At 42.3% G+C, this 57,671-nt stretch carries 37 protein-coding genes, 3 tRNA genes and 15 pseudogenes (2 of these 55 running past the window's edge); 18 read left to right on the top strand and 37 right to left on the bottom strand.

Going from position 1 to position 57,671, the window contains the following annotated elements; all coding sequences use genetic code 11:
- From panB to N4T56_RS16005, 3 genes and pseudogenes are all read left to right on the top strand, one after another.
- Positions 1–584, top strand: the 3' portion of a protein-coding gene (gene panB / locus N4T56_RS15995) for a 3-methyl-2-oxobutanoate hydroxymethyltransferase (protein ID WP_261733930.1). Its footprint begins 211 nt before the window's first position; 584 of the gene's 795 nt are visible here — the last part of the coding sequence; its start codon lies off the left edge, out of view; its stop codon occupies positions 582–584.
- A 75-nt stretch (positions 585–659) separates the two neighbouring features.
- A pseudogene (panC, locus tag N4T56_RS16000) lies at positions 660–1,513 on the top strand (pantoate--beta-alanine ligase).
- A 612-nt stretch (positions 1,514–2,125) separates the two neighbouring features.
- Entirely contained in the window at positions 2,126–2,644 is a 519-nt protein-coding gene (locus tag N4T56_RS16005) for a DUF4124 domain-containing protein (protein ID WP_188923419.1), read from the top strand.
- A 21-nt stretch (positions 2,645–2,665) separates the two neighbouring features.
- Here the strand turns inward: N4T56_RS16005 and N4T56_RS16010 are convergent, their stop codons facing one another.
- Entirely contained in the window at positions 2,666–2,863 is a 198-nt protein-coding gene (locus tag N4T56_RS16010) for a YheV family putative zinc ribbon protein (protein WP_188920256.1), read from the bottom strand.
- 145 nt (positions 2,864–3,008) lie between these two features.
- Here N4T56_RS16010 and N4T56_RS16015 point away from each other — a divergent pair.
- Together N4T56_RS16015 and N4T56_RS16020 are read left to right on the top strand one after the other, a co-directional pair.
- Positions 3,009–4,923: pseudogene (locus N4T56_RS16015) on the top strand (ABC transporter ATP-binding protein).
- Positions 4,924–4,970: 47 nt separating this feature from the next.
- Positions 4,971–5,432, top strand: a complete 462-nt coding sequence (locus N4T56_RS16020; RefSeq protein WP_261733931.1) for a TIGR02444 family protein — start codon at positions 4,971–4,973, stop codon at positions 5,430–5,432.
- A 91-nt stretch (positions 5,433–5,523) separates the two neighbouring features.
- Here the strand turns inward: N4T56_RS16020 and N4T56_RS16025 are convergent, their stop codons facing one another.
- The 5 genes and pseudogenes from N4T56_RS16025 to N4T56_RS16045 form a co-directional block, all read right to left on the bottom strand.
- Entirely contained in the window at positions 5,524–6,288 is a 765-nt protein-coding gene (locus N4T56_RS16025; RefSeq protein WP_261733932.1) for a hypothetical protein, read from the bottom strand.
- Positions 6,289–6,362: 74 nt separating this feature from the next.
- On the bottom strand, positions 6,363–8,426 hold the full coding sequence (locus tag N4T56_RS16030) for an alkyl sulfatase dimerization domain-containing protein (protein WP_261733933.1): 2,064 nt from the start codon (positions 8,424–8,426) through the stop codon (positions 6,363–6,365).
- 121 nt (positions 8,427–8,547) lie between these two features.
- Positions 8,548–9,444 (bottom strand): LysR family transcriptional regulator, encoded by an 897-nt coding sequence (locus N4T56_RS16035; protein WP_261733934.1) that lies wholly within the window; start codon positions 9,442–9,444, stop codon positions 8,548–8,550.
- Between the two features lie 40 nt (positions 9,445–9,484).
- A pseudogene (locus tag N4T56_RS16040) lies at positions 9,485–11,075 on the bottom strand (GMC family oxidoreductase N-terminal domain-containing protein).
- 26 nt (positions 11,076–11,101) lie between these two features.
- The gene (locus tag N4T56_RS16045; protein WP_261733935.1) at positions 11,102–11,614 is read right to left on the bottom strand and encodes a TAT leader-containing periplasmic protein; all 513 of its coding nucleotides are present in this window, start codon (positions 11,612–11,614) and stop codon (positions 11,102–11,104) included.
- Between the two features lie 112 nt (positions 11,615–11,726).
- Here N4T56_RS16045 and N4T56_RS16050 point away from each other — a divergent pair, with 112 nt between their 5' ends.
- From N4T56_RS16050 to N4T56_RS16060, 3 genes are all read left to right on the top strand, one after another.
- Complete coding sequence (locus N4T56_RS16050; protein ID WP_261733936.1) at positions 11,727–12,740, top strand: hydrolase; 1,014 nt, start codon at positions 11,727–11,729, stop codon at positions 12,738–12,740.
- 2 nt (positions 12,741–12,742) lie between these two features.
- The gene (locus N4T56_RS16055) at positions 12,743–12,991 is read left to right on the top strand and encodes a YheU family protein (RefSeq protein WP_261733937.1); all 249 of its coding nucleotides are present in this window, start codon (positions 12,743–12,745) and stop codon (positions 12,989–12,991) included.
- Positions 12,992–13,132: 141 nt separating this feature from the next.
- The gene (locus N4T56_RS16060) at positions 13,133–14,029 is read left to right on the top strand and encodes a phosphoribulokinase (RefSeq protein WP_188920275.1); all 897 of its coding nucleotides are present in this window, start codon (positions 13,133–13,135) and stop codon (positions 14,027–14,029) included.
- 180 nt (positions 14,030–14,209) lie between these two features.
- On the opposite strand, the gene N4T56_RS16065 is transcribed toward N4T56_RS16060, so the two are convergent.
- Positions 14,210–14,989 (bottom strand): tetratricopeptide repeat protein, encoded by a 780-nt coding sequence (locus N4T56_RS16065; RefSeq protein ID WP_261733938.1) that lies wholly within the window; start codon positions 14,987–14,989, stop codon positions 14,210–14,212.
- A 311-nt stretch (positions 14,990–15,300) separates the two neighbouring features.
- Between N4T56_RS16065 and crp the strand changes: the two genes are divergently transcribed.
- The 4 genes and pseudogenes from crp (at position 15,301) to N4T56_RS16085 (ending at position 18,374) form a co-directional block, all read left to right on the top strand.
- A complete protein-coding gene (gene crp / locus N4T56_RS16070; RefSeq protein ID WP_130598440.1) occupies positions 15,301–15,936 on the top strand; it encodes a cAMP-activated global transcriptional regulator CRP in 636 nt (211 codons plus the stop codon).
- A gap of 102 nt (positions 15,937–16,038) precedes the next feature.
- Positions 16,039–16,389: a PepSY domain-containing protein gene (locus N4T56_RS16075; protein WP_261733939.1), complete on the top strand. Its 351-nt coding sequence runs from the start codon at positions 16,039–16,041 to the stop codon at positions 16,387–16,389.
- Positions 16,370–17,043 (top strand): annotated as a pseudogene (locus N4T56_RS16080) (response regulator transcription factor). The gene N4T56_RS16075 and the pseudogene N4T56_RS16080 overlap by 20 nt, the downstream one beginning before the upstream one ends.
- Complete coding sequence (locus N4T56_RS16085; RefSeq protein WP_261733940.1) at positions 17,040–18,374, top strand: sensor histidine kinase; 1,335 nt, start codon at positions 17,040–17,042, stop codon at positions 18,372–18,374. The pseudogene N4T56_RS16080 and the gene N4T56_RS16085 overlap by 4 nt, the downstream one beginning before the upstream one ends.
- 557 nt (positions 18,375–18,931) lie before the next feature.
- Here the strand turns inward: N4T56_RS16085 and N4T56_RS16095 are convergent.
- The 25 genes and pseudogenes from N4T56_RS16095 to orn form a co-directional block, all read right to left on the bottom strand.
- Positions 18,932–19,732, bottom strand: coding sequence for a DUF1338 domain-containing protein (locus N4T56_RS16095; RefSeq protein WP_261733941.1), 801 nt, complete (start codon positions 19,730–19,732; stop codon positions 18,932–18,934).
- 71 nt (positions 19,733–19,803) lie between these two features.
- Positions 19,804–21,266, bottom strand: a pseudogene (gene astD, locus N4T56_RS16100) (succinylglutamate-semialdehyde dehydrogenase).
- A 9-nt stretch (positions 21,267–21,275) separates the two neighbouring features.
- A complete protein-coding gene (astA, locus tag N4T56_RS16105; protein ID WP_261733942.1) occupies positions 21,276–22,295 on the bottom strand; it encodes an arginine N-succinyltransferase in 1,020 nt (339 codons plus the stop codon).
- 106 nt (positions 22,296–22,401) lie between these two features.
- Positions 22,402–23,618: pseudogene (locus tag N4T56_RS16110) on the bottom strand (aspartate aminotransferase family protein).
- Between the two features lie 336 nt (positions 23,619–23,954).
- Complete coding sequence (locus N4T56_RS16115) at positions 23,955–25,097, bottom strand: HDOD domain-containing protein (RefSeq protein WP_261733943.1); 1,143 nt, start codon at positions 25,095–25,097, stop codon at positions 23,955–23,957.
- A gap of 102 nt (positions 25,098–25,199) precedes the next feature.
- Positions 25,200–27,680, bottom strand: a complete 2,481-nt coding sequence (locus tag N4T56_RS16120) for a S9 family peptidase (RefSeq protein WP_261733944.1) — start codon at positions 27,678–27,680, stop codon at positions 25,200–25,202.
- Between the two features lie 95 nt (positions 27,681–27,775).
- Positions 27,776–28,344, bottom strand: a pseudogene (locus N4T56_RS16125) (anthranilate synthase component II).
- A 74-nt stretch (positions 28,345–28,418) separates the two neighbouring features.
- Positions 28,419–28,889 (bottom strand): ClpXP protease specificity-enhancing factor, encoded by a 471-nt coding sequence (locus tag N4T56_RS16130; protein ID WP_261733945.1) that lies wholly within the window; start codon positions 28,887–28,889, stop codon positions 28,419–28,421.
- Positions 28,889–29,519, bottom strand: a pseudogene (gene sspA, locus N4T56_RS16135) (stringent starvation protein SspA). The gene N4T56_RS16130 and the pseudogene sspA overlap by 1 nt, the downstream one beginning before the upstream one ends.
- Before the next feature lie 94 nt (positions 29,520–29,613).
- Positions 29,614–30,312 carry a cytochrome c1 gene (locus tag N4T56_RS16140; RefSeq protein WP_261733946.1) on the bottom strand — a complete coding sequence of 233 codons (699 nt, stop codon included), beginning with the start codon at positions 30,310–30,312 and terminating at the stop codon, positions 29,614–29,616.
- A pseudogene (locus tag N4T56_RS16145) lies at positions 30,312–31,527 on the bottom strand (cytochrome b). Before N4T56_RS16145 ends, N4T56_RS16140 begins: the two are co-directional and overlap by 1 nt.
- Entirely contained in the window at positions 31,527–32,117 is a 591-nt protein-coding gene (gene petA, locus N4T56_RS16150; RefSeq protein ID WP_160052628.1) for a ubiquinol-cytochrome c reductase iron-sulfur subunit, read from the bottom strand. Before petA ends, N4T56_RS16145 begins: the two are co-directional and overlap by 1 nt.
- Positions 32,118–32,816: 699 nt before the next feature.
- Entirely contained in the window at positions 32,817–33,695 is an 879-nt protein-coding gene (gene hflC, locus N4T56_RS16155) for a protease modulator HflC (RefSeq protein ID WP_261733947.1), read from the bottom strand.
- A gap of 2 nt (positions 33,696–33,697) precedes the next feature.
- The gene (hflK, locus tag N4T56_RS16160) at positions 33,698–34,858 is read right to left on the bottom strand and encodes an FtsH protease activity modulator HflK (RefSeq protein ID WP_261733948.1); all 1,161 of its coding nucleotides are present in this window, start codon (positions 34,856–34,858) and stop codon (positions 33,698–33,700) included.
- A gap of 33 nt (positions 34,859–34,891) precedes the next feature.
- The gene (hflX, locus tag N4T56_RS16165) at positions 34,892–36,199 is read right to left on the bottom strand and encodes a ribosome rescue GTPase HflX (RefSeq protein WP_261733949.1); all 1,308 of its coding nucleotides are present in this window, start codon (positions 36,197–36,199) and stop codon (positions 34,892–34,894) included.
- Positions 36,200–36,219: 20 nt separating this feature from the next.
- Positions 36,220–36,477: an RNA chaperone Hfq gene (gene hfq / locus N4T56_RS16170; protein WP_261733950.1), complete on the bottom strand. Its 258-nt coding sequence runs from the start codon at positions 36,475–36,477 to the stop codon at positions 36,220–36,222.
- 83 nt (positions 36,478–36,560) lie between these two features.
- A complete protein-coding gene (gene miaA / locus N4T56_RS16175) occupies positions 36,561–37,487 on the bottom strand; it encodes a tRNA (adenosine(37)-N6)-dimethylallyltransferase MiaA (protein ID WP_261733951.1) in 927 nt (308 codons plus the stop codon).
- Position 37,488: 1 nt separating this feature from the next.
- Positions 37,489–39,351: pseudogene (gene mutL / locus N4T56_RS16180) on the bottom strand (DNA mismatch repair endonuclease MutL).
- A gap of 1 nt (position 39,352) precedes the next feature.
- A pseudogene (locus N4T56_RS16185) lies at positions 39,353–40,685 on the bottom strand (N-acetylmuramoyl-L-alanine amidase).
- Positions 40,686–40,687: 2 nt separating this feature from the next.
- The gene (gene tsaE, locus N4T56_RS16190; protein ID WP_188922585.1) at positions 40,688–41,146 is read right to left on the bottom strand and encodes a tRNA (adenosine(37)-N6)-threonylcarbamoyltransferase complex ATPase subunit type 1 TsaE; all 459 of its coding nucleotides are present in this window, start codon (positions 41,144–41,146) and stop codon (positions 40,688–40,690) included.
- 171 nt (positions 41,147–41,317) lie between these two features.
- On the bottom strand, positions 41,318–41,773 hold the full coding sequence (locus tag N4T56_RS16195; RefSeq protein ID WP_261733952.1) for a hypothetical protein: 456 nt from the start codon (positions 41,771–41,773) through the stop codon (positions 41,318–41,320).
- 973 nt (positions 41,774–42,746) lie between these two features.
- Positions 42,747–42,822, bottom strand: a tRNA-Gly gene (locus N4T56_RS16200).
- A 128-nt stretch (positions 42,823–42,950) separates the two neighbouring features.
- Positions 42,951–43,026: transfer RNA gene (locus tag N4T56_RS16205), tRNA-Gly, on the bottom strand.
- A 133-nt stretch (positions 43,027–43,159) separates the two neighbouring features.
- Positions 43,160–43,235 (bottom strand) — tRNA-Gly (locus N4T56_RS16210).
- 130 nt (positions 43,236–43,365) lie between these two features.
- Positions 43,366–43,911: an oligoribonuclease gene (gene orn / locus N4T56_RS16215; RefSeq protein WP_261733953.1), complete on the bottom strand. Its 546-nt coding sequence runs from the start codon at positions 43,909–43,911 to the stop codon at positions 43,366–43,368.
- 111 nt (positions 43,912–44,022) lie between these two features.
- On the opposite strand from orn, the pseudogene rsgA reads away from it, so the two are divergent.
- From rsgA to N4T56_RS16245, 6 genes and pseudogenes are all read left to right on the top strand, one after another.
- A pseudogene (gene rsgA, locus N4T56_RS16220) lies at positions 44,023–45,080 on the top strand (small ribosomal subunit biogenesis GTPase RsgA).
- 54 nt (positions 45,081–45,134) lie between these two features.
- Positions 45,135–45,401, top strand: a complete 267-nt coding sequence (locus N4T56_RS16225; RefSeq protein ID WP_261733954.1) for a hypothetical protein — start codon at positions 45,135–45,137, stop codon at positions 45,399–45,401.
- Positions 45,373–46,020 (top strand): annotated as a pseudogene (gene asd / locus N4T56_RS16230) (archaetidylserine decarboxylase). The gene N4T56_RS16225 and the pseudogene asd overlap by 29 nt, the downstream one beginning before the upstream one ends.
- Before the next feature lie 217 nt (positions 46,021–46,237).
- Positions 46,238–49,444 (top strand): mechanosensitive ion channel domain-containing protein, encoded by a 3,207-nt coding sequence (locus N4T56_RS16235; RefSeq protein WP_261733955.1) that lies wholly within the window; start codon positions 46,238–46,240, stop codon positions 49,442–49,444.
- Between the two features lie 18 nt (positions 49,445–49,462).
- Complete coding sequence (locus tag N4T56_RS16240) at positions 49,463–50,197, top strand: glycerophosphodiester phosphodiesterase (RefSeq protein ID WP_261733956.1); 735 nt, start codon at positions 49,463–49,465, stop codon at positions 50,195–50,197.
- A 655-nt stretch (positions 50,198–50,852) separates the two neighbouring features.
- Entirely contained in the window at positions 50,853–51,044 is a 192-nt protein-coding gene (locus tag N4T56_RS16245) for a bacterioferritin-associated ferredoxin (RefSeq protein ID WP_188923458.1), read from the top strand.
- Positions 51,045–51,465: 421 nt separating this feature from the next.
- Here the strand turns inward: N4T56_RS16245 and parC are convergent.
- From parC to cpdA, 5 genes and pseudogenes are all read right to left on the bottom strand, one after another.
- Positions 51,466–53,767 (bottom strand): annotated as a pseudogene (parC, locus tag N4T56_RS16250) (DNA topoisomerase IV subunit A).
- Positions 53,768–54,919, bottom strand: a complete 1,152-nt coding sequence (locus tag N4T56_RS16255) for a PQQ-dependent sugar dehydrogenase (RefSeq protein ID WP_390904075.1) — start codon at positions 54,917–54,919, stop codon at positions 53,768–53,770. It lies immediately after the preceding pseudogene.
- Between the two features lie 52 nt (positions 54,920–54,971).
- Positions 54,972–56,860: pseudogene (gene parE / locus N4T56_RS16260) on the bottom strand (DNA topoisomerase IV subunit B).
- Between the two features lie 70 nt (positions 56,861–56,930).
- Positions 56,931–57,503 (bottom strand): YqiA/YcfP family alpha/beta fold hydrolase, encoded by a 573-nt coding sequence (locus N4T56_RS16265; RefSeq protein ID WP_261733958.1) that lies wholly within the window; start codon positions 57,501–57,503, stop codon positions 56,931–56,933.
- A 22-nt stretch (positions 57,504–57,525) separates the two neighbouring features.
- Positions 57,526–57,671, bottom strand: the 3' portion of a protein-coding gene (gene cpdA / locus N4T56_RS16270; RefSeq protein WP_261733959.1) for a 3',5'-cyclic-AMP phosphodiesterase. 694 nt of this gene lie beyond the right edge of the window; 146 of the gene's 840 nt are visible here — the last part of the coding sequence; the start codon falls outside the window, past its right edge — the gene reads right to left on this strand; it ends in the stop codon at positions 57,526–57,528.

Genomic DNA, 57,671 nt, shown 5'->3' on the forward strand with positions numbered 1-57,671 from the left:
GTGTTAAACGCGGTATATCACGTTCGCTATTAATAGCCGACATGCCATTTATGAGCTACAGCACTCCAGAACAAACCATGGAAAATGCTGCATTACTGATGCAAGCTGGCGCTAACATGGTAAAAGTTGAAGGCGGCCATTGGTTACTGGAAAGCGTAAAAATGCTCACCGAACGTGGTATTCCTGTGTGCGCGCATTTAGGTTTAACTCCACAGTCAGTGCATGTATTTGGTGGTTTTAAAGTACAAGGACGCGATGCAGAAAATGCTCAACGTATTCTTGATGAAGCCAAAGCGCTGCAAGCCGCTGGAGCGCAATTATTAGTGGTTGAATGTATTCCACCGCAATTAGCTAAAGCCATTACTGAAGCCCTTAGCATTCCAGTGATAGGCATTGGCGCAGGCGCAGATACCGACGGACAAATTCTAGTGATGCACGATGTATTAGGTATCTCTAGTGGTTATATTCCACGTTTTTCTAAAAACTATCTCAAGCAAACAGGCGAGATCCGTTCAGCCATTCGAGCCTACATCGACGAGGTGTCTGCTGGTACTTTCCCTGCTGAAGAACATACATTTAACTAGCCACAAACTCACCTGCTTGTGCTGCCATAATAATGCCGCACAAGCGCGTTTATTTTAGTAAGGTTCGACAATAACATGATTACCACCGCTGCTATTTCAACCATTCGCGAACATATCAAAGCCTGGCGCATCAAAGGCGAAACCGTGGCTTTTGTGCCTACCATGGGTAACTTACATCAAGGTCATATCACCCTTGTTAAGGAAGCCAAAACCCGTGCAGATCATGTGGTGGTATCTATTTTTGTCAATCCAATGCAATTTACCCTAAAGAAGATTTAGACGGTTATCCTCGCACGCTCGAACAAGACAGCGAAAAATTGATTGCAGCCGGTGCTGAACTATTATTTACTCCCACACCAGAGCTTATTTACCCTAAAGGTTTAGCCCAGCAAACCTTTATCGAAGTACCAGACATTGGTGATGAACTGTGCGGTGCAAGTCGCCCTGGGCATTTTCGAGGGGTGGCAACCATTGTCGCTAAACTGTTTAATATTGTGCAGCCCGATATGGCGTTGTTTGGACGTAAAGATTTTCAGCAATTAATGGTTATCAAAACCATGGTTGAAGACTTATCTATGCCAATTGAAGTGATTGGTGTTGATACTATTCGCGAAGCATCTGGCCTAGCAATGAGCTCTCGCAACGGCTATCTCACTGCCGATGAAAAACACCGTGCAGCAACCTTAAAGCGCGCTATCGATGGCGTTATAACAGCAGTACAACATGGCCAGGATCACCACCAAGCTATCGCCCAAGCAGAGCAACAACTTAAAGCTGCCGGTTTTACGCCTGATTACTTTGAACTAAGAAGCGCAGACACCCTCAGGCAAGCCAGTGAAAATGACAACCACCTCGTGGTTATTGCTGCCGCATACTTAGGTAAAGCGCGTTTGATTGATAATGTGTCATTTTCTCGTCACCCTAAATAACAATCATTGTTAAATAGATGCCCTTTTCGCTAAGTTAATAAAATAAAAAACAAAGATTATTTGTTTTTATAAAAAATCCATTGTCAAAAAACTGGTTTTATCGATAAAATTGAGCCATATTTAATCAATCCAACGGCATAGCGAAACCATTGTCGTTGGTTGATGACGTGAATACGATTGATATATAGTCGATATCCGGTAGCGTGAATGGCGAATGTCTTACTTTAGTAAAATAAAACTATGTTAACCTGCTCAATTATTAAGTTGATTAATATTGCTCCTGCAGACAGTTAAAGTATGCAACGATACTGGCATGAGTGAACACGGTTACAGGGTATGTGAGTCGACACGGTAGTCAGCTAACTAAGCCCAATGCTGGTGGTATCAATATCGTAAGCACCAAACTCAGGTATTAATACCAATCAGGATAAATAAGTGATCAGATATTACGTAGGAAAAATCGCTTAGAACAAGGCAGAAATTGCCACGAGGTAGTTGTTCTACCTTCAAAATTTCTAACGACGTTATAAGCGATGTTAACCAGTAAACATGATCACATTTTTGTGCTGATTGGTATAAGTCAAAAAGTACAGCAAAAGGATGTGTGGCCGCATGGCGAAAAGACTGTTATTCATTTTGTTGGCTTTGAGTGCATTTAGCGCTCAAGCTAATACTATTTACAAATGCATGAAAGACGACAAAGTCGTTTTCAGTCAAACCGTATGCCCGCAAGAATTCCGCCAACACAAAATTGAATACCAATTAGGCATTACTACCGAAATTGACTCTGACAAACGTGAAATTAAAGAAGATCCGCTAAAAGCCTTACTTAATAAGCAAACCATTTCTAAAGAAAAGCTATTGCAACTACTTGATGGTGAGATTTATCGCTTAAAACAAGAAAACAGCTATTTTGAAATTTTACGCGCCAGCGAGATTCAAAAACTAGACCGTAAACGTTACTGGCAAACTAAGCCAAAAGAAGACCCAAGTTACGGTTTAGAGTTGCAAGAAATTACCGACCGCTTTAATGATTTAACCAAAAATAATATCAATGTCATCAGGGTATTGAATCAGCATAAAATGAAAATATCTGCTGAAACGCCCCCTGACGAATATATGAGCAATTAAGCTTAGCGCCTAACGGCTCCACTAATCTGGCTTAAACACACCAATCATACTGCCGCTGGCTTTTTTCGGCACTTCAATATCGGTTTGTAAAGCACGGTAATCACAATCTGTGCATTCTACCGTTTCGATACCATTTTCTTTAAACAACAAAATACTGTCTTGTGCGCCACATTTAGGGCATTTAGCGCCGGCAACAAAGCGTTTTTTGATTTTGGTCATAATTTTTACTCTTAATGATACCTTCTAATTTATACGCCTATTTTGCCTTATTCATCCACATGAGTCCCGCGATTGTGGGAAATAAATTGCAGATGCGATATCATCTACGCCATTATTCTATTGTTAAATATTCAAGTTGTAATTAATGATCAACATTAGCCAAGCTCAATTAGTTCGCGGCAGCAAAACCCTTCTCGATGAAACCTCACTGACTATCTACCCTGGACACAAAGTGGGGTTGGTCGGTGCCAACGGTACCGGTAAATCATCATTGCTTGCACTAATATTGGGCCATTTACACCTTGATAAAGGCGACTTTAGCTTGCCTGCTGGTTGGCAAATTGCCACCGTAGCTCAGGAAACCCCAGCTCTTGACGTATCAGCTCTTGAATACGTGCTTGATGGCGATGTTGAATATCGTCAACTCGAAGCTCAACTCAACCAAGCGCAGCATGACAACGACGGAAACGCCATTGCTCTTATTCACGGTAAAATTGATGCCATTGGCGGCTATGCCATTCGCGCACGCGCTGGAGCATTGCTTGCCGGTTTAGGCTTTGGTGAAGCAGAGCAAAGTAACCCAGTTAAAAGTTTCTCGGGTGGTTGGCGTATGCGCCTTAACTTAGCCCAAGCGCTATTGTGTCGTTCCGATTTATTACTGCTCGATGAGCCAACCAACCACTTAGATTTAGACACCATGTACTGGCTAGAAGGTTGGATTAAATCGTATCAGGGCACGTTAATTCTTATCAGCCACGACCGTGACTTTATTGATGGCATTGTTGATGAAATTGTTCATGTGGAAAACCATAAATTAAACTTCTACAAAGGTAATTACAGCGCCTTTGAACGCGTGCGTGCTGAACGCATGGCGCAACAACAGGTTGCCTTTGAACGCCAACAAAAAGAACGATCGCACATGCAATCATTTGTTGACCGTTTCCGTTACAAAGCCAGTAAAGCAAAACAAGCACAAAGCCGTTTAAAAGCGCTAGAGCGTATGGCTGAGTTATTACCCTCACAGGTTGATAACCCTTTCCAAATGGCATTTAGAGAACCAGAAGCCCTGCCTAATCCACTTGTTACAATGGAAGATGTGTCGATTGGTTATGGTGACAAAACCATCCTTAAAAAAGTACAGCTTAATCTGGTGCCAGGTGCACGTATTGGTTTATTGGGCCGTAATGGTGCAGGTAAATCAACACTTATCAAATTACTTTCAGGCCAACTGCAAGCCCAAACAGGTAAGTATCAGCCTAACCCTGGGCTTAATATAGGTTATTTTGCTCAGCATCAAATTGAGTTTTTAAGCCTCGACGACTCACCGCTACAGCACTTAGTACGTTTAGCGCCAGCCAGTACGCGCGAGCAAGAGTTACGTAACTTTTTAGGTGGTTTTGGCTTTAATGGCGATATGGCATTAGCCCCAGTAAGGCCGTTCTCTGGTGGTGAGAAAGCACGTTTAGTGTTGGCATTATTGGTGTGGCAACGCCCTAACTTGCTGCTACTCGATGAACCGACCAACCACTTAGACTTAGAGATGCGTCATGCATTAACCATGGCACTACAAAACTTTGAAGGCGCCATGGTGATTGTATCGCATGACCGCCATTTATTACGTTTGAGTTGCAGTGATTACTACTTGGTTGACCAAGGTGTTGTGAAATCTTTTGAGGGTGATTTAGACGATTACCATCAATGGTTACTCGATGCAGCTAAAGCAGCTCAAGCCAATAATAAGAGCGAGTGCTCAAGCTGCGGGTGGCGATCAAATTGACAAAAAGCAACAAAAGCGCATTGAAGCAGAGCTAAGACAAAAAACCTCACCACTTAAAAAGCAACAAGCCAAGTTAGAAACTCAACAACAAAAGATTTCACAACGATTGGCTGAATTAGAGACAGAACTGGCAGATGGCAGCTTATACGAAGCCGAAAACAAAGCCAAAATGACTCAAGTGCTTAACGAGCGCACCAGCCTAACCCAGGAAATGGACGAAAGTGAAATGAACTGGCTAGAGTTACAAGAACAAATTGAAGCAATAGAGCAAACGATTCAATAACAGAATGTTGAATGCGGCGTTTATTCGTAAACGCCTTAGGAAAACCAATGCCAACACCAATCAGTCGTCCTACTTTTACGCCCAATTTATGGCGCGAGTGTGAGCAAGTTTATGCTCAAAAACCTCGCGCTTATATTCAATTGCAAGACAACCATCAGATTAATGTTAACTTATTATTGTTAGCCCAATATCTTGATGAAAAAGCATATTTGTTAACTGAATCTCAATGGGAAATCATGCTCAGCACCACGGCGCAATGGGAAGAAAGCGTATTACAACCATATCGAAAGTTACGTCGTATTGCCAAACAACATCTTGCTAATGATGAATATCAAAAAATGCTCGATGTTGAATTAATCATGGAGCGCAAGTCGCAACATTTATTATTACAAAGGCTCAATAGCTTGGTTGGTGAGACATTCAATTTAAAACATGCTGATAGCTCAAATACACAACATTATTTAAGTTTGTTAGGGTTAAACGAGAGTGTCATGGCGACGTTAACGTAAACTCAATACACAAAATTCATTACAGGTTCAAAACAGCACCCAGTACATCGTTTCAAATGAGTGCAGTTTTTAAACCTTACTTACTGTGTGCTTAAAATTGATAATTAAACTCTAATCGATGCTCACCACTTTTAAAACTATCGTGTTCAGTCCAATTTGCGTAATAACGAATATTTGACCTTGGTGCCAACTGATAAGACACAATAAACTCATGGGCAAAGGCAGAAGACTCCCCAGAAAACCCCTGATCTTTATAGGTATCTGACCCAGACAAACTCGACATCCACATCGGATTGTAATTTAACCAAATGTTATCGGTAATATCGAGCTTACTGTAAAGCCCTACCATGCCAAATGTACCCGGGATCGAATAACCACTGGCCATTTGACCATCATCTCCAACAACATTATTCCCAAAAGCCGCTCCCATACCAACAAGCGGGTACAACTGCAAAGGACCATATGCTGGAAGCGCTTGGATCAAACTATATGAAATAGCCCCACTCTCATTGTTAAAGTCATAATTAACATCGAGTTGTGAACCTCTCCCGTTAGTTAAATCAACACCAAAATTACGAAAGCGCAAACTATCAACACTATTATTCGCCTCATCTCGCCAACCGAAAGTCTCTCCCATCAAGCCTTTAAACTCGAAAACATTCATGCCCATGGTGGTGTCACTTCCAGTATCAAAAGACTGACCCAATTTAATATTAACGCCTCTATCGGTTGTCCCGACACCCATTTGTGTATAAACCGCCAAAGGATCTGACATATCTTGGATTTCGCTGTTTTCATCAGCCACAACCTGACTCGTAAACAGCACTGCGATTGCTAGGTATATATTTTTTTGCATGACTTAATCTCCAACACTAATTGAATAAGAACACCCACTCCAAATAAGCTGGGTGTTCTCTCAAATGACATAAATTACCTTGTGACTATGGGTACTTGCTTGCCATACGGCGATTCGATGTGCTCGATAAGTGCCTTTAGAACAGGTTCTTCCGTTGTTAGTGTGTTAAAGAAAAATAAGTCGTAGAACGCTTTGCGGGATATGACCTTCGGCAGATTGCCCGCGCTATGACCAAGCTCATGCACCATGACCCCAGAGCGAATGCCAAACGTATAATCCACACCATCGAGAATGACGTTAGTCAACAGGGTATCTTCTGGCGCACTACTGAGTTTTTCAGAGTTAAGCCTAGTGCGAAGAATTTTAAATAAGTCGTCCATTTCCATCTCGTCCATGGTGTTTTCGGACAGATTTATCATCATATCTGACATCACAAATGCACCATTCTCCAACTCCATTGCACCAGTGAGAGCCCAGTTTCTCCAACCTGGGGTTGATTGCGAATAGCCCCACTGTTTCATTGCATCCGCTTTAAGCTGTTTCATTTGTTGATCTTCAGGGTTAGCCCGCACAGCCCAAGTCGTAATATCCATGGTCCAGCCATAGTTACCGGCATTAAATGCTTTTTCAGCAATCTCATAGATATTGTCTCGCCCGCCTAATGCCTCAACATACAGATCCGCTCGGTCTTCAAAATTAGGTTTTGCAAACTCAGTTGGGTCGCCCTGATACCAGCCCATATAACCGTTGTAGATGTTACGTACGTTTTGCTCTACAGAGCCCCGCAATGGTCGGTGATATTCATGATCACTGATGTGTTCAGGTAATGTGATATGCAACTCTATCTCATCGCGAGTCATCCCTTTGTTCATCAAACGGATCGTTTCATCATATTGATACTGCAAAGAGTCACGCCATACGCTGAACACAGATTCAACATAGTCTTCGCCAGTCACGGGGCGTCCATGATGGTTGGTGAAGCTTTTTGCATGATATGAGCGCATGCGATCGACACTGTCTTTCCACTCTTCCATATCACGGTATTGCGCCCCTCTAATGGTATAAACATTGGGGATCGTTTCTCCCTGGATAGAATCCCCTAATAACATTTCACCATTTTCAGGCATGTAGATTGCGATATGATCGCTAGACTCACCCGGCACATGGAAAAGTTCCATTTCAACCCCATCGATGATCATAATTTGTTGGTCATTAAGTGTGATATTGGGCTTTGCCGTAAACGTAGTTCTTGGGTCATAGACTTCTTTTGGCACATAACCAATGCCTTGACCGACATAACCTTCAGCTCCCACTTCTAATGGGGCACCAAATGCATACATACCTCGATGAGACATCAATGGCGATAAAAAGCCAGATTCTAAGGCAAACATCTCAAACAGCTTTTCATGTGCAATCACATTGATTTCACCTGCGGTAACCTGCTCTGGCGTGACATAAGCGCCGGTACCAGACAATTGATCAGGATGATGATGAGAGTAAATAATGGTATGGAACGGTAGATCTATCCCCGTTGCTTCACGAAATTTCTCAATGGCCACTTCTGCAATTTCGTTAGAGTAATGAGTGTCAAATGCAATTAAGCCAGTATCACCCACGACAATGGTTGAGTTAGTCATTTCAAAACCGTAGATCTGATAAACCCGATCAGAGAGTTTATATATGGTGGGTTTCATGATGCCATGCATTCGCTTTAACTCAGGATGTACTGAATCACTGGCTTGGATATTGTTATTGCGCAACTTTGCTTCGTCTTCAGATTCAAATATGTTGTAGTCAGCACTCCATATCACTTCAGGCAGATTAACGGTGCTTTTTAAATCATCCAACACTTTGTAATGATCTCTTGCATGTGTGCCAGATTTAAAATCAACTTCAACTAAAGCATTTTGTGGTGAGCCAGCAACAAAGACGTCGAGATCTTTTGGGTAGCCTCGAGTGTCATGATTATGCACTTGAGTCGCAGCAAGATAACCGGCAATAGAATCATCGTCATGTTTAACTTCAACATGGGAATGACCATTAACCTGGAGTGTTTCACCTAATGTAAAATGATTATGCTGCGCGTTGGCGGTTAAGCTAACAAGACCTATTGCTACGGCTAGTAAGTTCTTTTTCATGTTGTTACCTCTACAATTTAATAAACGACGATTCGTTTATTTGATGAGGCAATAATAAGAATTAGAGGTGATTAAATATATTAATGATAACTAATGTCGATCATTCGATTTTATTATCACGTCAAGGTGAGATTAGCACTTGTTTAAATAGGTTAATAAGCCACATTGTGAGGGGGTCTTTATCATTTTTATAATGATAATAACTACATATATTAGGCGTTAAGGTGGGTATTTTCTCTTCAAGCGTGAAGGATCGATATACATCGGGATCCATAAATCGATAGAGCATCGAGCAAGGAAAAATCATATCTGTATTTTGTACCACATCCAAAATGCCTTCCGGTAATTCTGAACGATAACGTACATCGACTTCCAAACCTAAAGCATCAAACGCTTGTTCTGCATAAGATATTTTTGAGTTCCAATCACTCGAAATAATCGTAATAAAAGGGTATTTTGCCGCTTCAGCCATACTCACTACATTGGCTTTTATGGGGTGATCTTTTCTGATTAAACAGCGAAAACGGTCTTTTGCAATACTGACTTCTCTTATCTGTTTGTCCTGACTGGTTATTTGATAATGCACGCCGATTTGGATTTGATCTGACCTAATCAACTCTAGGGTATGTTGAGACCATTGGTGAATATGTATAGTTAAATTAGGCGCTTCGTCTGTGATTTTTTTTAAAAAGCGATGTCCTAATAATGGTGCAAGTAAAGGCGATACCGCTAATGAAATAGTTTGCTTAATATGCTGAGGATTAAAATCACTTGTCTGGGTGACAGACTGCTCAAGTTGATGAAAGGTTTCATATGAATTTTGATACAGTTTATCGGCGAAAGACGTTGGCTCAAGCCCCTGTGGCACTTTGACAAACAGTTCATCATTAAACTGATGCCTTAACTTTGATAACTGCTGGCTTAAAGACGGTTGCGAGCTGTGCAATCGCTCCGCAGCACGGCGCATGTTCTTTTCTTGGTATAAAACAAAGAATATTTTTAGTCTATTTAAATCCATGTAGACCTCAGCACACGTATTGCAGAACAGAAACTGTACTCTAGCTACTTTGTGTCAGCTTTTGCGCTAGCGCAGTCGCATTACGAGCCACAATGCCATAAATAGACAGTTGTGGATTAGCCCCAAGACTGGTTGGAAACACAGAGCCATCCATCACAGACAAGTTTTCTAAATAATGTGAATGCCCATAACTGTCGACCATGGCTTGGGTTTTATCTTCACCCATGGCACAGCCACCCATCACATGCGCCGAGGCGACAATGGTTTTGATTAACCCTAAATCAAGTTGATTAATACCTTGTTTAGCATCATTCCACGAGTCAAAGAAATTCAATCCATCATGCATTGGCAGCACTTTTTTGGCACCAGCAGCAAATTGTAATTCCGCCATCGATAAGAAGGCGCGTTTTGCCCCACGCCAAAAACCTTCTGTTAACGGGTAATCAAGCGCAAAACTATCATCGGTTAAGCGTACTTGTCCACCAGGGCTTTGCTCATTAAAACCGTCACGAATAAGCGCAATAGTCACCTGCATTTGATTAAAGTTTGCCATTAATTGCGCATGACTTACTCCATAACCAATCGTTTTAGAGGCAATCAATACCGGATGCACTGGCGCGACTTCTAGCTTGTAACCTAATTCGCCTGCGGCACCGTCTTGCCAGACAAACTCATCTGAATAGATTGATTGCGGCGCACCGCTATGACCATTAATTTGCTCAGAAAACATCGCGCCAGAAAGTAATGAAGGGTGCAAAAAGGTTTTGCCTAATTGCTTGTGAGGATCAGGGGTATTTGAACGCATTAAAATGGTTGGCGTGTGAATTGCGCCAGCACTCAAAATATAGTGTTTAGCGCTGAACGTAATGGTTAATTCCGTCGGTTTAAACCCCTCCGTCATCGCCTGGGCGGTAAGCCCAACAACCTTGTCACCTTTGTGCTCAAGTTTAACGACTTTGTACCCGTGAAATTAACGTAGCACCATTATCTAACGCACTGGGGATTGTTGTTAGTAACATAGATTGCTTGGCATTAACCGGACACCCCATGCCACAATAGCCGGTATTCCAACAGCCTTTTACGTTGCGTTTAATCACGGTATATTCCCAACCGAGCTTCTCACAACCTTGACGCAGTGCAGCGTTATTACGGTTGGCTTCATATTGCCATTGTTCGATATTGAGCCGCCGCTCCATTTTCTCAAACCACGGTTGTAATTCAGTGGCCGACAATCCTTTAACGGATTTAGCTTGTTGCCAAAAATCTAATGTTGGTTCAGGGGTGCGAATAGAGGTTGTCCAATTGATGGTTGTTGAGCCACCCACTGTGCGCCCCTGAAAAATACCAATGCCTTTATCCGCCGTTTTTAATGCTGCTGCTTGTTGATATAAATTAGGATAGGCATGGCGCTCCTCCATATCAAAGTGCGTTGACGATTTAAGCGCCCCACCTTCAATCATAATAACCTTAACGCTCGCTTGCGATAAAATCTCAGCCGCTGTGCCGCCGCCAGCCCCCGTGCCGACAATAACAACATCGGCCTCAAAATGACGGTCTTTTTCTAAAGTACTAGCATCAATATGCTGCCAACCTGAGCTTAACCCAGTGATAATAGGATCAATAATAGCCACGAGAATACTCCTTTACACCCTGGGGATTAGTTTGAATGACTAACCAAAAAAGTCGGTTTGGCATAACGCAAGTTACCCCAATGTTCGGGACAAGCATAATAACTCGCCATAATTAGCTCACGCAGACCGGTATAAGCAGTATTGAGCATATCGAGAAAACTATTACGCCAAAATTCAAGCATATCAATCAGCTGTTTGGGCTCACGGCCTAATAAAGGTGCCATGCTACCGCTAAGTAACAACAAACCAAAGCGCCCTTCAAGTAAATCCAATAACTCCATTAGCTCAGCTTGTTGCGCTTGAGGTAAATGATCGATTGACTGCACGATAGCATCTAAAGTGCGATTAATGGCCATTTCTCGGTGGTTGGCGACCTCTGGTAAGCTGCCATCGAGAAAAATAGGAATGAATACACTAAAAAGCACGCGGTGATGGACATCATCGGAAGCGGTGGTTAATGTAGGCGAATACAGATTTACGCCTAATGCCAATGCAGCTGTTCCTGCAAAAGCACCGGTAATAAAGGTACGTCGCTTCATTTACTTCCCCTTTGAGTTATTGTTGTCGGTAATTTTTATATGTTAAAGTGACACTAGCAACATTTAAACACACGTTTAAATATTCACAAACTATTGCAGATAAAATCCCTTTATGAAAACGTTATTTTCTCCGCCATGGTGGGCTGTAAGCCCGCACGTACAAACGATTTTACCGTTTATTTTTAAAGTGGCCAAACCAGCAACTTTTAGGCAAAGACAAGAGCTGCCTGACGGTGATTTCATTGATTTAGATTGGTTAGGGCAAGCTCAAAACGGCGAGCCTATTCTAGTCATTATTCATGGTCTTGAAGGTAACACAGAATCACATTACGCACGCAGAATGCTTATCGAAGCCAAAAAAGCCAAAATCGCAGCGGTAGTGCATCATCACCGTGGATGCTCTGGTGAACCTAATCGTCTAGCTCGTAGTTATCATAGTGGCGATGTTGACGATTTAGCTTATACCTTATCTCAGTTAAAACAGTATTATCCTGACTCGCCACTTTATGCGGTAGGTTACAGCTTAGGCGGCAACGTATTGGCTAAATACCAAGGTAGCCAGCAACAACATAGTTTACTTGAACGTGCAGTAGTGGTATCGGCGCCGCTAACATTAGGCGCCTGCGCCAAACGCTTAGAAAGTGGATTTTCAACGGTTTATCAGCGTTTTTTAATTAAACGTTTACAGCGAAAAATACTCGATAAAATCAATACAGCAGATCTCACAGAGCAAATGCCCATCACCAAAAAACAACTTAACATGCTCAATACATTTTACTTGTTTGACGACAAAGTGACAGCGCCTTTACACGGGTTTGCTGGAGCCGATGATTATTATCAAAAATCGAGTGGAATTAACTATTTACAACATATCACCAAGCCGACGTTAATCATTCATGCTCAAGATGATCCTTTTATGACTGACGATGTGATCCCCAGCAAAGATCAATTATCGCCGATGGTAGAATATGAACTACATCGATTGGGTGGACATGTAGGTTTTGTCGCTGGTGGCTGGCTCTGGAAACCGAAATTCTATTTAGAAGATCGGATAATCAACTTCTTACTAGCCAGTAACGATAATCCATTAGCTCAACACACTACCAAAGAAACACACAAGGAATAACCATGCTTGTGCCATACGACGCGTTATTGTCATTACCCCAGGAAACACTGCAAGCCATAATAAAAGAATATTTACTGTCTCAGCTTGAAGATGGCAGCTTTAGTGAAGTGGATGAACAACAACTTGCTAATGCAACAGAACGCTGCAAGCTCGCATTAAAAAAAGGCGAATTAGTGGTAGAGTATAGCGAGGATGATGAATCGATTGCGATCCGTCAACGAGAACACATTTCAGCGAGAGCCGATGATTAGAATGCATGATTAAGCATTCTTTTTATATAAATAGTAATATTACGCGTATTATCAGCTGTGAAGAATTGACCCACAGGTAATGATTACCGTATAACTAGTGACTCGATTTTCTTTGGTGAATCACAAACGTAGGCAAACAATATGTCAGCAAAACACCCTATTATTGCTGTAACCGGTTCATCTGGTGCTGGCACAACCACTACAACCACAGCCTTTACTCACATATTTAGGCAATTAGGTGTTAACGCAGCATTTGTTGAGGGCGACAGCTTTCATCATTTCACCCGCGCAGAAATGGAAGTATTAATCCGTAAGTCGCAGGCAGAAAATCGTAATATCAGCTATTTTGGCCCTGAAGCCAACAATTTCAAAAAACTTGAAGAATGTTTTATTAGCTACGGCGAAACCGGTAATGGCCAAACCCGTAGTTACCTGCACACCTTTGATGAAGCCGTACCTTTTAACCAAATGCCAGGTACCTTTACTCAATGGCGTGATCTCCCAGAAAACACCGATATGTTGTATTACGAGGGGTTGCATGGTGGCGTAGTGACTGATGAAGCCAATGTTGCCAAGCATGTTGACCTATTGATTGGTATGGTGCCGATTGTTAACTTGGAATGGATTCAAAAAATCATTCGTGACACGACTGAACGTGGACACAGCCGTGAAAAAGTCATGGGCTCGATTGTACGCAGTATGGATGATTATATTAATCATATGACGCCGCAGTTCTCACGCACTCACATCAATTTCCAACGAGTCCCTACCGTTGATACTTCAAACCCATTTAGCGCCAAAGACATTCCAAGCCTAGATGAAAGCTTTGTGGTAATTCGTTTTCGTGGCATTAACAATGTCGATTTTCCTTATTATCTTAATATGATACAAGGCTCGTTTATGTCGCGGGTCAATACCTTAGTGGTGCCAGGCGGCAAAATGTCATTGGCAATGGAATTGATCCTCACGCCATTAATTAGAGACTTGTTAGATAAACGGATAAGACTGCAAAACATCAATGATATCAAGCCTGATTAAGCTTGTTTTAAGTGAGTAACACTAAAATAGTGCTTATCGTTGATTTCAAACGAAATAACGGCAGTTGATGTGCTTGGGCGCTAATTCCCCCTTTTCTGTTAGCGTGTTAGCACATCAGCGAATTTACATTAGCCCGCATTACACTCTCTAGTAGCACTTTAAATGCTCAGCGCTCAATCACTACATCAACGGAATGATTTCTCGGTAAGCTTGGTTATTTTGATATTGCTTTAAGCGAAAAATAAACTCATCGCTGCGAGCTATTTCAGGGTTATGTTTAAGCGCATCAATGGCTTTTTTCTGAGTGTCTATGGCTGCATTAAAGTCGCCGATTTCGGCATATCCTGCCGCTAGATTATCTAATACCGTAGGGTCATTTTGATTTTTTTCTAGCAGTTTTAACGACATAGATATCGCTCGTGAACCGTCACGATACTCAGCTTCAGGGCATGTAGCCAAAATCCAAGCAACGTTTCCTAGCGATACAGCATCACCGGCGGCATTGAATTGCCCCATAGCCTTACCACAATTGCGTACTACGCCATCACCGCCGGCCGAATAAATAAACCCTAAACGGAAATGCGCCCATTTATCCCCTTGCTCAGCCATCGATAAATACCACTTCTCGGCTAACGCTAAGTCACGTGGAAATAATTTACCCTCAAACGCCAAATCAGCCACCGTTTGCTGAGCTTTGATATGGTTTTGCGCTGCAGCTAGGGTAACCCAAGATAATCCGGCTTCGGCATCTTGGTTGACAAACCGGCCTGACAAGTACATTAACCCTAATAAAAATTGCGCGTCAGCATCGCCCTGCTTAGCTTTAATTTGAATATGCACCAATTTACTGGCCGCCAGAGACTCCGCGGTAGGTGGAATATAGAATGCTTGAGCCGGTAAACTCAATGCACTAAACGCCAGTAGGCATGCAGCAGTCCCTATTTGACTCAGTTTTTTCACGCACACCTCTTACAAGAATTTGTGATATTGATAACATTAACTAACTCGCCTAATCAATTCAATAGACTATCCTTAGAGAAAATAATTCAATAGACTTGAACAATGAGTCAAATAGAATAAGATAAGACAAATAAAATAAAAAGCTGACGTTGATCACAAACAAAAGAAATTTAATCAACTGTTTAACAAGTTAATATACACTACTGACACTTTTAAATACGATCTCTATCAAAGTTTTTACGATTCGAATCGCGTAAAATGCTTAATTAGACATTACTTACTTTCATTTTTAATCCATCGAGGAACATCGTATGGCTCTGATTGGTAAGCCAAAACCTGACCCAACATTAGAATGGTTTCTTTCACATTGTCACATTCATAAGTACCCAGCTAAGAGCACTTTGATCCATGCTGGTGAAGATTCTGACACTTTATATTACATCGTTAAAGGTTCTGTCGCTGTATTGATCAAAGATGAAGAAGGTAAAGAAATGATCCTTTCATATCTTAACCAAGGTGACTTCATCGGCGAATTAGGCCTATTTGAAGAACAAGCAGAACGTACTGCTTGGGTTCGCGCTAAACAAGCGTGTGAAATTGCAGAAATTTCGTATAAGAAATTTAAGCAATTGATTCAAGTTAACCCAGAAATCTTAATGAAGCTTTCTGCGCAAATGGCATATCGTTTACAAAGCACCAGCCAAAAAGTAGGCGACTTAGCCTTCTTAGACGTCGCCGGTCGCATTGCGCAAACATTATTGCACCTTGCGAAACAACCTGATGCTATGACTCATCCTGATGGCATGCAGATTAAGATCACTCGTCAAGAAATCGGTCAAATCGTGGGTTGTTCACGCGAAACCGTAGGTCGTATTTTAAAAATGCTTGAAGAGCAAAACTTAATCCAGGCTCACGGTAAAACCATCGTGGTTTATGGTACTCGTTAAGGTTAGTTAAGTTTTAATCATAATTGCTTCAGCTTGATTTAAGCCAAGATATTTAAAGTGGTGTTCATACTCTGAACGCCACTTTTTTATTTGGGAGCGAACATGAATATCTTGTTCATCGCCACTATCAACAGCTTAATGGCCATCACCGCTAATCAACAACATATTCCAGTTCACGAATTTCCTCTCGATCACGATAAAGTTCAAAAGTTAGTGACATCTGGTAATATACGTCCATTAGATGACTATTTAATTTGGGTAGCGCAATATTGTGATGGTCAATTGGTGGATGCACAACTGTTTCAACACCAAGATAAATGGCGGTATGATTTACAATTTAAACTTGCCCAAGGACATGTCATTAACCTGCAATTAGATGCTGTTAATGGTATGCAAAACCCATTGCCTCAATTACCGAGCGAATGTACCGAACATGAAACTGCTACTCGTTGAAGATAATCCATTACTCGTTGCCGAACTTGAAAAACAACTCAAGCAAGCTGGTTATATTACTGATGTGACCGACAAAGCACTCGAAGCTGACTATCTGATGAAAGAAACCACCTATGACTGCGTCATTTTAGACATAGGTTTACCTGACGGTAATGGACTCTCGTTAGTAAGCCAGTGGCGCGAACGCGGGGTAAATACACCGGTAATTATGTTAACGGCTCGCAGCCAATGGCATGAAAAAGTTGAAGGCTTTAATGCCGGTGCCGACGACTACCTGGGAAAACCATTTCATGCTCAAGAATTATTAGCTCGCATCCAAGCCCTTATTCATCGGTCCATGGCAGAGCGAATTCTGCATCAAAACAATTATGTTATGGTGGCATTAACCTAGATGAAAACGAGCAAAAAGTTACTGTTGGCGAACATGAATATGAGCTTACATCAATGGAATTTAGACTGTTAAAAATCTTTTTAATGTCGCCCAAAAAGCTGCTGTCTAAATCACAACTCACAGACAAGCTATATCAATTTGATGACGAAAAAGAGAGTAATGTGGTTGAGGTTTATGTGACACATTTACGTAAAAAGTTAGGTAAAACCACCATCGAAACTCGCCGCGGACAAGGGTATATTTTTCACGGTTTAGTAGAATGATGTCAATCCGCTTTAAGCTCAGCTTATGGCTGAGTGGCTTAATTATTATTGCCACCTTGATTGGCCTATTTTTATTTGAGTCAATGTTACGTGATGCTTTTCATGACTCGATTATTAATCGTTTAGAAGAAGATTTAGAACACATTATTATTGCCACTCGCCTAGACGATGGTGAATTGGTGATAGACCAAAACCAACTATCAAGCTTTTACCGCCCCGCTTATTCAGGACGTTACTTTCAATTAAACCTACCAGACCACACCATTCGCTCGCGTTCGTTATGGGATGCCGAGTTGCATATCGTAAATCTTGAGGCGCAGCAAAAACGTGTTTGGCAAGCTAAGGGGCTAAAAAACAACGATATGCAATTATTATCAATTGGTATCGGAGCACCTGATAGTGATAACACAGCAACCCTTACTGTCGCGCAAGATCTCAGTATTGGACGTCGTGTTTTTAGTGAAATATTTGGCACCAAACTGGCGATTAATATTGGCATGCTACTGGCTATGATAGCCGGTATTTTCATTATCTTGCGTCAATCATTTAAACCGGTAAATCAAATTCAAGGGGCACTAGCTAAGCTGCGTGAAGGCGAAATAGCCTCATTGGAAATCGCTCAAATCCCTGCAGAAATCCGCCCACTCGCAGAAACCTACAACCAATTATTAGAGTACACCGCTAAGCAAATTGAGCGCAGTCGCAATAATTTGGGAAATTTAAGCCATGGTTTAAAAACGCCTCTTGCGGTGATGCAACAACAAGTTGAAGCCTTAGGGTTATCTCACCCAGAAGCAGCCATGGCCATGCAACAGCAATTAGACTTAGTGCATAAAATGATTGAACGTAAGCTGGCGGCGGCGCGCATCACTGGCGATATGTTGCCTGCAGCACAATTAGCCGTGCCAAAAGATTTCGACAGTTTAATTAATACCCTACATAAAGTGCATCGCCAGCGTGATATTAATTGTGTAGTTATTAATCCAGATAACATTAGCAGGGTTCCCATTCACCGCGAAGACGGTATGGAGCTATTTGGTAACTTACTCGACAATGCTTTTAAATGGACCAATACGCAAGTAACTGTGCGCATTAATCAACTGCAAAATGGTGATATCGCACTGCAAATTGAAGACGATGGCAATGGCGTGGAGCATGATAAAATCGCATCGTTAACAGCAAGAGGCGCTCGCTTAGATGAAGCGACAATTGGCCATGGCTTAGGGTTATCTATCGTTAAAGAAATTTGCGAACAATATGGTTTTAGTTTGCAGTTTAGCCGAAGTGAGACGTTAAACGGACTGAGTGTTACCATCGTCATGGGTCAATAGCCAATCATTATTAAGCAATCGTTATGAACCCATTAAAAAGACCTGCTTGATTGCTCAAGCAGGTCTTTTTAATGCAACTGACATTATACCATTTCCATTAATTATGTGACCAATCAGAGTCGCTCAGACTGTTCAGTTTGAGGCGCATTGTTGAAAGAATGGTTATTCCCTTTTAAGGCAATGCAACAAAGAAATGGACTGTCTGAGCGTCTCCTGCAAGGCGGGTTTCTGTGCCTTCTATGCTGCTTAATCGTATTTTGACGTACGACTGCATGGATGCAGGAGGTAGAGCAACGCAGGAGCAGTTGCCGACGACTGCATGGATGCAGGAGGTAGAGCAACGCAGGAGCAGTTGCCGACGACTGCATGGATGCAGGAGGTAGAGCAACGCAGGAGCAGTTGCCGACGACTGCATGGATGCAGGAGGTAGAGCTGAAGCAGTGCCGCACTGCTGGATGCAGGAGGTAGTGCCGAGAGTAACTATGCCTACAATCCTATTGCTTGCCTAGAAGGTACAGAATTCCCGCTGAATGACCAGATAATTGCTGGAATTGGTATTACATCATTGTATTGGTACTTTCAAAAATCTTATCGGCTGATGCCGCAACAAAGCCGGTATATAGCATACCGTCATCCATAGGATAACGACGGGCAAACTCGTAAAAGCAACTCGGGATCTCAGCATCGCCGTCGGTAAAGTTAACCACCACTTTATCGGCCATGGTAGAAGACTGCTCTAACAACACTTCTGGTGTACCTTTAATTTCGCCACCTGACGCATTTAAAACAAACCCAGCCTCTTTTAGAGCTTGGTTAACATCTTCAATGCGCTCAAATTGCGGTAAATCGTTAATCGATACGGTAAAGTGGTTAGCACGGTAACCTAACGCAGCAACCCAAGCTGCATATTCGCTCTCAGCCAATAGCGCTTTGTAAGTCGCTGTATCGAGGTCCCAATGACGGCCTGAATAAATAAAGTTATCTGCTGTTGTTGCTGCCACATCAACCTGATCAATTAAACCATGAATGGTTTTTTGCAGCTCTGGGCTAAACTCTTCTACCAACAACTCCGAAATAAACACTTTCGGTTGAGTTGGGTCTGGGTGCTCAAAATGCTTAGCAACAAGCTTTTTTTGTTCAAACTTGTAATCACCACTATCAACATAGCCAATTGAAGTAAAATGCTCAGCTAACACGCTGAGATTAACTTTGGCGATATTAAACGTGCGCAGTGCAATATGATCATTAATGATCGCTGCGCCATGCCCCAGTAATTGATGAATTTTCGCCGCTGAGGGTGTCATCTTTATATAGTCTTGCCACAAATTGGCAAATAAAGCATTAACGTCTGTATGCATGGTTCAATCCTTGTAAATAAGGCTGGCGAAAATACACTCGCCAGCACGGATCATGCGATGGACTTATCAGATTAAATTGATAAACCAGGGCTTAAAGTCGCAGGTAGGCTAACAGCGTCGGCTTCCATTGACGCCACAGGGTAAGCACAATAATCAGCGGCATAAAATGCACTTGCACGGTGGTTACCCGATGCGCCCACACCGCCAAACGGTGCTGCACCAGATGCACCTGTGATTTGCTTGTTCCAGTTAACAATACCTGCACGAATACGTGCTAAAAAGTAGTCATAATCGTCGCGGCTGTCTGCTAATAAGCCCGCAGATAAACCATAACGAGTCGCATTAGCTAAATGAATTGCTTGGTCAAAGTCGCTGTAACGAACAAGTTGCAATAACGCACCAAAATATTCTTCATCCGGTAGCTCTTCAATATCTGTTACATCAATTAACCCTGGAGTGACAATCCCTTTGCCTGCTTCTACTTGGGTTAACTCTATGAGTGATACCCCACCGAGCGATTGCAATGTTGCTTGTGCAGCAACCATACCGCGGGCTGCAGTTTCAGAAATCATCGAGCCCATAAATGGCTGCGGCTGTGCATTCCAAGGCTTCCCACTTTGATTTGCTTAATGGCGTTAACAAGCTCAGCAATTAATGCATCACCTTGTGCTCCTTGTTCAACGTATAAGCGACGAGCACAAGTACAACGCTGGCCTGACGAAATATACGCAGATTGAATAATGTCATGCACCGCAGCTTTAGTGTCGGTAACACCTTTAACAATAAGCGGGTTATTACCGCCCATTTCTAAGGCTAAAATCTTACCTGGGTGGCCAGCATATTGTTGATGCAATATATGGCCAGTACGCGAACTCCCCGTAAAGAATAACCCGTCAATTTGCGGGTGAGAAGCCAGTGCTTTACCGGTTTCGACCTCGCCTTGAACCAAGTTAACAACACCTTGAGGTAACCCGGCTTTGTCCCAACATTTAAGCATTAACTCGGCCACTTTAGGCGTGAGTTCAGACGGCTTAAACACCACTGTATTACCAGCCAGTAATGCCGGTACAATGTGGCCATTAGGTAAGTGCCCAGGGAAGTTATAAGGACCAAATACTGCGACTACACCATGCGGCTTGTGACGCAATACGGCGCGGCCAGCAGGCAACTCGTTAGTTTCGGTGCCGGTACGTTTGTCATGGGCTTTGGCCGACAAACCAATTTTCCCCATCATGGCACCCACTTCTGTGGCCGTTTCCCATTGTGGTTTACCGGTTTCTTGGGCGATGGTTTCGGCGATTTCGTCTTTATTAGCTTCTAGTTGTGCACGATACGCTTCTACAATGGCCAAACGGGCTTCATAACCCAGCATAAACCAATCAAATTGAGCCGCTCTTGCAGCATCGACCGCAGCATTGACCTGACTTGGTGTAGCTGTTTTACCTTGCCAAATAACCTCGCCATTGGCGGGGTTAGTTGAATTAACATCATGACCTTCGCCAGTTAACCACTGGCCTTGAATATATTGTGTCATTTTTTGCTCCTACATTGCTAAAACACGAATTTGCTCACCGTCGCTAACCAGTAAACCAGCTGCGATTTCAGGGCTAAGCACAACATTATCGTGTTCATCAGAGACCAACAATTTAGCGGCAGATGCACGATAATCCGCAAGCAAAGTGTTGGAAATAATATAATGGTGATCGGCATGTGGCATTTTGTCGATTTTCACAGTGAGTAAACGGCTTTTCTTTACTGAACGTATATCATTCAGGGCGCATTCAACCGTTGAGCCACCATCAAAAATGTCGACGTAATTGCGAAATTTAAAGCCTTCAGCTTGTAATAAACGCAGTGCCGGTTTGGTATTTTTATGGACTTCGCCAATCACTTTTTGTGCCTTTTTAGGCAACATACAAACATACATGGGGTTGCGAGGCATCATTTCGGCCATGAAGGCTTTTTTGCCTAAGCCAGATAGATAATCAGCTTCAACAAAGTCGATGCCTAAAAAGTGATTTTTTAACCACTCATAAAAAGGTGAGTCACCATGTTCATCGCTCACGCCGCGCATTTCGGCTATAACAGTTTCACCAAAACGTTCACGATGTTGTGCCAAAAATAAAAAGCGCGAACGTGACAGCATGCGGCCGTTGTTACCTTTACGGTATGTGTCTTTTAAAAATAAGGTACACAGTTCAGCGGCACCAGTGTAGTCGTGGCATAAGGTCAGCGTTTCAACTTCATTACGGACAGAAATTTGCGAAGAGTGATAAACTTCAGTGCCTAAACGGTAATGGTAAAAAGCATCTTCCATACCGACGGCAGCTTCGATACCACAAGTGCCAACGACTTCATTGGTTTTAGTATCTTCAAGCACCATTAAATAACCTTCGTCAAAAGGCTTATTAATTTGCTTAGTAAAAGATGCCTCTGCCCTAGCAATCTTTGAACGCAGTAACTCTTCGTTTACTGGTAAAGATGTAAAACCGTGGCCTGATTCAACTGCGATACTATAGAGTGCATCGTAATCACTTGCACGGATAGGACGTATGATTAACATCTTAATCTCCTCATTGCGCCACTCACAGACGGCACTGACAAATAAAGCCAGCGCGGTCTGTAAGATGGCGAACCCAAACTAAAAGAATGCCAGACTCTTTTAGTTATTAACCTGCTACTACTTTTGCTACTGCACGCTCAAAACGCGCTAAGCCTTCTGCAATATCAGTTTCAGGGATCACCAATGATGGTGCAAAACGAATCACGTTAGCACCAGCGATCAAGCACATTAAGCCTTCGGCTACTGAAGCAACTAAAAATTCGCGGCTACGGCCTTGGTACTTTTCGTTAAGCACTGCACCTAATAGCAAACCTTTACCGCGTACTTCACTAAATACGTTGTACTTGGCATTAATTGCCGCTAAACCATCACGGTATAACTGTTCACGGTGTTTAACGCCATCTAATACTTCTTTGGTGTTAACAACATCCATCACAGCGTTACCAATAGCACAGGCTAATGGGTTACCGCCGTAAGTTGAACCATGGGTGCCGACTTTTAAATGCTCAGCCACTTTAGCTGTTGTTAGCATTGCTGCGATAGGGAAACCGCCACCTAATGCTTTGGCACTGGTTAAAATATCAGGCTCGATGTCGGTACCCATGTAAGCAAATAGCTCACCTGTACGACCAACACCAGTTTGCACTTCATCAAAAATAACCAACGCATCGTATTTGTCAGCTAGGCGACGAACCGCTTTCAAAAATTCTGGGTCGCCATTAATGATCCCACCTTCGCCTTGAAGTGGTTCAAGCATGATGGCACAGGTTTTATCTGACACAACCGCTTCTAAAGCCGCTATATCATTAAATGGTACATGCGTAATACTCTGTGGCTTAGGTCGAAACCATCAGAATAAGCAGCTTGCCCGCCAACAGTTACAGTAAAGAATGTACGACCGTGGAACGCTTTATCAAAGGCAATAATCTGGTCTTTGTCTGCGCCATGGTTATCTAAAGCATAACGACGAGCTAATTTCAGTGCAGCTTCGTTTGCCTCGGCACCAGAGTTAGCAAAATAAATACGTTCGGCAAATGTTGAGTTAACTAATTTAGTCGCAAGCTCAAGTGCTGGCTCATTTGTCATCACGTTTGATAGATGCCACAGCTTCTCGCCTTGTGTTTTTAAAGCAGAGACTAATGCTGGATGACAATGACCTAAACAATTAACTGCAATACCACCGGCAAAATCGATGAATTCATTACCTTCTTGATCCCACACTCGGCTACCTTCACCGCGCACTGGAATAACTGCGGCAGGCGCATAATTAGGCACCATGACTTCATCGAATTGGGCACGGGTTAGATTCATTTCTAGACTCATTGCATTTCATCCTTCAGGTTGTTGGCAGCTTGAAAGCCGCTGTTTCCGCTGTTTGCTTTATATTCTGTAAGTGCATCGGCGGAAGCTTGTGTTATTTATGGGACATTATTAGCGAAATTGTGATCAAAATACCAGTTCTGTACAGCTAACTTCTGCAAGGCAGCATACTATTATGCATAAAGATTGAAAATAATGACTAAACAAAGCGTTTATTGGGGGGATATCAAGCATAAATAGTCATAAAAAAAGTTATTTGAGTAGATTTTGTGTAGCTATTCACCAAAAGTGAATAACTACACAATTTTAACATTTGTTATTTTACGGATAAAAATTGATTTACAACAAATCGAGTTTACGAAAGTTCTGTGCTTTTAATCGCAACAACTCTTGGGTAGAAAACTCGTAATAATCAAACATAATACGTTTTTCTTGTGGGTCGATAAGTTGTTGCTCTTCTAATAATAACACTTTGGCATAACAACTGGCTTTAGCCACAATGGCGGCATCAGGCGAAAGCTCAGTAAAGTGATAATCTTGGTCAAGTTCTTTAAGCACCAGCGTAATTTTAGAATCTTCAAACTTGAGTAAATTAAGCAATTGCCAATTTAATGTATGAGCGTGCAACATCACCTGATTGAAAATAACTTCAGCAGGAAACTCCGTCGCCATAATCGCATCATAGACTTGTTTATCTCGACTTTGACTGGCCTCACGCAGCCATGTTCCCCAGGTTTTATCAAATATACGTCCGCTTTGGGTTAGCATAATTGAGGTCGCAAACTGATACATTAACGAGCAAGTATACGTTAGGCTGGGTTCTTTATTATGGAGCTGAGCCAAGGTTTGGGCGGCGATGGCACTCATGATGCTATAACGCCACAATTTACGTGTAATCCAAAGTAAATGAGTATTGCCTGAGGGTAACCAATTACGTAGGCAAAAGTATGGGATCAGTGTTCGCAGGTTTTCTAAACCAATATAATTTAATACCAATTTAATATCGGTCACTTTCACATCGCCATTTTTCGGTCTTCTGTGGCGCGATGACGGACTATTAATTAAGTTAATTAAATCATGGCATAACCAGCTATTATCTTCAATAATAAGCCGTAAACGGTTTAAGTTTAGATCTGAACTTAGCAATAAATCTAACAACAATATCTGACTTTCAGTAATCCCAGATGAGTCGATAATCGACTGAGGTAACGCCAGTTTGTGTTCAATCGTATTTTTTACGGTCTGAGTTAAATGAGTTGATACCTCGAGATAGATTTGACGCTCTTTAACTTGTTTTTCGATACGCAGCTTTAACGCTTTACGTTCAATATCAAGTTTATTGGCACTTTCTTCGATCTCAGTATTTAATTCATCAAGCATTGAACTCATAGGTTGCTTGCCCACAATAATTTGATTGTAGAGGCGACGTTCAATTTCGATGACTTTTCCGAGCCTAACGCCACCCGCTACAGATATTGCCACTCAACACTTTCCTTGATTACTATTTTGAGTCAATCATAAAAATTAAGGCTCTCCAAAGAAAGCCTTAATAGGTATTTATTTAATAAATTGAAGCTAGAGTCGTTATTTTAACTCTTGTTCAAATAGTTTATAAATACGACGGTATTCATCTAACCAACTTGAAGGCTGCACAAATCCATGCGGCTCGACTGGGTAAATTGCGGTTTCAAACATTGGTTTTTCAAGCTCAATTAACCGTTGCACCATACGCACGCTGTCTTGAAAAAACACATTGTCATCTAGCACGCCACTCATAATCAACAACGGCTTTTGCAACCCTTGAGCATGCTCTATTGGAGAGCTGCGCTCATAAGCGATAGGGTCGATATCAGGCGTGTTTAGAATATTAGCAGTATAAGGCGCATTATAATGTGCCCAGTCGGTTACAGGGCGTAACGCAGCCCCAGCTTGAAATAATTCTGGCTCATTAAATAATGCCATAAAGGTTAAGAAGCCACCGTATGAGCCGCCGTAAGTCCCTACGCGCTGAGCATCGACATTGGCATTCATTGCCAGCCAAGCCACACCATCTTTTAAGTCTTCCACTTCAGGATGGCCCATGTTGCGATAAACCGCAGTGCGCCAGTCACGGCCGTAGCCTTTAGAACCGCGGTAATCCATGTCCATCACTACATAACCTTGCTGTGTTAGTAAGTTATGGAACATATATTCACGGAAATAGCCTGAAAAACCATAATGGGCATTTTGTAAATAACCCGCGCCGTGGTTAAACACTACTGCAGGGTATTTATCAGCTTGCTCTGCATCATAACCTTGCGGTAAATACACTCTAGCATAGACCTGACCTGCACCATGGTTTGAAGGTACTGCGACAACTTGCGGCATTTGCCAAGGGTATTGCTTAAACTCATTGCTGGTGTAATCCGTCAGCTGCTTGATTTCCCCACCAATGGCTTGGATATAAAGCTCATCAGGGTGAGTTCCTGTTGAAGCTGTTAACAATAGTGCCTGTCCATCAGGGCTTAAACTGTAATCTAGCGTGCCAAACCATTGTGTGAGCTGCTCATCTTTACCTGAGGCAATCTCAACTCGGTACACATTATAGCTACCGGGATGATCTTTGTTTGCACGGTAATAGAGGTATTTGCCATCGGGTGACAAGGTCACATTATCAACCACAAATTTTCCGCTGGTCAGCGCACTGACTTTACCTGCTGCCGTTTTAATATATAGATGTGAGAAACCTGACTCTTCAGACAAATAGTAAACCGAGTCAGTGCCCGTTACCCAACCAAATTGGTTGTAGTTATAGTTAACCCATGCATCGTCGTGAAGACGGTGCTCGGTTACAAGTTTGCCTTTTTGTAAATCCACTCGAGCGATCCAACGGTCTTTGTTATCAACCGCCTCAAGCATGACTATCAATTGGTTAGTCGTATCTCGCCATTGCATGGCGCTTTGGCTCCACTCCCAATCTTGCATGAGTTGAATTAAACGTGGGGCTTTTTCACTGTTATAACTATCGCCTTGAGCTTTGGCGTTTTCAGCCTTAACGCTGGCTAATACATCTTCATCAAAACCCGTTAGGCCTTCGATTGTGATGTCTTTTTTAGTGTGCTCAGCTAAATCAAGCAGCACGAGACGCTGCCCAGGAAAGGCATCTTCAGCCACACGAGCACGGGCAGGCACAGCATCAATATAGCCATCTTTACCCAGGTAATTTGGCATGATGTCGTGCTCTGCTCGCCAGGTATAATTTTTATCGGTCAGCGCCAGCATCACATAACGACCATCGGGTGACAGGCTCATTTCAGAAATGGTTTCACTGTCGCCTAAATACCAAGGCTGAGCTGAAAATGTTGGGTCTGCTTTAGCCAATGATTCACGGTATTGTTCACGTGATTTGTCATTGTTATGCTGTAAGGTAACGTAGTCGGTCAGTCTATGCTGCTGCTTGGCAATATAACTGCTTGGATCTTGCGTTTTTTGCGGTTCATTAACCATTTGGATAGCGGCAATTTGCTCAACCATTCCAGTGGCTTGATGTAGGCGGAAAATGTTATTGCCTTGCCAGTAAGCCAAGTCACCATTATTCAAAAAACGGACCCCATCAATGGCATCATTTTGACGAGTAAGCTGACTAACATTACCACTTTGTAAATCTTTTACAAAAACATTGCCTTGATAAATATAGGCTTTTTTATTTTTAGTTGAATTAATAACACCATTTCGTTGATCAGCTAAATGCAACTGAGACAGCTCAAGCTGCTCTGCAGTTGTGGCTGTAATATTCTGCTGGTAATAATCACGTATCGGCGCTTGGTGAGCCTGGCGACTAAAATAAACTGACTGGCTGTCATCGCTCCAATAAGCGCCACGCGCAAATATTCCCATCCAATCTGGATTAGCCATAATTTGATTGAGTGTTAACGCTTGTTCTGCCTTTGGCGGAGACGCGAGTGGTACGGTTATCTTGGTGCTTGAAACCGTTGTTGCTGGTGCCGAATCGACAGTGGCCGCACAGCCGCTTATCATGGCTAAAGAAACTGCACTAATGGCAAAATGTCGCAAAATGCTGGTCATGATCATCCCTTTTATTATTTTAAGCGCTATTTATATCATAGATTGGTCGGTGGTGAAGGACTGAAGTTGTAACATAAAATACGATTTTGATGGCATTAAACACGTAAAAAGTTAGCCAGTAACTCATGGCCTTGCTGGGTTAAAATCGATTCTGGATGAAACTGCACACTGTATAAATTCAGTGCTCGATGACTCATGGCCATAATCTCTCGGCCGTGCACAGGGTCATCAAACCACGCATCAAGTTGAAATCCTTGCGGCATACTGTCTATCAATAAAGAATGATAACGAGTGACCTGAAGTGGCAATGTTAGCTCGTTAAAGAGCCCTTGTTGATTATGTTCAATTAAACTGGTTTTACCATGCATAACACGCTTAGCACGAATAACATTTGCGCCAAATACTTGTGCGATAGCTTGATGGCCTAAACACACACCTAAGATGGGTATTTTACCCGCAAAGTGCTTAATGGCTGCCAGCGAAACGCCTGCTTCGTTAGGAGTACAGGGCCAGGTGAAATAACCAAATGACTTGGCGCTAATGCTTCAATTTGCGCAACCGTGATTTCATCATTACGTTTAACCACAATCTCCTGTCCGAGAGTTTGAAAATACTGAACAAGATTAAACGTAAATGAATCATAATTATCAATCATCAATAACATTATCGATCTCACAAGCCTTTTTTAGCTTAAAAAAACCAGCCTTGCGACTGGTTTTATGTCCTAACGGCTGTCAATTACTTAACCACTGTTAGGTGACTTCTGCGTTTAGCTTTGTCGTCTGAACGGGTCGACTTAGTCGTCTCAGGCGTTGTTGAAGGTTCTTCAACTGACTTCATAGATGAAGGCACAGATGAAAGCTCATCGTGTTCATCTTCGATCATGTAAGCATCTTCCATGTCAAACACCGTACCCGCGCCGTTTTCACGGGCATAGATAGCAACGATTGAAGCCATAGGTAAAAATACGTTTTGCGGTACTCCGCCAAAACGCGCATTAAACTCTACAGCATCGTTAGTCATGTGAAGATTGGCCACTGCTCCAGTTGCAATGTTTAATACGATTTGACCGTCTTTAACAAATTGCTGTGGAACCTGGGTACCTTTAACAAAAGCGTCCACGACAACATGCGGCGTTAAATGGTTATCCATCAACCATTCATAGTACGCACGCAATAAATACGGACGATTAGGTGTTATTGGTTTCATTACATGCCCATGCGCATTTCGCGCTCAGCCTCAGTTAATGATGCTTTAAATGATTCACGTTCAAAAATACGTGTCATGTAAGCATTGATTTCTTTTGCTGTACGAGGATCTAAGTTAATGCCTAATACAGGTAAACGCCATAATAATGCAGCCTAAGTAGCAGTCAGATAGACCAAACTCTTCGCTCATAAAATAAGGCATTTCTGCAAATACAGGGGCTAAAGCAACTAAGCTTTCAGTTAACTCTTTACGCGCTGCATCAGCTTTGTCACCGTTACGGATACGCTCAACAAGCGCATACCAGTCGGTGTCGATTCTGTGCATCATCAAACGGCTTTGACCGCGAGATACCGGATATACTGGCATTAATGGAGGATGCGGAAAACGCTCATCCAGATACTCCATAATAATACGCGATTCGTACAACACTAATTCACGATCAACTAAAGTCGGTACTGAGTTGTACGGATTGACTTCAAGTAAATCTTCAGGCATTTCACTTGGGTCAACTTGTAAAACATCAACAGTAACCCCTTTTTCAGCCAATACGATACGTACTTGGTGACTATATAAATCATCGGCACCAGAAAAAAGTGTCATGATAGAGCGCTTGTTGGCAGCAACAGCCATTGATACCCTCCAGAATCTAAAAAAAACAAAACAAACGAGGGGCTAAGCCCCCGTTTACAATATGCGGATAATGTATAATAACCGTTATTGATAGCTAGTGTACATCTTTCCAGTACTCTTTCTTCAACAAATACGCAATGATGAAGAAAATAAACAAGAATCCAAGTACCCACATACCTAAAGCTTTACGCTCTAACTGTACAGGTTCAGCTGAATAAACTAAGAAGCCCGTGATATCACGCACTGCTTGGTCATACTCTTCTGTTGTCAATTTGCCACCAGTGGTAACAAAAGTGCCATCCTCTTGTTTTACTGCAAGACCTTGTAAGTCTTGTAATACGTGTGGCATACCCACTAATGGGAACACTGTGTTATTTACGCCAAATGGACGAGTCTCATCAGCATAAAAACCTTTAAGGTATGAATATACCCAGTCTTCACCACGTACACGAGCAACCAGCGTTAAATCTGGAGGTGCTGCACCAAACCATTTTGCAGCATCAGCGGTTGGAATTGCGTTTTCCATTAAATCGCCGATTTTGGCATCGTTAAGCATGTATTTGCTACGCATATCATCGGTTGAAATACCGATATCTGCAGCAACACGTTCATAACGTTGATATTGCGTGCTGTGACAACCTGAACAGTATTGTTGGAATAAATCCAAGCCACGTTCTAATGACGCTTTGTCATGTAACTTAACGTTAGCGCTTTCTAAGTGAACATTATGCCCACTTGCTGCCATTGCCAAAGATGGCAACAAAGTAACTAATGCAATTAATAACTTTTTCATTAGTGTGTCACCCTCGTTGGTACTTCTTTTGTTTTCTCATTTTTACTGTAAACCCATAGGGCTACGAAGAAACCAAAGTAAGTGAAAGTGAAAATACGTGCCGCAATAGTCAGCTCAGGAGTCGCAGGAACCACACCTAAATAACCAAGAATAATGAACGACACAGTAAATTGTGCAATGTTGATCTTATGGATCATGCTGCGGTAGCGAATAGACTTCACTTTACAACGATCAAGCCATGGCAGAATAAATAACACGGCAATAGACAGACCCATACCAATGACACCCAATAACTTATCAGGAATCGCACGTAAAATGGCATAGAAAGGTGTGAAGTACCAAACCGGTGCAATATGTTCTGGCGTCTTCATTGGGTTCGCCGCTTCAAAGTTTGGCTTTTCAAGGAAGTATCCACCGCCTTCAGGCATGAAGAACAACACATAACAGAACACGATTAAGAAACCCGCTACACCCATAATATCTTTTACAGTGTAATAAGGGTGGAATGGAATACCATCAATAGGCCATCCGTTCTCATCTTTGTTCTTTTTAATTTCTACACCATCAGGGTTATTTGAGCCCACTTCATGTAGAGCAATTAAGTGTAAGAACACTAAAACAACTAATACAAGTGGCAGCGCAATAACGTGTAATGCGAAGAAACGGTTTAGCGTAGCCCCCGAAATAACGTAGTCACCACGGATCCATAATGTAAGGTCATCACCAATAATAGGGATAGCGCCAAACAAAGAGATAATTACCTGTGCGCCCCAGTAAGACATTTGTCCCCAAGGTAATAGGTAACCCATGAATGCTTCAGCCATTAGCACAAGGAAAATCAACATACCAAACAGCCATAATAGCTCTCTTGGTTTTTGATAAGAACCGTAGATTAATCCACGGAACATGTGCATATAAATGACAAAGAAAAACGCCGATGCCCCCGTAGAGTGCATATAACGAAGTAACCAGCCGTACTCAACATCACGCATGATGTATTCAACTGAAGCAAACGCGCCTTCAGCTGTTGGTACGTAATTCATGGTTAACCAAATACCCGTTAGTAATTGGTTAACTAAAACTAAAAGCGCTAATGAACCAAAGAAATACCAAAAGTTGAAGTTCTTTGGTGTCGCATATTGACTTCACGTGACGGTTATAAGTGGCCGTCATTGGGATGCGCGCATCAATCCAATCAATAATGTTCTTAACCATTATGCCGCTCCTGTGTCTTCACCGATAAGCACGGTAGCGTCATCGACATATTTGTGTGGCGGGATCACGAGGTTCAATGGTGCTGGAACACCCTGAAACACACGGCCGGCCATGTCAAATTTAGAACCGTGACAAGGACAGAAGAAACCAGATGTTACCCCTTCTACCTGCTCACCGAATGAATCAGGTAAATAAGTAGGCGAACAACCTAGGTGAGTACAGATACCGACTGCAATAAAGAATTCAGGCTTAATAGAACGTGCTGGGTTAGTAGCATATTCGGGTTGCTGCATTTCTTCAGAAGCAGGATCGCGTAATTGACCGTCTAGAGATTTAAGATTCTCTAGTACAGCTTCTGTACGACGAACGACCCAAACCGGTTTTCCGCGCCATTCGACACGAATTAACTGACCTGGTTCTACTTTACTAATATTTACTTCGACCGGCGCACCTGCAGCTTTCGCCTTGGCGCTCGGATTCCATGACTTGATGAAAGGAACCGCTACAGCGACGGCACCAGCACCACCTACTACGGCGGTTGCGGCTGTCAGGAATCTGCGACGTCCGGTATCGACTGGCGCATTGCTCATCCACTTATCTCCCAGAGGGTGTTGGAATTTTTATATTTCAATACTTTAGCGAACCACAACGGTATCGCTAAAATCATAGTTTGAGGCGGTGCTCATTATAGCGAAAAATTAGAGCTAGATCATAGTGAAAACACACATCTAAGTTGAGGATATTAACATTTTTTTCAAAAAGGCATATAAATCAGCGTCTTTTTAACAATCGAAACAAGGTTAACTCCTGCAAAATAATTTTTTATTGCTATATCTAATCAACTACTTATATACGTTTTGCTGTAAAAACAGTCGAAATAAGCTGTTTATACCAATCCGCATTAGAATTTGCTCTTTTAGCGAAAATGATCAGTGAGGTATTCGAGGCAGCCTTTTAAGACATAGTCGTTCTCGGCAACTGCTCCTGCGTTGCTCTACCTCCTGCATCCATGCAGTCGTAAGTTAAGAAAGGCTAACAATGAGTAATCACTCTGATAAATTCGCCCTTCGGGGCTGTGCCCCCCATTACTGCTTCAAATGACTTTAATGTAGAGGACTACACCTACAGTCATTTTCATTGTACTGAGCCTAAAATAGGTCATATTCTAATAAGGATTGGTATTACTCACAAAGAACAGCTTTTATTGAATGCAGGTTTGAATTACAGAGACAAAAAAGCTCGGGTTTAACCGAGCTTTTTAAGGTTTGGTATCAGCGTTAGCTGGTTGCTTATTTACCGTTAGCTGATTTCATGTATTTGAAGAAATCACCTTCTGGTTCTAATACCATCACATCATTTTTGCCAGCAAAACTTTCTTTGTAGGCTTCTAAGCTGCGAAGGAAACTGTAGAACTCAGGTTCTTTGTTATAAGCATCAGCATAAATTTTTGCAGCCAGTGCATCACCTTCACCACGAGTAGTTAGGGCTTTACGTTCGGCTTCAGCAATTTTTACGGTAACGTTTGCATCAATCGTCGCACGGATAATTTCAGCTTGTTCTTTACCTTGTGCACGATGTTCTTTTGCCACAGCTTGACGCTCGGCACGCATACGTTGGTAAATACTGTTACTGACGTTAGACGGTAAGTTAATCTGCTTAACTCGCACATCAACTACTTCAATACCTAAATTTTCAGCGCTTTCAGAGGCGTTTTGTAATGCATCAGTTTGCAATTCATCACGTTTACCCGATACGATTTCTTTAATCGTACGGCGACCAAACTCGGTGCGTAAATCGTTGTTGATTTTAGCTTGTAATAAGCTTTCAGCATTGGCTTTAATACCACCGTTAGTTGAAAGATAATACTTTTCAAAATCATGAATACGCCACTTAACGTACGAATCAACCATTAAGTCTTTCTTTTCAGAAGTCACAAAACGATCTGCTGCGCCATCAAGCGTTTGGATACGTGCATCTAAATAACGTACTTTATCAACAACAGGAATTTTAAAATGTAAGCCTGGAGCAAACACTTTAGTGACTTCATCGTCTTTAAGGACTTTACCGAAACGAGACACAATCGCGCGCTCACCCTCGTTAACAACCATTAAAGATGAAAAACCAACCCCTAATACGACCACTAAAATGATCAGAGCAAATCTACCCATGGTTAGTTCCTCCCTTGGCGAATGCGTTCTTCGCGGCTGAGACGTCCATCAGACGACGTACTGGTAATAGGTGTATTCACGCCAATGTTCGAAACAGAGTTAATATGACGTTCAGCTTCTGGTGCAGCTATCTGACGCGAAGATTTAGACGCATCCATTAGCTTATCTAGAGGCAAATACATCAAATTACCGTTATTTTTAGCATCAATTAACACTTTATTAGTGTCAGACATCACCACTTGCATCGCATCTAAATATAAACGATTACGGGTTACGTCTGGTGCAGCACTATACTCAGGTAAAAGTTTTTCAAAGCGAGCAACTTTACCTTGTGCTTCTAAGACTTCACGTTCTTTATAAGCGTTAGCTTGTTGCGCCATGCGCTCAACTTGACCACGAGCTTTAGGTTCAATTTCACGAGCGTAAGCTTCGGCTTCACGAATAAAGCGCTGTTCATCTTCCTGTGCAGAGATAGCGTCATCAAACGCATCTTTTACTTCTTCAGGAGGACGTGCAGGCAAAAAGTTAACGTCACGAATTTGTAAGCCTAGTTTATAAGGCTCAATAATACGCTCTAACTCTTTCCAAGTATCACGGCGAATAGCATCACGGCCAGTCGTTAAAATATCGTCCATGCGATTGTGACCAATCACATAACGTAATGCACTGTCGGTTGCTTCACGTAAACTTTCGTTCGCTTCTACAGCACTAAACAAGTAAGAGTAAGCGTCAGAAACACTGTACTGAACCACTAATTCAACTTTGACGACGTTTTCGTCAGATGTCAGCATGCTGCCAGACGCAGGAATTGAACGAAATGATTCTACGTCTACGGTATACACTTCATCAATAAACGTGGCTTTCCAGTGTAAACCAGAACTCACCTCACCGATGTGTTGACCAAAACGAAGTAGCACGCCGCGCTCAGCTTCTTTAACTGTATATAACCCAGATAAACCCCAGATAATCAGGGCTATAACGGCTATTACAATCAATAAAGATGAATTAAATGGTTGGCCAGATGCGGAGTTGCCGCCTTTGCCACCAAAACGTTTTGATAAATTACGAAAAACTTCGTCGAGATCCGGTAGTCCTTTATCGTTACCACCTTTATTTCCCCAAGGGTCTTTATTACCCTTGTTACCGGGCTCATTCCAAGCCATTTAGCACTCCATAATTGGATGAAATAAATGAGATTAACAAGTGACATCTACTTCTGAAGGTTCAAAAATAAATGCCTCTAATTCCCCCTGACTCTGTTTAGCTAATCGGCGCCAATCGGCATCCGATAAACGAACAGATAAAATACAGTTCCCCAGATCGTCATAGTCTTTCTGCTGTATCGCATCCAGTCGATAAAACTGGCCAAGATAATGTCCTGCTGATGCAGGTATTTTCAATGTAAGCTCACAAATCACCTCACCGATAAGCTCGGTTATGGCTTTGAGCAGCAAATCAAATCCAATACGTTTTTGTGCAGATACCCATACACGTTCAGGTTTTCCGTCTTCGCTATAATCAATACGAGGCGCAAAATCTTCAAGCAAATCAATTTTATTACATACCACTAATTGTGTGATTTCATCAGCGTCAATTTCTTCCAATACGCTTTGCACTTGGTCAAAATTTTCAGTCATGTTTTCATCGGCACAATCAACCACGTGCAACAGTATCTCTGCTTGTCGGGTTTCTTGCAATGTGGCTTTAAACGCGGCCACTAAGTCATGCGGTAAATGACGAATAAATCCTACGGTGTCCGCTAAAATCACCGCGCCGTCTGGTAGCGCTAATTTACGTAAAGTCGGGTCTAAAGTCGCAAACAACTGGTCTGCCGCATATACTTCAGATGAGGTTAACGCATTAAACAATGTCGATTTACCGGCGTTGGTGTAACCCACTAACGACACAGTGGCTAAATCGCTTCGTTTACGTGCACGGCGGCTTTGCTCACGTTGTTTGTCTACTTTTTCAAGTCGGCGATTAATATTTTTAATGCGCCCACGTAATAATCGACGATCCGTTTCAAGCTGGGTTTCGCCCGACTCGCGCATCCCAATACCGCCTTTTTGTCTTTCTAAGTGTGTCCAACCACGAATTAGGCGTGTTGACATGTGGCGCAGTTGCGCTAGCTCCACTTGCAATTTACCTTCATGGGTTCTTGCCCGTTGGGCAAAAATATCCAAAATCAGCGTGGTTCTGTCGAGTACTCGACATTGACAAACCATTTCAAGATTACGTTCTTGAGCTGGGCTAAGTGCATGATTAAATATCACCACATTAGCTTCAGTTGCTGCAACCATTGCAGCCAGTTCTTCCGCTTTACCTGTACCGATAAAAAACTTACGATCAGGAGAGCGTCTACTGCCAGTAATCACACCTACAGAGCGAGCACCAGCAGACTCAACCAACAACTGCAACTCAAGTAAATCTTCTCGACGTTCTTCGTCAGCAAAGTCGATATGAACCAGTACCGCTGTTTCACCCGCTTCATAACGATCAAACAAAAAGTATATTCCTTATCAAATTATTCAGCTACGCTGTCTTCACCATGGGCAGAACCCTGATGGCCAGAGACATTAAATGGGCGAGCTGGTACTACTGTTGAAATAGCATGCTTGTAAACCATTTGGCTTACTGTATTTTTAAGTAGGATGACAAATTGATCAAACGATTCAACCTGACCCTGTAACTTAATACCATTCACTAAATAGATAGAGACTGGTACACGCTCTCGACGCAATGCGTTCAAAAATGGGTCTTGTAAAGATTGCCCCTTAGCCATTTTCAATTTCCTTTTTTATTTTAAAATATGTTGAATTAAGTTTTATTGTTTAGTTTTAGTATTATACAGCAACGGCTAATAAGCTAGCGGCTTTGTCGCATAAGCGTAACTAAATTCCCTTCTACACCACTTTCAAGCCACTGTAAATCAGGCCAACTCCTCAACCATGTTAATTGACGTTTGGCCAATTGCCTAGTGGCTGCGGTAGCTTTTTCGACCATAGTCGCATGATCAAATTCATTATCAAGGTACTGCCAACACTGCCTGTAACCTACACAGCGCATCGATGGCAACTCTAAATGTAAATCCCCACGAGCTTTTAACGTAGCAACTTCATCGATAAGCCCTTGCTCAAGCATGATGTTAAAACGCTTTGCAATTAACTCATGTAACACTTTTCTATCATTGGGTGCAATCGCAAATTGCACAACATCATATGGCAAAGCCGCTGACTTTGTTTGCGTCAACGCCGTCATTGTCTTGCCGCTGATGCGATAAACTTCCAATGCCCGCGATAGACGCTGCGGATCATTTGGGTGAATCCGTTGTCCGGCGACCGGATCAATTTCACATAACTCTTGGTGTAATGATTCCCAGCCCTGTGCTTCTGCCTGCAACAAAATTTGTTTTCTTATGGCTTCATCTGCACTAGGTAAAGGCGATAAACCATCTAACAATGCCTTAAAATACATCATAGTACCACCCACAAGAAGCGGTGTTTTACCTCGGGCAATAATCTCTTCTATTGCAACGAGTGCATCTCGACGAAAATCTGCGGCAGAATAACTTTCGCTTGGGTCAAGAATATCAATCAAACGATGTGGCGCAATGGCTAATTCTTGGACTGATGGCTTTGCAGAGCCTACATCCATACCGCGATAAATTAACGCTGAATCAACTGAAATAATTTCGCAATTATGTTGCGTTGCCATATCGATGGCTAATGCCGTTTTGCCTGAAGCCGTAGGCCCCATCAAAAATATCACTTTCGGCCTGTTGATATTGTTCACGTTAATTATCTTTCATCCAAGTTTGCCAAGGTAATTCAGTTGCCTGAGCATAAATAGTTTGTTGTGTGGCCTCATCTAAACAACAAAGTTGCTGCCAAATGGTTTGAGCTGACTCAAATTGCACCAAACTTTGTTTAGCTAACCATCCTGCAATGGCAATATCATTAGGCTGCTCTAATGCAATCCAATGTAGCAACTCAGGGATGACAATTGCCAATTGGCTTTCCCTCAAATATGGGGGCACTTTTTTAATTATCAACTGCTGATAGCGAATTGTTAGTTCAATACCGATTTGTCGTAATAATTGATCACGATGGGATAACGTGTCATGCCAATCAGGCTCGGCCGTAATAGACACCGGCATTAATAATGGTTGCGACACTAACCCATTAGCTAATTTAGCCAAGACCTCTGCCTTACGCACTGCAAGCAATACAGTTTTAAACGGCAAAAGTGATAATTTTTCGTCTTTGCAAATGACCCAATGTGCTGCATCTAATAACGGTGGCATGCTAACTTGCACACTCACTTCATTCAGTTGTGTCTGTCTACTATCAGGCTGCGTGTGTAACAATTGGCCATAACTCTCAATGGCCGTTTTAGTGACACCGCATTGAGCAGGCATCGCAGGCTTTGTACCATAACTAGGCTTAATTGCAGCTGAAGATCCCCCAAACGAGCTATTGTTTTTACCCGGAACATGCATTGAGCCATACTGACTGCTGCTATTGATCGCTCTAGATTGAGGGTTTGGGATTCACAAATCATTTTTTAAGGCTGCTGAGTCATCTTGCTGAACGTTATTATCAACAGGAGAATGAGGTTCAACATCGCCCACATTACCCTCTGACTGCTCTGAAAAGCTTAACTCAGGCATTTGTACTAATGCAGATTGTATTGCCTGTAAAATAAAGTCATGTACGTAACGAGATTGATGAAACCTCACCTCATGCTTGGCCGGATGCACATTAACATCCACTTGATGTGGATCTAGCATCAGCATCAACACATAGCCTGGTTGATGGTCTATGCCATGTTCAGCAAAAGCTTGTTTTACCGCATGATTGACTAATCTATCACGCACTAAACGACCATTAACATAAAAAAAGCTAGTGTCTGTTAATACGATATCGTTTGGCGATTGCAAATAACCACTTAAGGATAAGCCGTCATGTTCACAATTAATGCTTAACGCTTGTTCCGCAAATGCGCGGCCACAAATTTGCGCTAAACGTTGCTGTGTTTGGATATCTGTATTGGCTGGACGATATTGACGGACTAATTTGCCATTATGGGTCAAAGCAAAATGGATATCGCTGCGCGCGATTGCGATGCGCTTTAGCCACTCATCAATATGGGTAAATTCAGTTTTATCACTTTTTAAAAACCGGCGTCTCGCTGGCGTGTTAAAGAACAAATCGACCACTTCAATCGTCGACCCTTGCGGGTGAGCCGCGGGGGTCACTTTAACGTCCATTTGTGAGCCTTCAGCATACGCTTGCCAGGCTTCTGACTGTTCAGCAGTCTTAGAGGTTAGCGTTAGACGCGATACCGAACTGATACTGGCAAGTGCTTCACCACGAAACCCAAAGCTTAAAATCGCCTCTAGGTCATCTAAGCTATGTACCTTTGATGTAGCATGACGAGACAACGCAAGTGCAAGCTCATCTTTGGCGATGCCCATGCCATTATCACGAATACGTATAAGCTTACTGCCGCCTTTATCGATATCAATCTCAACCCGGGTCGCGCCTGCATCTAAGCTGTTTTCCACTAACTCTTTGACCACAGAAGCAGGGCGTTCAACAACCTCGCCTGCAGCGATTTGGTTTGCCAATTGTGGTGGTAACAGCTCAATTGCCATATTAAGCCCTTGGGATCACAAGTGTTTGACCAATACGAACAACATCAGACTTTAAGTTGTTAGCTTGTTTAAGGCTTCTGACAGAAACACGATAACGCTGGGCAATAATCGACAATGACTCACCTCGCTTAACACTGTGTTTAATATTTGAAGTTTTAGCCATCAGCGTGTCAGCCGGTGCGTTATTTTCGAAATAGCGCAACACACCTTTGTAAATGGCACTGGCCAATTTTTCTTGATGATTACCGTTAGACAATAAACGTTCTTCGCCTGGGTTTGAAATAAAACCGGTTTCAACCAAGATGGATGGAATGTCAGGTGACTTTAGCACAGCAAAGCTTGCTGACTCTGGCTTGCGCTTGTGCAAATGAGTAATTGAATCTAAGTCGCGTAGTATGTCACCTGCAACAGAATGACTAATTGCCATTGAGCTGTTCATCGACATATCTAACAACGTCATTGCTAAGTATTGCTCGCTGTCGGTATTTTGAATAATTTCACCCGCGCCACCTAATAGCTCAGAATGTTTTTCTTTTTGTTCTAACCAACGACCAATTTCACTGTTTGCACGGCGCATCGACAAAACCCACACCGATGCGCCACGAGGTTGCGGAGAGGTAAATGCATCAGCATGAATGGATATCAATAAGTCTGCTTTGCTGTTACGCGCCAGCTCTGAGCGTTTGTTTAAATTAACAAAGTAATCACCCGTGCGAGTCATCACCGAGCGCATACCGGGTGTAGCATCGACTTTACGAGCCAAACGTTTAGCAATTTCGAGCACAACGCGTTTTTCATGCATCCCTGACGATACCGATTGAACCTGGGTCTTCACCGCCATGACCAGCATCAATCGCCACAATAATATTACGAGAAGACGGATTTGCAGAGCGACTCACGGACTGTTGTACATTAGATGCCCCACCGCCAGCATCTTCTAAATCGACCACTAAGCGATTGCCGTAAGGTGCGGTTGGAGGAAGGGTAAACAAACTAGATTTAACGGGTTTAGTTAAATCCATCACTAAGCGCAACATGCCTTTTTTAGGCGGGGTACTAAAACGGATTTTTTTAATTATTTTGCTGTTATTAGCAATTTTATCTAAGTTGATTTTTGCGCCCGTGTCTTGAATGTCGACCACTAATCGATGCGGGCCTGTCAAACTAAAACTGTCATATTTGGGGGCTTGAGTGAGGTCAAATACCACTCGAGTGGATTCAGGGGCAGCCCAAATGCGCACACTGTCGAGTTGATTTGCAGCCCAAGCAAACGTGGGCTGAAAACATAACAGTATGATAAAAACAGGCGTAAAAAACGTATTTTTTAAAGTCATTATTATTTTAATTTATCAATTATTGCCTGCCCTGCTGGGGTTAAGGCGTTTAATTCAACTTGTCTTTGAGATTCTTTATAGCGTAAATGTAAATGGATGTCAGCCTCAGGCAGTAGACCATGACCATTATTTGGCCACTCAACTAAACAAATGCTTTTGTTGGTAAAATAATCGCGAATACCCATAAACTCTAACTCTTCTGGATCACTTAAGCGATACAAGTCGAAATGGAATACGTCCATATCATCAAACTCATAAGGCTCAACCAAAGTATAAGTTGGGCTTTTAACCGCCCCTTTATGGCCTAGGCTTTGAATAATCCCTCGACTAAATGTTGTTTTGCCCGCGCCTAAGTCACCTGTAAGGTAAAGGGTTAATGGCGGCACCATCCACTGCGCAATTTGTTGTCCAAGCGCCACAGTAGCTTGTTCATTTTCAAGGGTTTTAAGCAGCGATGTCATCGGTAAATTTAGCTTCCGTAAAAAAGAGTTACAAGAATGCTAAATATACCAGAAGTTGAACCGGAACTCCCACTGTTATAGCGGTTATTTTTTGTTAATAAAAAAAGCCAGCTATTGGGGATAGCTGGCAAAATACACTTCAGGAAGTCAATGCTAGGTTTAAATAACTCGTTAAATGTCATCCATACGGATTGTGCTGTGAACTAAGCGTTTTTGCTGAGTTTGCGCAACGCGAACTAAATCCATTAATGCACTCTTAATTTCTTCTGTTGGGCTGCTGTTTGCCGTTTTTTCGAGTAATGCAATCAAACGGTTTTCTAAATCGAGGTGCAGTTCAAGTACTTCATCTTCATGCATGTTGGCGGGCAACGTTGTCTCTGCACAGCGTTTGCTAAAATCTTCGAATGTCACGTCTTTATACCAAGTATTTAAAATTCTTGATGGAGCATCCTCGATGTAACTTTCAAGCGTTTCATAAATGTGTCTTTGATGTTGTTGAAAATAAGTCAACATCATCTTCACTCTTGAAGAGTCTGCATTACGATCTAAGCGTTTATAAAGCTTCTCCATATCGAGATGACATTTCGCTACATAATCAAGTAATTCGCTCAGTTGTTGAATCCGCATAATACACACCTCGTTTAAAGCCCTAACAACTTAGGAAAATTTATCTTGAGCTGATTATCAAAGATCGCGAGCGGAAATTACTTGCGCAATGTCATGTTTTTAATCCTCTAACACCTTCTAATTTAGAGATTCATGAAGAAGTGAGTGATAGATCACGAGTTTTGTTAATTCTTCTCAGATTTTTTTAACATCCAAATCTGAATATAGCGACAAAAATACACGCAAAGTTTAAAAACCACCGATATTGTTCAAGTTTTAAACGCTAAATAACCTCAAAGCCATAACAAGATATGTAACAATTAGGTTAATTGATAATGAGAATTTGGAGTGAATATAAGCGACACAAAAAGATAACTAAACTGATGATATTTAGCATTAAGGATGTTAAAGGCATGCGCTTGAAACGAGAAGATTGATTTGGAGCGACCTTCTCTTAACAAAGAGAGGTTCTAACCGATGACGCTGTTATGTCTTTTTAGCTTGGCAAACAAAAGGGATCGCATTTTCTAAGAGCACAACTGAGCTAATGTCTCAAATCGCAAAGTTTAGTCATTTTCAAGCTGGAGATTTTAGAGTTTGGGATTTGAAGCAATAAAAGTGATTTGGAGCGACCTTCTTTTAACAAAGAGAGGTTCGAACCGATGACGCTGTTATCTCTTTTAGCTTGGAAAAAGATGGGTATCGACTCTTATAATTAACTCAACTGAGCTAATGTCTCAAATCGCAAAGTTTAGTCATTTTCAAGCTGGAGATTTTAGAGTTGGGGATTTGAAGCAATAAAAGTAATTTGGAGCGACCTTCTTTTAACAAAGAGAGGTTCGAACCGATGACGCTGTTATCTCTTTTAGCTTGGAAAAAGATGGGTATCGACTCTTATAATTAACTCAACTGAGCTAATGTCGCAAATCGCAAAGTTTAGTCATTTTCAAGCTGGAGATTTTAGAGTTTGAGATTTGAAGCAATAAAAGTGATTTGGAGCGACATATCGGGTTCGAACCGATGACCTATACCTTGGCAAGGTATCGCTCTACCAACTGAGCTAATGTCGCAAATCAAAATCATATTTGGAGCGACCTTCTCTTAACAAAGAGAGGTTCGAACCGATGACGCTGTTATCTCTTTTAGCTTGGTAAGGTATTGCTCTACCAACTAAGTAAATCTGACATCGTCTGTAATTTGGAGCGACATATCGGGTTCGAACCGATGACCTATACCTTGGCAAGGTATCGCTCTACCAACTGAGCTAATGTCGCATTTTCAAATCAACTAAAATTTGGAGCGACCTTCTCTTAACAAAGAGACGTTCGAACCGATGACGCTGTTATCTCTTTTAGCTTGGCAAGGTATCGCTTTACTAACTGAGTCTAACTCGCATCAACTAAAATTTGGAGCGACATATCGGGTTCGAACCGATGACCTATACCTTGGCAAGGTATCGCTCTACCAACTGAGCTAATGTCGCATTTCAAATTTTCAAATTTCATTTTTACTTTCTAGGCTCAGAGTTTGGTGCTCTGTAGAAAGTTGAGGCCGCATTATAGGTAAATTTTACTATGCTGCAACCCCCTTTTTTAAAATATTTGTTCGATTGGTTAAATTTTAAATACTTCTTTGCGATAAAACTGCAATTCTGCGATCGACTCTTTAATATCTTCGAGTGCTTGGTGAGTATTTTTTTTGCTAAAGCCATTCATGGTTTCAGGGTTCCAACGACGCACTAATTCTTTAATGGTGCTTACATCGATGTTGCGATAATGGAAGTACTCTTCAAGTTCTAACATGTATTTATTTAAAAAACGACGATCTTGACCGATGCTGTTACCGCACATTGGCGAGGCACCTTTTGGCACATACTGAGTTAAAAACTCAATGGTTTGTCTAATCGCATCTTCTTCTGAGCATTTGCTTGCACGAACACGCTCAATTAACCCCGATTCACCATGATGCTTTTGATTCCAATCGTCCATACCGGCCAAGACTTCGTCTGTTTGATAAATTGCTAGAACAGGACCTTGAGCAATAATATTCAGTTCTTGATCAGTCACTAAGGTTGCAATTTCAATGACTCTATCGACATCAGGTTCTAAACCCGTCATTTCTAAATCAACCCAAATTAGGTTATTCGCATCAGCAGTCATTATGTCGCCTTATGTTATCAATCGCCTAAATTCAGGCTTTTTTATAAAAGAGTGTGTATCATACTGTTTTTTTGAGACACAAAAAAACACCTATTTAATGAAGATAAGCCTGTGAGTAAAAAGAAACCACTAAGCCAAGGTCAATTACGCCGAATGCGTGCAAATCAGACCAAGCGATTAAAACGAAGCGATGATAACGACGCACCTGAATTACAGGACAATTTATTAGGCCTGAACAATCGGGGGTAGTGATATCTCGTTTTGGCCAACACGCCGACATTGAAACCAGCGACGGCAAAGTGTCGCGCTGTAATATTCGCCGAGCGGTAACCAGTTTAGTCACTGGCGATAACGTCATAGTTCGCTTAGCCACAGAAGTACAAGCTAGCTCTAGTATTGGTGGTATTGTTGAAGCTGTCCACCCGCGAAAGTCATCACTGACTCGACCTGACTTATATGATGGTGTAAAAATTATCGCGGCAAATATTGACCAAATTTTAATTGTATCGTCAGTATTACCTAGTTTTACTACACAGATTATCGACCGATATTTGGTTGCATGTGAAGATACCGATATCCCACCGATCATTATTTTAAATAAAATCGATTTATTAAATGATGAAAATCGAGATGAAATTGAACAAGCGCTTGCGCGTTATCAGGCCATTGGGTATCCCGTTTACCGCGTTAGTAGCCACACGGGTGAAGGCGTAGAAAACATAAAAGCCTTACTTAACGAAAAAGTTAGCGTATTTGCAGGTCAATCTGGGGTAGGTAAATCTTCACTAATTAATGCGTTAATGCCTGAAGCAGACTTATTAATAGGTGATGTATCAGACAACTCAGGATTAGGTCAGCACACCACCACCACAGCAAAATTAATTCACTTCCAAAGTGGCGGTGATTTAATTGACTCACCAGGTGTACGAGAGTTCGCGTTGTGGCATTTAGATGCCACTCGAGTAGGTTGGTGCTTTATTGAATTTAGAGATTTTTTAGGAACATGTAAGTTCCGCGACTGTAAACATGGTGACGACCCTGGCTGTGCTCTGCGTGAAGCACTTGAAGCTGGACACATTACCCAAGATAGATTTAACAACTATCATCGTATTATCGCCAGTTTAGATGAACAACGTCATGCGCGACATTTCCGCGCAATTGATGAATAATATAATGACTGGGTCATGCATATGGTTCAACCACAGAATATAAAGGGAAACACATTGGACTCGATTAAAATTGCTTTGCAATACATGCTGCCCAAACATTTTCTGTCGCGTTTAGTCGGCAAGTTTGCTGCTGCAGAAGTGGGCGTTATTACAACGGCTGCGATTAAATGGTTTATCAAACAGTACAAAATTGATATGTCTGAAGCCAAACAGCCTGAGCCTGAAGCCTATAAAACTTTTAATGACTTTTTTACCCGAGCTTTAAAGCCAGAGCTTCGCCCAATTAGCCAAGATGCGCATATTATGGCTGCATCCAGTTGATGGTGCAGTCAGCCAGTGCGGGTCAATTGAGGCCGGTAATATTTTTCAAGCCAAAGGCCATAGCTACACCTCAGAAGCGCTACTCGGTGGTAACAAAGACGATGCAGCCCGTTTTGATGGCGGAGACTTTGCGACCATTTACCTCGCACCAAAAGATTATCACCGTATTCATATGCCGATCACGGGTACCTTGTCTAAAATGACCTACGTACCTGGTGAGTTGTTTTCAGTTAATCCATTAACCGCCCAAAATGTGCCAGGATTATTTGCCCGTAACGAGCGCGTAGTGGCCATTTTTGAAACTGAGTCAGATTCACTTGCAATGGTATCCTTGTTGGAGCGACTATAGTTGCCAGTATTGAAACCATTTGAAGTCGGTACAGTTACACCACCGGGTAGCAAACAAGTCTTTAGCTGGGATTACCCAACCACAGGATCTGAAGCGTTAACCTTAGAAAAAGGCGCAGAGATGGGACGCTTTAAACTGGGGAGCACTGTGGTAATGTTATTTGCACAAGATGCAATTGAAACATTTGCCGACGGTGTTGAACCTGGCGAAACAACGCGTATGGGGCAAGCTTTTGCAAAGCTTAATCAGCCAGTAAAAGATGCTGAATAAGCTAAAGCAACCGCCTAAGAGGCTGTAAATTAATAAGCTCATTTAAGCCGTATTTTTATTAGGATACGGCTTTTTTTATGTGCAATACATAACATGATTATAATTCATCTTATTTACGATAAAAGCGTTAAGCTAAAGCCCCTAAAGCCTCAAAAAAAATAGAATATAATTCATTAAGTTTGCTACCATTAGCCTATTCCAACTTGAGCTTAGTGATATGTTACGTCTAGCGTATTTTGTACTGTGTGTAATTGTGTTTTCTTGTTTGTTGGCGCCCGCTTATGCCAATACACCTATCACGCTCGATAAACGCCTAGGGCTTAATAATCAAGCTGATAATAAGCCGCTCGATATTCAAACTCAAATTACAGAGCTTGAAGGCAGTATTACTGAGTTACAAGTTGAGCAGCAAACCTACACTAATATTGAGCACTCTAATAATGAGGCTAAACTGTCACTCAACCAACAGTTACGTGACGCACAAAAGCCGTTAGCACTTGATGAAGAAATCGATCTTAATCAGCAAGCTTCAATGGCTTATTTTCACTTGTCTGAACTCAAAGAAACCGAGTCATACTTAACGCAACAAATAAGACAAATTTCCCAACGCCAAACCCAACTACCGACATTAATTGCCCAGGCTGAAAATGCGTTAATCCAGCATAATAAAACTCAGCAAGCACCAATTGAAACCCCTTTAGGCAAACGCAATAAGCTCCAGGCTGACTTATTAAGCCAACATATTGCCACGCTCCAAGCTGAGCGTTTAGCTAATCCTAAACAACTTGAAATCGTGCAATTACAACAGCAAGTTAACCGCTTAAATTTAAGCCAACAAGAAAGCTTTATTGAACTCATTAATAAGCAAAATCTTGAATATCGCCAACAACAAACGGCCGACACCATTGCCAATAACTTAATCGATGAGCAAGAGCTTGCCGACCCATTGTCTCAAGAGTTAAGTCAGTCTAATCAGCAATATGCACAACAATTACAAACCTTAACGAGCAACCATAGTTCAGTTGTAGAGAGGCAACAGCGAATAGAAAAACGTTATCAGTCTCAAAATGCGCAATTAGCCAACGTGCTAGAGCAAATCACCTGGGTTAAAACAAACTCAGCGTTTGGCGATCGCTTTTTACAAATGCTGCAGTCATTACCTAAGCCACCGAGTTTAGACAAACTGCAAACAGAACTCGCTGATGCCCGATTACAGCGCTATCAATTAGAACAACAGCAAGCACTCAACACACAACAGCTCGATAACAGCCAACTCTTTAACGAAACCCAAGTTAAATTGTTACAATCGCAACAAGTATTAATTGAGCAATTACTGCAGGGATATGACCAATATTTAGCTGAATTTGCAAAATTGCGGATTGGCTACGAGCAGCTCAATCAATTACATAACACCCTTAAAAATACCCTTAACGAGCATCTTTTTTGGGTACCTAATGCACCAGGCATTGGAGGGTTATGGCTTATTGATCTTACCCAAAGCACGATTTGGTTGGTGCAACCCAGTCAGCTCGAAGCATTGCAACAAACATGGGCAAACCAAAGCTTTTACTGGGCTTGGTGGCTTATTTTGCTGCTGTCATGCTTAATGGCTCAAGACATGCTAACGCCAAAATTTAATAACGCCATCAGTCGCTATTCAGTGTATGTCGGTAATGTGACTCAAGATAAATTCAAGTACACCATTAAAACGCTTATTATCAGCTTACTTTACGCACTGATAAAGCCATTGCCAGTCATTGTCGCCGGGATGATATTTTGTCGCTCCGAGCAAAACGTGGTGTATGCATTAGGGATGGGGATCACGACGATAGGGGTGAGTTATCTTATTTATCGATTCTTTTACCTGCTCACAATTGATAAAGGCATTTTAATTAGCCATTTCAGACGACCTAAAAATATCGTTAATAAAGCACAAAAAATTATGGTGTCGTTTGTGGTTATATCAGCCCCATTGATTGGGCTAATGGGCTTTACCGAAGCATTAGACACATCATTAGTGCGTAACAGTATTGGTCGTGGAGCCTTTATCATATTTTGTATCGTATTGTTTATGCTATATAAAAACATGATGGTGCTGATTGAGGAATATCGTAAAAATAAACCCAATGCCAATAACTTAGTTATAGTGCAAAAGACGGCTTGGGCGATATTAATTGTCACGCCAGTATTTAGCGCATTACTCGCGTGTGTTGGTTACTATTTTACTGCGTTCCAACTGCTGCTGCAGTTACAAATATCTGTCCTATTAGGGCTTGGCTTTATTCTTATCTATCAATTAATCAAGCGCTGGATGTTAATTGAGCGACGTTTAATTGCGTTCGATAGAGCAAAAGCCAAACGTGCCGAGCGACTTGCACAGCGTGAAAGGGGTGAATTAAACAATGAGCCTATCGAAACCTACGAAGAACCCATTGTTGATTTAGAAACCATCTCGAGTCAGTCATTAGGTTTAATGAGGTCAATCCTTTTTCTGGCTTTCTTTGCCAGTTTATTGGGCGTTTTAGCGCAAACTCATACCGCCGTGTTCTCTTTTTTAGATGGCATTACTTTATGGACAACCACCAGCACCTTAAATGGTATTGAGCAACAACTGCCCATTACTCTTAAGTCGATTATGTTTGGCATTATTCTCGTCGGCTTTTCAGCGGTGATTGCCAAAAACCTACCCGGTTTACTTGAGTTAATGCTATTACAGAGGCTCGACCTCGCCCCGGGTACAAGCTTTGCGATTACCACAGTGAGCAGCTACCTGGTGTTGTTTTTTGGTATGTTATTTGGTTTTTCAACCTTGGGGATGGAATGGTCTAAATTGCAGTGGCTAGTCGCTGCCCTCTCGGTTGGTTTGGGTTTTGGTTTACAAGAAATTTTTGCCAACTTTATCTCTGGCTTGATTATTTTATTTGAAAAACCCATCCGCATTGGCGACACGGTAACAATTCGCGATCTCACAGGTACTGTGAGTAAAATTCAAATTCGTGCTACCACCATTGTCGACTGGGATCGCAAAGAAATTATCGTGCCCAATAAAGCCTTTATTACCGAACAATTAGTTAACTGGTCGTTGTCTGATCCTATTACCCGAGTCATTGTTAAAGTGTCAGTGTCGCGCGATGCCGACCCAACCAAAGTTGAAATGCTGCTTCATCAAGCTGTGCGTGAATGCGACTTATCATTAGCAATCCCTGAGCCTGAAGTCTGGTTTGCTGGTTTTGGTGCACATACTCAAGATTATGAAGTACGCTCTTATGCCAAAGACATGTCTGCACGCTGGCCGTTACGCCATAACCTGCATAAACGTATTACTAAAAAATTAAAAGAAAACAACGTTGAACTTGCTTATCCACAAATGGAAGTTCACCTCAAAAATAATCAAAAAGAATCACAGGTTCTGTTCAAAGGCTAACCGAATTAAGGAATTGTTATGCTGGTTTTTGCCCACCGTGGAGCGAGTGGCTACGCACCTGAAAACACATTAGCCGCTATGGATAAAGCGCTCGAGTTAGGTGCTAAAGCCATTGAAATAGACGTGCATTGTGTTGAAGGCGAATTGGTGGTTTTTCATGATCGCCGCCTAGAGGGTAAATCCAACGGTTATGGCTTAATTCATCTCAGCACTAAAGCAGGCCTATGCAAAGTCACAGTGGGTGGTGAGCCGATACCCAGCCTTTGGGAGGTGCTGACTCGTATTGATAGCATCAGCAATGGTCATTGTATCGTTAACATCGAACTCAAAGGTGTCGGCTGCGTCGCGCCATTTATCGAGATGTACCCGCAGCTCTTATCATCGTCAAGCTTTACCGCACAACAGCTGCTTATATCGTCATTTAATCACTTATATTTAGCACAAATAAAACAACAACTACCTCAAGTAGTTATCGCACCATTATTAGGTGGAATACCCACTGACTTAGCTAAAGTAGTGAGCGATTTACACGCTTATTCTCTTCATCTTGATGTGGCATTTATTAGCCAAGCAATCGTTGATGATGCCCATCAGCGCGGTGCAAAAGTGTATGTATATACCGTCGATAATGCAGAAGATATTAATACACTCAAAGCGATAGGCGTAGACGGGATTTTCAGTAATTATCCAGATAAAGCCATAGCCGCTGCCGCTTTACCTGTGTCACCTCCCCTGCTAACGTGGTTTGATTAGTACCACTGCGCATTAATAAGAGGTCACTTACTAATGCGGGTTGGTATACCCTCCATAAGGCAACGTGCACCGTTATAAACCGTAAATTTTTTTATTCCATTTCCATTAATTATGTGACCTATCAGAGTCACTCAGACTGTTCAGTTTGAGGCGCATTGTTGAAATAATGTTATTCCCTTCTAAAGTAATGCAACAAAGAAATCAACGGTCTGAGTGTCTCCTGCAAGGCAGGTTTCTGTGCCCTTTATTATTCTGCTTAATAGCATTTTTAAGTACGACTGCATGGACGCTGGAGGTAGAGCAACGCAGGAGCAGTTGCCGACGACTGCATGGACGCAGGAGGTAGAGCAACGCAGGAGCGGTTGCCGACGACTGCATGGACGCAGGAGGTAGAGCAACGATGCCTTCAATCCTATAACTTGCCTAGAAGACACTGAACTCCCGCTGACAGACCAGATAATTAGTGGAATTGGTATTACTGACTAATAATCATCAATATCGTCAATTATTAGGCTACTACTAATGAGACTCAGATCAAAAACGCATTAAAAATGATCAATATACTCTAAAAAAGTAATTGCCAATGATAACTGTTTTCATTTAGAATTAGATTACTTTCTAGATCATTGAAACTTTGAGCTAAGAGGCTTTCTTTATGTACGTTTGTCTTTGTCATGCCATTACAGATTCTCAAATCAAAGCCGCTGTTAGCTTAGGCGACAGTTCATTGGCTGATGTAAAAAAACGTTTAGGCGTAGCAGATCAATGCGGCAAGTGTGCACGTATGGCCAATCAAATTATTCAAACACAGCTTGATTATGAACCAAACTTTTACGAAGTTGCTTAATTATTACGCCGTATCTAAGCCGCTTTCATTTAAAAGGGTTATTGTTTAACCCTTTCTCAGCCTAATAATATTGCCCGCTTCTCCGCCTTCTTTATTTACCATCTTCATCGTAAAGTCTTTGCAAATTATTTAATACTATTCCGCATTAGAATTTGCTCTTTTAGCGAAAATGATCAGTGAAGTATTCGAGGCAGTCTTTTGAATACATCGTCGTTCTCGGCAACTGCTCCTGTGTTGCTCTACCTCATGCATCCATGCAGTCGTCGGCAACTGCTCCTGCGTTGCTCTACCTCCTGCATCCATGCAGTCGTACGTTAAGACTAGTGACGCTGCCTAAAATAGAATCATATTCTAATAAGGATTGGTATAAGCCATAAAAAATGCTGCTCAATGAGCAGCATTTTTGTTTATACAATTTAGTTTAAACGAGGTTATCTGGTGTCTCGTCGACGCTATCGTCTACAATAGTACCCACCTCAACATCAACGCTATCGACACGTTGTAAACCTCTAGGCAATTTAGCGCCACGACGACCACGTTCACCTCGGTAATGCGCTAAATCGCTTGGTTTCAAGGTTAGCTTACGCTTACCTGCCCACAAGGTCACTGCCGCATTTTGTGGCACGACATTAAGATGAAGCAGCACTTCTTCGCGGCTTTTGGCTCGTTCAGTTGGAATGCCTATAATCTTATTACCTTTACCTTTAGATAATTGCGGTAGTGCATCGATGCTAAACATCAACATCCGCCCTTCTGAGGTAATGGCTAATAATGATTGCTCAGCTTGCTTATTGATTCGTTTAGGCACTAATGTCAAGGCATTGGTGGGTAACGTCAGTAATGCTTTACCCGCTTTGTTGCGGCTGACCATATCTGGGTATGCGCAAATAAAACCATACCCTGCATCGGTTGCTAATAAGAAAAACTGCTCATCGCTGCCCATTAAGACATGCTGCATAGTCGCACCCGGTGCCATATTAAAGCGAGTGGTAATCGGCTCTCCTTGGCTACGGGCTGAAGGTAAAGTATGACTGTCGGTGGCAAATGCACGTCCTGTTGAGTCTATAAATACCGCCGCTTGGTTGCTCTTACCCATGGCACTGCATAAGTAATTATCGCCAGCCTTATACGACAAACCTTCTACATCGATGTCATGACCTTTAGCACAGCGTACCCAGCCTTTATCAGATAACACCACGGTGACTGATTCGGCAGGGGTCAATTCTTGCTCTGTTAATGCTTTAGCATCAATACGCTCAATAATCGGTGAGCGGCGATCATCACCATAGGTTTGGCCATCTTGAATGAGTTCTTTTTTAACTAAGGTCTTTAAGCGGCGATCTGAGCTTAATAACAATTCAAGCTTGTCGCGCTCTGCGGCCAACTCATCTTGCTCGGTTTTAATCTTAAATTCTTCGAGCTTAGCAAGGTGACGTAATTTTAATTCTAAAATCGCTTCAGCTTGTTTATCTGACAAATTAAAGCGCGCCATCAGCTCTGCTTTAGGCTCGTCATGAAAACGAATAATCTCAATCACTTCGTCAATATTTAAAAACGCGACCATTAACGCTTCTAAAATATGTAAACGCGCTAGCACTTTATCTAAACGATATTGTAAACGGCGAGTCACCGTACTGACGCGGTACTCTAGCCATTCAGTTAATAACGTTTTTAAGCCTTTAACTTGGGGGCGACCGTCTAAGCCAAGTACGTTTAAGTTAACCCGATAACTTTTTTCTAAGTCGGTTGTGGCAAACAAATGCGTCATTAACTGTTCACAATCAATCCGGTTTGAACGGGGTACAATCACCAAGCGAACAGGGTTTTCATGATCAGATTCATCGCGTAAGTCTGACACCATCGGCAGCTTTTTAGCCTGCATCTGGTTGGCTATTTGCTCTAAAATTTTACCGCTACTGGCTTGATGTGGCAGAGACGTAATCACGATTTCACCATGATCTTCGTTATACACAGCACGCATCTTAATCGAGCCTTTACCGCTGACATAAATCTTTTCAATGTCTGCGCGAGGGGTAATAATTTCAGCTTCTGTTGGGTAGTCCGGCTCTGGCACTAACTCCATTAAGCGGTTTAATTCTGTTTTAGGATTATCAATTAACTCGACACAAGCCGACACTAATTCGCGGACGTTATGCGGTGGAATATCGGTTGCCATACCAACCGCAATACCGGTAATACCGTTCAATAAAATATGCGGTAATCTTGCAGGTAAGGTTTTAGGTTCTTTCATGGTGCCGTCAAAGTTGGCGCCCCATTCCACTGTACCTTGGCCTAACTCGGACAATAAGACTTCAGAGAATTTAGATAATCTTGCTTCGGTATAACGCATTGCCGCAAAAGATTTAGGGTCATCTGGTGCCCCCCAGTTACCTTGTCCGTCAACAAGTGGATAGCGATACGAAAATGGCTGCGCCATTAACACCATGGCTTCATAACACGCACTGTCACCATGTGGATGGTATTTACCTAATACATCACCGACTGTACGGGCTGATTTTTTATGTTTAGATTGCGCCGAAAGGCTGCAGCTCGCTCATAGCGTAAATAATACGGCGTTGTACCGGTTTTAAGCCATCACCAATATGCGGTAAGGCACGATCCATAATGACGTACATTGAATAATTTAAATAAGCCTCTTCGGTAAAGCGCCGCAGTGGCATTTGCTCTACGCCATCTAGGCTTAATTCAATCGAATCACTCATTTAGTTAGATTCCTGTGATTGTTCGGCTGTGTTATAAAACAGACGGTAAATATTACCTTTTAGGTCATCTGATATGTACATTGAGCCATCTGGGGCATTGATCACGTCAAATGGACGGGCGACGGGAAATTCTCCATCTAAAAAACTCACCACAGTTTCACGCTTATTGACTTTGTCATCTTCAATTTCGAGCATCACTATTTGATAGCCCACTTTACTTGAACGGTTCCAAGAACCGTTTTCTGCGACAAAGATTTGGTTGTGATAACGCTCTGGAAATTGCTCGCCACGATAAAAACTGAGCCCGGTAGGTGCAACATGTGCAGGCAATTCAAACTCTGGCACTATCACATTTAAGTTTTTAGGCATATCGTACGCCGGCTCAACAACATCGTTACCGTGCAAATAAGGAAAGCCATAATGGCTGCCCTTTACCTCAACACGGTTAATCTCATCGGCTGGTATATTATCGCCCATCCAATTTCGGCCTAAATCGGCAAACCACAATTTATTGGTTTCTGGCGACCAGTCAAAACCGGTGACACTGCGAAGCCCTAAGGCAATTTGTTCACTAGCACCACTGTCGACATCAATGGCAATAATGCTGCTAAATGGCGAAGCCGCTTCACACACGTTACATGGCGAGCCGATGGAAACATATAAACGGTCATCTGAGTCAAAACGCATAGACCGAGAGTATTTTTTATCTAAGCTGGGTAAGTTTGAATACACTTCACGGGCACGACCTGGTCGGCGTAAACGTGATTCAATCTCTTCAAAACGGATAATACGGTCTTCTTCGGTGACATATAACGCACCATCATGAAATGCTAACGCTTCTGGATATTCAAGGCCGCGTGCAATGAGATAACGTTTGTCGACTTGACCGTTTTGGTCGCTGTCGACCAACGCATAGACAGTCCCACTTTTTTGCGAGCCGACAAACAACGTGCCATCGTCTCCCAATGTCATTTGTTTAATGTCGCCCAAATCTGAGGCAAACAAACTGAGCCCAAAACCTTTGGTGACAGTGATCATCACTGACTGAGCCGCGAATACGGACGATGTTGGTAACAATCCTAATAACATCAGTCCTGCACATGCGAACTTACCGCCAAGATTGAAATAAGATCGAAATCTAGAATACTGCATGGTAAATTAATTTTTGCCTTATATTCATAATGATTGACGGTAATACAAAAGCTTAAAGTAACGCAAGATCGCCTTTGGTTTCTAGCCAGTCTTTTCGGTCAGGTGCGCGCTTTTTAGCAAGCAACATGTCCATTAACGACAAAGTCTCTTCGGCATCATCAATGGTCAGTTGCACTAAACGTCGAGTATTAGGGTCCATTGTTGTTTCACGTAGCTGTAAAGGGTTCATTTCACCTAGCCCTTTAAATCGAGTGACTTGCACTTTGCCTTTTTTCTTTTCGGCAACTAAACGATCCAAAATCCCGGTTTTTTCTGCTTCATCTAATGCGTAAAAAACCTCTTTACCAATATCAATACGAAATAGCGGCGGCATGGCAATATACACATGACCTTTTTCCACTAACACGCGATAATGCTTCATAAATAACGCACACAATAATGTCGCAATATGCAGTCCATCGGAGTCAGCATCAGCCAAAATACAAATTTTGCCATAACGTAGTTCCGATATATCTTCGCTGTCTGGGTCGCAACCAATCGCAATCGAGATATTGTGCACTTCTTGCGAGCCTAATACCTGAGATGCGTCCACTTCCCAGGTATTTAAAATCTTACCTCTAAGCGGCATAATCGCCTGAAATTCGCGATCGCGAGCCTGTTTCGCACTACCACCTGCAGAGTCACCCTCTACTAAAAACAGTTCACCTCGCATTGGGTCTTGGCCACTGCAATCGGTTAACTTACCAGGTAAGGCTGGTAGCCTGATACCACTTTTTTACGGGCAATTTTTTTAGCCGCTTTTAAGCGGCGCTGAGCATTACTAATACACAACTCTGCCAATTGCTCAGCGAGCTCAGTATTTGAGTTTAACCACAACGAGAACGCATCACGAACAATGCCCGATACAAAGGCAGAGCTTTGACGACTTGAGAGTTTTTCTTTGGTTTGCCCAGCAAATTGAGGGTCTTGCATTTTGATCGACAAAATAAATGCCGCTCGATCCCAAATGTCTTCAGGAGATAATTTGATGCCACGAGGGACTAAATTACGAAATTCACAAAATTCACGCATGGACTCAAGTAAGCCCTGTCTAAAACCATTTACGTGAGTTCCGCCTAGTGGCGTTGGGATTAAGTTTACGTAGCTTTCATTGAGGCTTTCACCGCCTTCGGGCAACCAGGTTATCGCCCAGTCTGCGGCTTCTAATTCACCTTTAAAGGTGCCCACAAAAGGCTCTTCTGGCAGCATCAGTGAACCTTTTACGGCTTCTTGCAAGTAATCTGTTAGGCCGCTTTCATAAAACCATTCGTGCACTTCATTGGTGTGTTTGTTGGTAAATTTAATGCGTAAGCCTGGGCACAATACCGCTTTAGCGCGCAGTAAATAAATAAGCTTACTTACCGAAAAATTAGGTGAGTCAAAATAGCTGACATCAGGCCAGAAATGCACTCTAGTACCGGTATTACGGCGGCCACATGTGCCCGTTACGGTTAACGCTTCAACTTTAAAGCCGTTCTCAAAGGCCATGTCGTACACTTGAGCATCACGGCGCACCGTAATTTCAACACGCGTAGATAACGCATTGACAACAGAAATCCCCACACCGTGCAAACCGCCCGAAAACTGATAGTTTTTGTTGGAGAATTTACCACCAGCATGCAATTTCGTTAAAATTAACTCAACTCCAGGAATGCCTTCTTCAGGGTGAATATCCACCGGCATACCACGACCATCATCGGTGACTTCAAGTGAATTATCTGCATGTAAGATAACGTCGATTTTTGTTGCGTGGCCAGCCAACGCCTCATCGACGCTATTATCAATTACTTCTTGCCCTAGGTGGTTTGGTCGGGAGGTATCGGTATACATACCAGGACGGCGCTTTACCGGGTCAAGTCCATTAAGGACCTCAATCGCATCTGAAGTATATTGGTTGGTCATAGTCCACACATCTGGAGTTAAATGGAGCCAAAGTTAGCTCAAATTAGTCGTTATTTATAACGTAAAATCATTACAGCTGAATAAAATTACAAATTTTATCTAATTGTTGTTCGTAGCCGACAAAACTATGGTCGCCATTGGGCTCTAAATGTAATTGGCAGCTATGATATTTATGTAATGCTTGTCGATAATCTAACACTTCGTCACCAGTTTGCAACAGCACCAAAAAACGTTCTGGGTGACGGATAACCTGCGTGTCAAAATGGGCAACGTCTTCTCGGTGTTGAGGCAACACCTGATAATGCTCGTTGGTATAGGGATTATATTGAGGATCGATAAACTCTTCAAATAATTCGAATGGTTTTACCGCTGGATTGACTAAAACTGCTTTTCCACCATAGGTTTCAGCCAAATAGCTGGCAAAATACCCCCCTAAAGATGATCCAATAAAACGTAATGCTTGCCCTTGTTGCTTTGCCCGCTCGGTCATCTCGCATAATAACGACATAGCCGTATGCGGCGAAGAAGGTAACTGAGGTTGGTGAAAATCAACGTGCGGATAATGCTGGTTAATATACTGAGCTGTTTGCACGGCCTTATCAGACCGGGGCGAGCTATTAAAACCATGTATATAAAGCAGCATACTTCCTCGCGAGTCGGTTATATCAGTACCCGCTCGCTTCATTATCTGGTGAAAAGCGACTCCCAGGTACCCGGTAAACATTAGTACGAATGCTACCATCGCCACTCAACTCCAGCAAACGATAACCGGGTTGCATTGTATCTAAAGCAAAATATGACGAAAGTGGCT

Source organism: Shewanella phaeophyticola (genome assembly GCF_025398315.1).
Lineage (GTDB): Bacteria > Pseudomonadota > Gammaproteobacteria > Enterobacterales > Shewanellaceae > Shewanella > Shewanella phaeophyticola.

Excerpts from the sequence above, each read along its gene's own strand:
- N4T56_RS16005 (WP_188923419.1), top strand. The coding sequence starts at position 2,126 with ATGGCGAAAAGACTGTTATTCATTTTGTTGGCTTTGAGTGCATTTAGC.
- N4T56_RS16010 (WP_188920256.1), bottom strand. The coding sequence starts at position 2,863 with ATGACCAAAATCAAAAAACGCTTTGTTGCCGGCGCTAAATGCCCTAAA.
- N4T56_RS16020 (WP_261733931.1), top strand. The coding sequence starts at position 4,971 with ATGCCAACACCAATCAGTCGTCCTACTTTTACGCCCAATTTATGGCGC.
- N4T56_RS16025 (WP_261733932.1), bottom strand. The coding sequence starts at position 6,288 with ATGCAAAAAAATATATACCTAGCAATCGCAGTGCTGTTTACGAGTCAG.
- N4T56_RS16030 (WP_261733933.1), bottom strand. The coding sequence starts at position 8,426 with ATGAAAAAGAACTTACTAGCCGTAGCAATAGGTCTTGTTAGCTTAACC.
- N4T56_RS16035 (WP_261733934.1), bottom strand. The coding sequence starts at position 9,444 with ATGGATTTAAATAGACTAAAAATATTCTTTGTTTTATACCAAGAAAAG.
- N4T56_RS16045 (WP_261733935.1), bottom strand. The coding sequence starts at position 11,614 with ATGAAGCGACGTACCTTTATTACCGGTGCTTTTGCAGGAACAGCTGCA.
- N4T56_RS16050 (WP_261733936.1), top strand. The coding sequence starts at position 11,727 with ATGAAAACGTTATTTTCTCCGCCATGGTGGGCTGTAAGCCCGCACGTA.
- N4T56_RS16055 (WP_261733937.1), top strand. The coding sequence starts at position 12,743 with ATGCTTGTGCCATACGACGCGTTATTGTCATTACCCCAGGAAACACTG.
- N4T56_RS16060 (WP_188920275.1), top strand. The coding sequence starts at position 13,133 with ATGTCAGCAAAACACCCTATTATTGCTGTAACCGGTTCATCTGGTGCT.
- crp (WP_130598440.1), top strand. The coding sequence starts at position 15,301 with ATGGCTCTGATTGGTAAGCCAAAACCTGACCCAACATTAGAATGGTTT.
- N4T56_RS16075 (WP_261733939.1), top strand. The coding sequence starts at position 16,039 with ATGAATATCTTGTTCATCGCCACTATCAACAGCTTAATGGCCATCACC.
- N4T56_RS16085 (WP_261733940.1), top strand. The coding sequence starts at position 17,040 with ATGATGTCAATCCGCTTTAAGCTCAGCTTATGGCTGAGTGGCTTAATT.
- N4T56_RS16095 (WP_261733941.1), bottom strand. The coding sequence starts at position 19,732 with ATGCATACAGACGTTAATGCTTTATTTGCCAATTTGTGGCAAGACTAT.
- astA (WP_261733942.1), bottom strand. The coding sequence starts at position 22,295 with ATGTTAATCATACGTCCTATCCGTGCAAGTGATTACGATGCACTCTAT.
- N4T56_RS16120 (WP_261733944.1), bottom strand. The coding sequence starts at position 27,680 with ATGACCAGCATTTTGCGACATTTTGCCATTAGTGCAGTTTCTTTAGCC.
- N4T56_RS16130 (WP_261733945.1), bottom strand. The coding sequence starts at position 28,889 with ATGAAACCAATAACACCTAATCGTCCGTATTTATTGCGTGCGTACTAT.
- N4T56_RS16140 (WP_261733946.1), bottom strand. The coding sequence starts at position 30,312 with ATGAAAAAGTTATTAATTGCATTAGTTACTTTGTTGCCATCTTTGGCA.
- petA (WP_160052628.1), bottom strand. The coding sequence starts at position 32,117 with ATGAGCAATGCGCCAGTCGATACCGGACGTCGCAGATTCCTGACAGCC.
- hflC (WP_261733947.1), bottom strand. The coding sequence starts at position 33,695 with ATGGGTAGATTTGCTCTGATCATTTTAGTGGTCGTATTAGGGGTTGGT.
- hflK (WP_261733948.1), bottom strand. The coding sequence starts at position 34,858 with ATGGCTTGGAATGAGCCCGGTAACAAGGGTAATAAAGACCCTTGGGGA.
- hfq (WP_261733950.1), bottom strand. The coding sequence starts at position 36,477 with ATGGCTAAGGGGCAATCTTTACAAGACCCATTTTTGAACGCATTGCGT.
- tsaE (WP_188922585.1), bottom strand. The coding sequence starts at position 41,146 with ATGACATCGCTGCTTAAAACCCTTGAAAATGAACAAGCTACTGTGGCG.
- N4T56_RS16195 (WP_261733952.1), bottom strand. The coding sequence starts at position 41,773 with ATGCGGATTCAACAACTGAGCGAATTACTTGATTATGTAGCGAAATGT.
- orn (WP_261733953.1), bottom strand. The coding sequence starts at position 43,911 with ATGACTGCTGATGCGAATAACCTAATTTGGGTTGATTTAGAAATGACG.
- N4T56_RS16235 (WP_261733955.1), top strand. The coding sequence starts at position 46,238 with ATGTTACGTCTAGCGTATTTTGTACTGTGTGTAATTGTGTTTTCTTGT.
- N4T56_RS16240 (WP_261733956.1), top strand. The coding sequence starts at position 49,463 with ATGCTGGTTTTTGCCCACCGTGGAGCGAGTGGCTACGCACCTGAAAAC.
- N4T56_RS16245 (WP_188923458.1), top strand. The coding sequence starts at position 50,853 with ATGTACGTTTGTCTTTGTCATGCCATTACAGATTCTCAAATCAAAGCC.
- N4T56_RS16255 (WP_390904075.1), bottom strand. The coding sequence starts at position 54,919 with ATGCAGTATTCTAGATTTCGATCTTATTTCAATCTTGGCGGTAAGTTC.
- N4T56_RS16265 (WP_261733958.1), bottom strand. The coding sequence starts at position 57,503 with ATGCTGCTTTATATACATGGTTTTAATAGCTCGCCCCGGTCTGATAAG.